The sequence below is a fragment of the Variovorax sp. GW821-FHT09D05 genome (assembly GCF_059416325.1).
In genome coordinates this window covers 1-57671 of sequence record NZ_JBWKOZ010000002.1, presented here as the reverse complement: position 1 = coordinate 57671, position 57671 = coordinate 1, and the positions used below count along the sequence as shown (strand labels likewise).

At 67.3% G+C, this 57671-nt stretch carries 46 protein-coding genes (1 of these 46 running past the window's edge); 28 read left to right on the top strand and 18 right to left on the bottom strand.

Annotated features, from left to right (window positions below; all coding sequences use genetic code 11):
• Window positions 1–1281: the 5' portion of a prolyl oligopeptidase family serine peptidase gene (locus AC07O3_RS04740; protein ID WP_495338716.1), read on the bottom strand. 783 nt of this gene lie to the left of the window's left edge; 1281 of the gene's 2064 nt are visible here — the first part of the coding sequence; it begins with the start codon at window positions 1279–1281; its stop codon lies beyond the left edge, outside the window.
• 211 nt (window positions 1282–1492) lie between these two features.
• Here AC07O3_RS04740 and AC07O3_RS04735 point away from each other — a divergent pair, with 211 nt between their 5' ends.
• The 5 genes from AC07O3_RS04735 (at window position 1493) to AC07O3_RS04715 (ending at window position 5916) form a co-directional block, all read left to right on the top strand.
• On the top strand, window positions 1493–3181 hold the full coding sequence (locus AC07O3_RS04735; RefSeq protein WP_495338715.1) for a WS/DGAT/MGAT family O-acyltransferase: 1689 nt from the start codon (window positions 1493–1495) through the stop codon (window positions 3179–3181).
• Between the two features lie 160 nt (window positions 3182–3341).
• On the top strand, window positions 3342–3896 hold the full coding sequence (locus tag AC07O3_RS04730) for a hypothetical protein (protein WP_093057666.1): 555 nt from the start codon (window positions 3342–3344) through the stop codon (window positions 3894–3896).
• A gap of 52 nt (window positions 3897–3948) precedes the next feature.
• Window positions 3949–4389 carry a phasin family protein gene (locus AC07O3_RS04725; RefSeq protein WP_495338714.1) on the top strand — a complete coding sequence of 147 codons (441 nt, stop codon included), beginning with the start codon at window positions 3949–3951 and terminating at the stop codon, window positions 4387–4389.
• A gap of 22 nt (window positions 4390–4411) precedes the next feature.
• A complete protein-coding gene (locus AC07O3_RS04720) occupies window positions 4412–5047 on the top strand; it encodes a TetR/AcrR family transcriptional regulator (protein ID WP_093057664.1) in 636 nt (211 codons plus the stop codon).
• 89 nt (window positions 5048–5136) lie between these two features.
• Window positions 5137–5916, top strand: coding sequence for an esterase/lipase family protein (locus AC07O3_RS04715; protein ID WP_495338713.1), 780 nt, complete (start codon window positions 5137–5139; stop codon window positions 5914–5916).
• Window positions 5917–5972: 56 nt separating this feature from the next.
• On the opposite strand, the gene AC07O3_RS04710 is transcribed toward AC07O3_RS04715, so the two are convergent.
• The 5 genes from AC07O3_RS04710 to AC07O3_RS04690 are packed head-to-tail and all read right to left on the bottom strand — an operon-like array spanning window position 5973 to window position 11184.
• The gene (locus AC07O3_RS04710) at window positions 5973–6215 is read right to left on the bottom strand and encodes a hypothetical protein (protein ID WP_093078958.1); all 243 of its coding nucleotides are present in this window, start codon (window positions 6213–6215) and stop codon (window positions 5973–5975) included.
• The gene (locus AC07O3_RS04705; protein ID WP_218137524.1) at window positions 6212–7381 is read right to left on the bottom strand and encodes a colicin D domain-containing protein; all 1170 of its coding nucleotides are present in this window, start codon (window positions 7379–7381) and stop codon (window positions 6212–6214) included. Before AC07O3_RS04705 ends, AC07O3_RS04710 begins: the two co-directional genes overlap by 4 nt.
• Complete coding sequence (locus AC07O3_RS04700; protein WP_093078957.1) at window positions 7381–7728, bottom strand: PAAR-like domain-containing protein; 348 nt, start codon at window positions 7726–7728, stop codon at window positions 7381–7383. Before AC07O3_RS04700 ends, AC07O3_RS04705 begins: the two co-directional genes overlap by 1 nt.
• Entirely contained in the window at window positions 7725–8897 is a 1173-nt protein-coding gene (locus AC07O3_RS04695; protein ID WP_177192831.1) for a DUF2169 family type VI secretion system accessory protein, read from the bottom strand. The genes AC07O3_RS04700 and AC07O3_RS04695 overlap by 4 nt, the downstream gene beginning before the upstream one ends.
• Window positions 8890–11184: a type VI secretion system Vgr family protein gene (locus AC07O3_RS04690; protein WP_093078954.1), complete on the bottom strand. Its 2295-nt coding sequence runs from the start codon at window positions 11182–11184 to the stop codon at window positions 8890–8892. Before AC07O3_RS04690 ends, AC07O3_RS04695 begins: the two co-directional genes overlap by 8 nt.
• 191 nt (window positions 11185–11375) lie before the next feature.
• On the opposite strand from AC07O3_RS04690, the gene AC07O3_RS04685 reads away from it, so the two are divergent.
• Window positions 11376–12020: a DUF1444 domain-containing protein gene (locus tag AC07O3_RS04685; RefSeq protein WP_354339389.1), complete on the top strand. Its 645-nt coding sequence runs from the start codon at window positions 11376–11378 to the stop codon at window positions 12018–12020.
• A gap of 22 nt (window positions 12021–12042) precedes the next feature.
• On the opposite strand, the gene AC07O3_RS04680 is transcribed toward AC07O3_RS04685, so the two are convergent.
• The 3 genes from AC07O3_RS04680 to AC07O3_RS04670 form a co-directional block, all read right to left on the bottom strand.
• The gene (locus AC07O3_RS04680) at window positions 12043–15261 is read right to left on the bottom strand and encodes a bifunctional cytochrome P450/NADPH--P450 reductase (protein ID WP_093057662.1); all 3219 of its coding nucleotides are present in this window, start codon (window positions 15259–15261) and stop codon (window positions 12043–12045) included.
• Between the two features lie 157 nt (window positions 15262–15418).
• Complete coding sequence (locus tag AC07O3_RS04675; RefSeq protein WP_495338712.1) at window positions 15419–16678, bottom strand: branched-chain amino acid ABC transporter substrate-binding protein; 1260 nt, start codon at window positions 16676–16678, stop codon at window positions 15419–15421.
• A gap of 26 nt (window positions 16679–16704) precedes the next feature.
• Entirely contained in the window at window positions 16705–17394 is a 690-nt protein-coding gene (locus AC07O3_RS04670; RefSeq protein ID WP_093078947.1) for a TetR/AcrR family transcriptional regulator, read from the bottom strand.
• 85 nt (window positions 17395–17479) lie between these two features.
• Here AC07O3_RS04670 and AC07O3_RS04665 point away from each other — a divergent pair, with 85 nt between their 5' ends.
• The 4 genes from AC07O3_RS04665 (at window position 17480) to AC07O3_RS04650 (ending at window position 24290) form a co-directional block, all read left to right on the top strand.
• Entirely contained in the window at window positions 17480–19093 is a 1614-nt protein-coding gene (locus AC07O3_RS04665) for an AMP-binding protein (protein WP_495338711.1), read from the top strand.
• Window positions 19094–19106: 13 nt separating this feature from the next.
• Window positions 19107–22400, top strand: coding sequence for a carboxyl transferase domain-containing protein (locus AC07O3_RS04660; protein WP_495339001.1), 3294 nt, complete (start codon window positions 19107–19109; stop codon window positions 22398–22400).
• A gap of 65 nt (window positions 22401–22465) precedes the next feature.
• Window positions 22466–23785 (top strand): SGNH/GDSL hydrolase family protein, encoded by a 1320-nt coding sequence (locus AC07O3_RS04655; protein ID WP_093057658.1) that lies wholly within the window; start codon window positions 22466–22468, stop codon window positions 23783–23785.
• 133 nt (window positions 23786–23918) lie between these two features.
• Window positions 23919–24290, top strand: a complete 372-nt coding sequence (locus AC07O3_RS04650; protein WP_093057657.1) for a YXWGXW repeat-containing protein — start codon at window positions 23919–23921, stop codon at window positions 24288–24290.
• A 51-nt stretch (window positions 24291–24341) separates the two neighbouring features.
• Here AC07O3_RS04650 and purU read toward each other — a convergent pair whose 3' ends face one another.
• Window positions 24342–25208 carry a formyltetrahydrofolate deformylase gene (gene purU / locus AC07O3_RS04645; protein WP_495338710.1) on the bottom strand — a complete coding sequence of 289 codons (867 nt, stop codon included), beginning with the start codon at window positions 25206–25208 and terminating at the stop codon, window positions 24342–24344.
• 69 nt (window positions 25209–25277) lie between these two features.
• Here purU and aptA point away from each other — a divergent pair, with 69 nt between their 5' ends.
• The 6 genes from aptA to AC07O3_RS04615 all read left to right on the top strand — a co-directional run bounded on the left by aptA (window position 25278) and on the right by AC07O3_RS04615 (window position 35003).
• Window positions 25278–26612, top strand: a complete 1335-nt coding sequence (gene aptA, locus AC07O3_RS04640; protein ID WP_093057655.1) for an omega-aminotransferase AptA — start codon at window positions 25278–25280, stop codon at window positions 26610–26612.
• 125 nt (window positions 26613–26737) lie between these two features.
• Window positions 26738–27286, top strand: a complete 549-nt coding sequence (locus AC07O3_RS04635; protein ID WP_495338709.1) for a methylated-DNA--[protein]-cysteine S-methyltransferase — start codon at window positions 26738–26740, stop codon at window positions 27284–27286.
• On the top strand, window positions 27283–27462 hold the full coding sequence (locus AC07O3_RS04630; RefSeq protein ID WP_495338708.1) for a hypothetical protein: 180 nt from the start codon (window positions 27283–27285) through the stop codon (window positions 27460–27462). The genes AC07O3_RS04635 and AC07O3_RS04630 overlap by 4 nt, the downstream gene beginning before the upstream one ends.
• A 209-nt stretch (window positions 27463–27671) precedes the next feature.
• Window positions 27672–28190, top strand: a complete 519-nt coding sequence (locus tag AC07O3_RS04625; RefSeq protein ID WP_256216883.1) for a hypothetical protein — start codon at window positions 27672–27674, stop codon at window positions 28188–28190.
• A 14-nt stretch (window positions 28191–28204) separates the two neighbouring features.
• A complete protein-coding gene (locus AC07O3_RS04620) occupies window positions 28205–29602 on the top strand; it encodes a CsgG/HfaB family protein (RefSeq protein ID WP_093078939.1) in 1398 nt (465 codons plus the stop codon).
• Between the two features lie 73 nt (window positions 29603–29675).
• Window positions 29676–35003 (top strand): beta strand repeat-containing protein, encoded by a 5328-nt coding sequence (locus AC07O3_RS04615; protein WP_495338707.1) that lies wholly within the window; start codon window positions 29676–29678, stop codon window positions 35001–35003.
• A 70-nt stretch (window positions 35004–35073) separates the two neighbouring features.
• On the opposite strand, the gene AC07O3_RS04610 is transcribed toward AC07O3_RS04615, so the two are convergent.
• Window positions 35074–35943, bottom strand: a complete 870-nt coding sequence (locus AC07O3_RS04610) for a ChaN family lipoprotein (protein WP_426390572.1) — start codon at window positions 35941–35943, stop codon at window positions 35074–35076.
• 302 nt (window positions 35944–36245) lie between these two features.
• Between AC07O3_RS04610 and AC07O3_RS04605 the strand changes: the two genes are divergently transcribed.
• The 4 genes from AC07O3_RS04605 to AC07O3_RS04590 are packed head-to-tail and all read left to right on the top strand — an operon-like array spanning window position 36246 to window position 40398.
• Window positions 36246–36755 carry a Csu type fimbrial protein gene (locus AC07O3_RS04605; protein WP_495338706.1) on the top strand — a complete coding sequence of 170 codons (510 nt, stop codon included), beginning with the start codon at window positions 36246–36248 and terminating at the stop codon, window positions 36753–36755.
• Window positions 36756–36768: 13 nt separating this feature from the next.
• On the top strand, window positions 36769–37554 hold the full coding sequence (locus AC07O3_RS04600; protein ID WP_495338705.1) for a fimbrial biogenesis chaperone: 786 nt from the start codon (window positions 36769–36771) through the stop codon (window positions 37552–37554).
• A 37-nt stretch (window positions 37555–37591) separates the two neighbouring features.
• Window positions 37592–39901, top strand: coding sequence for a fimbria/pilus outer membrane usher protein (locus AC07O3_RS04595; protein ID WP_495338704.1), 2310 nt, complete (start codon window positions 37592–37594; stop codon window positions 39899–39901).
• Entirely contained in the window at window positions 39868–40398 is a 531-nt protein-coding gene (locus AC07O3_RS04590; RefSeq protein WP_495338703.1) for a spore coat protein U domain-containing protein, read from the top strand. The genes AC07O3_RS04595 and AC07O3_RS04590 overlap by 34 nt, the downstream gene beginning before the upstream one ends.
• A gap of 24 nt (window positions 40399–40422) precedes the next feature.
• Here the strand turns inward: AC07O3_RS04590 and AC07O3_RS04585 are convergent, their stop codons facing one another.
• Together AC07O3_RS04585 and AC07O3_RS04580 are read right to left on the bottom strand one after the other, a co-directional pair.
• A complete protein-coding gene (locus tag AC07O3_RS04585) occupies window positions 40423–40701 on the bottom strand; it encodes a BTH_I0359 family protein (RefSeq protein ID WP_176929076.1) in 279 nt (92 codons plus the stop codon).
• Window positions 40702–40848: 147 nt separating this feature from the next.
• Complete coding sequence (locus AC07O3_RS04580) at window positions 40849–42039, bottom strand: DUF3108 domain-containing protein (protein WP_495338702.1); 1191 nt, start codon at window positions 42037–42039, stop codon at window positions 40849–40851.
• 141 nt (window positions 42040–42180) lie between these two features.
• Here AC07O3_RS04580 and AC07O3_RS04575 point away from each other — a divergent pair, with 141 nt between their 5' ends.
• Window positions 42181–43257: a fumarylacetoacetate hydrolase family protein gene (locus AC07O3_RS04575; RefSeq protein WP_495338701.1), complete on the top strand. Its 1077-nt coding sequence runs from the start codon at window positions 42181–42183 to the stop codon at window positions 43255–43257.
• Between the two features lie 9 nt (window positions 43258–43266).
• Here the strand turns inward: AC07O3_RS04575 and AC07O3_RS04570 are convergent, their stop codons facing one another.
• Window positions 43267–44046, bottom strand: coding sequence for a helix-turn-helix transcriptional regulator (locus tag AC07O3_RS04570; protein ID WP_495338700.1), 780 nt, complete (start codon window positions 44044–44046; stop codon window positions 43267–43269).
• An 89-nt stretch (window positions 44047–44135) separates the two neighbouring features.
• Between AC07O3_RS04570 and AC07O3_RS04565 the strand changes: the two genes are divergently transcribed.
• Genes AC07O3_RS04565 through AC07O3_RS04555 form a run of 3 tightly spaced genes read left to right on the top strand, consistent with a single transcriptional unit; the run spans window position 44136 to window position 47089 of the window.
• Window positions 44136–45869, top strand: a complete 1734-nt coding sequence (locus tag AC07O3_RS04565) for an FAD-dependent monooxygenase (RefSeq protein WP_495338699.1) — start codon at window positions 44136–44138, stop codon at window positions 45867–45869.
• Window positions 45866–46078, top strand: coding sequence for a DUF2783 domain-containing protein (locus AC07O3_RS04560; RefSeq protein WP_093178406.1), 213 nt, complete (start codon window positions 45866–45868; stop codon window positions 46076–46078). The genes AC07O3_RS04565 and AC07O3_RS04560 overlap by 4 nt, the downstream gene beginning before the upstream one ends.
• Before the next feature lie 36 nt (window positions 46079–46114).
• On the top strand, window positions 46115–47089 hold the full coding sequence (locus tag AC07O3_RS04555; protein WP_093059945.1) for a Bug family tripartite tricarboxylate transporter substrate binding protein: 975 nt from the start codon (window positions 46115–46117) through the stop codon (window positions 47087–47089).
• Window positions 47090–47111: 22 nt separating this feature from the next.
• On the opposite strand, the gene AC07O3_RS04550 is transcribed toward AC07O3_RS04555, so the two are convergent.
• Together AC07O3_RS04550 and AC07O3_RS04545 are read right to left on the bottom strand one after the other, a co-directional pair.
• On the bottom strand, window positions 47112–48287 hold the full coding sequence (locus tag AC07O3_RS04550; protein WP_495338698.1) for a toxin-antitoxin system YwqK family antitoxin: 1176 nt from the start codon (window positions 48285–48287) through the stop codon (window positions 47112–47114).
• A gap of 1 nt (window position 48288) precedes the next feature.
• On the bottom strand, window positions 48289–48702 hold the full coding sequence (locus tag AC07O3_RS04545; RefSeq protein ID WP_495338697.1) for a VOC family protein: 414 nt from the start codon (window positions 48700–48702) through the stop codon (window positions 48289–48291).
• Window positions 48703–48805: 103 nt separating this feature from the next.
• Here AC07O3_RS04545 and AC07O3_RS04540 point away from each other — a divergent pair, with 103 nt between their 5' ends.
• From AC07O3_RS04540 to AC07O3_RS04525, 4 genes are all read left to right on the top strand, one after another.
• The gene (locus AC07O3_RS04540; protein ID WP_495338696.1) at window positions 48806–50026 is read left to right on the top strand and encodes a TraB/GumN family protein; all 1221 of its coding nucleotides are present in this window, start codon (window positions 48806–48808) and stop codon (window positions 50024–50026) included.
• Between the two features lie 9 nt (window positions 50027–50035).
• A complete protein-coding gene (locus AC07O3_RS04535) occupies window positions 50036–50407 on the top strand; it encodes a DUF2946 family protein (protein ID WP_093079084.1) in 372 nt (123 codons plus the stop codon).
• A gap of 116 nt (window positions 50408–50523) precedes the next feature.
• Complete coding sequence (locus AC07O3_RS04530; RefSeq protein ID WP_495338695.1) at window positions 50524–52812, top strand: TonB-dependent receptor; 2289 nt, start codon at window positions 50524–50526, stop codon at window positions 52810–52812.
• Window positions 52813–52841: 29 nt separating this feature from the next.
• The gene (locus AC07O3_RS04525) at window positions 52842–53750 is read left to right on the top strand and encodes a copper chaperone PCu(A)C domain-containing protein (RefSeq protein ID WP_495338694.1); all 909 of its coding nucleotides are present in this window, start codon (window positions 52842–52844) and stop codon (window positions 53748–53750) included.
• Window positions 53751–53756: 6 nt separating this feature from the next.
• Here the strand turns inward: AC07O3_RS04525 and AC07O3_RS04520 are convergent, their stop codons facing one another.
• Complete coding sequence (locus tag AC07O3_RS04520) at window positions 53757–55472, bottom strand: phospholipase D family protein (protein WP_097197871.1); 1716 nt, start codon at window positions 55470–55472, stop codon at window positions 53757–53759.
• Window positions 55473–55567: 95 nt separating this feature from the next.
• The gene (locus tag AC07O3_RS04515; RefSeq protein ID WP_495338693.1) at window positions 55568–57472 is read right to left on the bottom strand and encodes an ATP-binding cassette domain-containing protein; all 1905 of its coding nucleotides are present in this window, start codon (window positions 57470–57472) and stop codon (window positions 55568–55570) included.
• Window positions 57473–57671: the final 199 nt, after the last annotated feature.

Below are 57671 nucleotides of genomic sequence, written 5' to 3'. Positions count from 1 at the left end.
GCGATAGCGCGAGGCGTCGAAGAAGGCGGGGCTGTCCTTCAGCACCTCCGGTTTGCCCTGGCCGATGGTGCCTATGTAGAGCGTGGTCGGCTGCAGGAAGCCGCTCACGGTGAGGAAGTAGTCGTCGTTCTCGTCCTCGTCGATGCCTCCCGCTGCGATGGTCGACAGGGCGGGCGCGCCGCCGAGGCTTTCACGCGTCCACGCACCTTTGCCGTTCGATGGCGGCGTGAGCACTTCGAGGCGGTTCACCACGTCGTGCATCACGTTGACGATCAGGTGGTTGCGCGTCCACGAGTGGCTGTCGAGTGCGGTCGTGTCGTCGGGCTCGAACAGCACGGTGAGCTCGCGCCGGCCCGCCATGTAGTCGTCGAACTTCGCGGCCAGCAGCGAGCCCGACTTGAAGGTGGTGCCGCCCACGGCCCAGTCGGTGCGCGGCTCGATCAGCATCCACTCGCGCGTGATCTCGGCCAGCGAATCGTCGGGCACGTCGATCTTGGCGAGCTTGCCGTCGGCGCCGCGCAGCCAGGTTTCGCTTTCGTAGAAGTCGATCTGGCGCGAGACGAAGTCGCGTTCGAAGCCGGGCGTGTTGTCGCGGTAGGCGCTGACGGACATGTCCTCGTGCGCGCCTTCGTACACCGTCACCGCGCTGGCCAGCGGCGTGCCGCGCTTCCATTCCTTCACGATGCGCGGGTAGCTGGAGCTGGTCATCGAGCCGGGGCCGAAGTCGGTGGCCACGTAGAGGTGGTCGATGTCTTTCCAGCCCACGTGGTTCTTGGCCTCGGGCAGCGCGAAGCCGCCTTCGACGAACTGCTTGGTTTCGAGGTCGAACTCGCGCACCACGTCGGCATCGGCGCCGCCGCGCGACAGCGAGATCAGGCAGCGCCTGTAGTCGGGCTCCAGGCAGTCGGCGCCGTGCCAGACCCAGTTCTCCTTGTCGGCTGCGGCCAGCGCGTCGAGGTCGATCACCGTCTCCCACACGGGCTGCGGCTTGCGGTATTCATCCAGCGTGGTGCGGCGCCACAGGCCCTTGGTGTGATCCTTGTCGCGCCAGAAGTTGTAATAGAAGCGCGGGCCGATCTTGCGGACCATCGGAATGCGGTCGTCCGAGTCGAGCACCTCGAGGATGCCCTGCTGGAGCGCCTCGAACGCGGGCGACTGCGCATAGGCCTGCACGGTGAGCGCGTTCTGCGCGCGCGCCCAGTCGAGCTGCTTCTCGCCGTCGATGTCCTCGAGCCAGAGGTTGTCGTCCTGATGCTGCTGCGGGGAGGGGCTGGATGTCATGGCCGCAGTGTACGGAGCCTGTGTGAAACGGGCGATGTGAGCAGTTGTTGCCCTGCCCGCCGGGCACCTGGCACTTTTTCGCTACTTCGGGCAAACCCCTGTCGCGCTGGTGCCTTCCCCCGGTGGAAACACTGAAGAACCAGAGGCCCACGAACGCGATGCCCGCGCTATCCTGCCTAGCGGCGCATGCCCCACCAAGGAGACACAACACATGAAACACCTGAGCGGTCTTGATGCCACCTTCCTGCACCTGGAGACGCCGGAAATGCCGATGCACGTGGGCTCCCTGAACGTGCTCGACCTGCCCAAGGGCTACAAGGGCGACTTCTACGAAGACGCCAAGAACTTCATGGCCAGCCGCATCCACCTGGCCGACGTGTTCACGCGCAAGCTCGCGCTGATGCCCTTCGACATGACCAACCCGGTGTGGGTCGAGGACGACGACATCGACCTCGACTACCACGTGCGCCACATCACGCTGCCCAAGCCCGGAACCAACCGGCAGTTGCAGCAATACGTGGCCCGGCTGCATTCCTCGCTGATCGACCGCAGCCGGCCGATGTGGGAGTTCTACATCATCGACGGCCTCAAGAGCGGCCAGGCGGCGCTCTACACCAAGGTGCACCATGCGGGCATCGACGGGCAGGCCGGCGTGGAAGTGGGCAAGGCCATCTTCGACCTCGAGGCCACCGGCCGCGTGGTGAAGCCGCCGCGTTCGCGTCCGCGCAGCAGCGGCTACCAGCTGGGCATGGCTGAACTCGCCACCGCTGCGCTGCGCAACACCGCGCAGCAGTACGTGAAGCTCTTCAAGATGGCGCCCGCCATCGCGCGCGCCATCGGCGGCCTCGCCAAGCCCGACGAGAAGGCGGCCGAGAAGGACACGGCCGCCGCACCGAAGAAGTTCAACCTCTTCGCGCCGCGCACCTCGCTCAACGTGTCGATCACCAACCAGCGCACCTTTGCCGGCCGCACCATCTCGCTGGCCGAGACCAAGTACATCGCCAAGCACTTCGGCGTGTCGCTCAACGACGTGGTCATGGCCACGGTGGCCGGCGCGCTGCGCCACTACCTGGCCGATAACAACGAGCTGCCGGCCAAGCCGCTGGTGGCGGGCGTACCGGTGAGTCTGCGCGAAGCGGGCGACCAGACAGCCAACAACCAGGCCAGCATGATCCTCGTGAGCCTGGCCACCGACATCACCGACCCGGTGCAGCGGCTGAAGGCGATCAACGCGTCGTCGACCTCGTCGAAGTCGACCATGAACCGCTTCAAGGCCGTGATCCTCGACGACTTCCCGACCTTCGCCGCGCCCTGGCTGGTGTCGGGCATCGCGTCGATGGTGGGGCGCTCTGGCATCGTCAACCTGCTGCCGCCTGCGGCCAACGTGGCTATCTCGAACGTGGCCGGCGCGCCGTTCCCGATGTACTTCGCGGGGGCGCTCGTCACCTGCTACTACCCGGTGTCGATCGCCAGCCACGGCACGGCGCTCAACGTCACGGTGCAGAGCTACAACGGCCGCATGGACTACGGCCTGATCGCCTGCCGCCGCGCCGTGCCCGACATCACCGAGATCGGCGACTACCTGCTGGCCGAGCACAAGCTGCTGATGGAGCTGACGCAGAAGCACCCGGCCGCAGCCGGTGCGGCGCCCGCGCCGGTGCCTGCGAAGACGATCGAGGAGCCGTCGGACGAGGCCGGGCACGCGCCCGTCGCCGCTGCAAAGAAGAAACCTGCCGCGCGCAAGAAGGCTCCAGTCAAGGTCGCAGCGAAGAAGGCACCCGTGAAAGCAGCTGCAAAGGCACCGGTCAGGACCGCGGCAAAGAAGGCCACGCCCAAGCTGCCAGCCCGCAAGGCCGCGCCGGCCAAGCGCTCCGGCAGCCCCAGGGCCGCTGCGGCATGATCGGCGCACGGGCCCCGGCCTGCTGAAAGAAAATTGGGGCAGTTGGACTAGTTTTCCGACCGTTCTAGTTTTTCAGGCCTAGGCCCCGCAGAAGAAGATAGGCCCATCGCGAAAGACATACCGTTTCCTTCGCGAACCTTTCAACTTCAAGGAAATCACCATGTCCACGCAAACCACCATCGCTTCCGCAGCTGTTCACGTCGTCGGCCAATACAACGACGCTGGCAAGACCCTGGTCGGCGCTTACCGCACCGGCGTGCATCGCCTCCTGGGCGGCGCCGCTTCGCGCTACAGCAACTTCCTCGGCAGCCGCCAGATTCCGCTGGTGAGCGAGCAGGTCAAGGCCAACCTGATCGGCGCGCAAGAAAAGATCAACGGCTTCCTGGCCAACCGCCTGGACATCGACACCAGCCGCATCGTGAACGTGATGGACCGCGTTGCCGCCGGCACCACCAGCGGCATCGAATCGGTCGCCAGTCGCGTGGCTCGCGTCGAATCGCCGGTCGCCACCTCGGTGATCAACGCCCTGGGCGCGCTGAACCAGCCGATCGCCACCGTCTCGGTGCAGATCGCCGACAAGATCGTCGCCGGCACCAAGCAGATCGAAGCCCGCGTGAGCGGCGCCGAAGAAGCCAAGCCGGTTCGCACGGTGAAGGCCAAGGCCGCCGCCGCCAAGAAGCCGGTTCGCCGCGCTGCTGCCCGCAAGGCGGCCTGACCCCCGGGGCGCTTTGCGCCCCTTTTCTTTTTTCCGGTATCTGGAGCACTGCATGGCGACCCGTCCTGACGAAACTGCAAAGTTGAAGAAGAGGGCGGCGCCTGCGAAGAAGAAGACGCCGGCCGCGAAGAAGGCGCCCGCGGCAACCAGGAAGCCCGCGGAGCCCGGCAAGGCCGAAGTCCTGCTGCGCGCCGGCCTCAAGGCGCTGGACAACGTGCGCAACGACGTCGCCAAGCGCCAGGCCAACGTGATCGAAGGCCTGCTCGGCATCGGGCAGGGCAAGGTCCCCAGCCTCGACAGTTTCGGCATCCGCAAGTTCGAGGACGTGTTCGACCAGCGCGTCGCCACTGCCATGCAACGCCTGGGCATGCCCGGCCCCGCCGAAGTGCAGGCCCTGCGCGACGAGATCGCGCAACTGCGCGAACGCGTCGCGCAACTCGAAGGCGAAGGCACCGGCGCCGCCACCTCCCGTGGCCGCAGCGCCAAACGCTGAGCGACAACCCGACAAGCCGGTTGTGGCCAGCTCCAACACCACACGCGACCGCATCCTGCAGGCCAGCCTCGCGCTGTTCAACGCGCAAGGCCTCGCGGCCGTGTCGACCCACAAGATCGCAGCCGAGCTCGGCATCAGCCCGGGCAACCTGCACTACCACTTCAAGGCCAAGCAGCTGATCGTCGAATGGCTGTTCCGGCGCTTCGAGCAACGGCTCGAGGCCCTGAACGGCTCGTCGGCATCGATCGCGGCCATCGACGACCTCTGGCTCGCGCTGCACCTGCGCTTCGAGGCCATCGACGAATACCGCTTCATCTACCGCGACATGGCCTTCCTGGCCAGCGAATACCCGGCGCTGGGCCAGCGTGCGCAGGCCCTCACCGCGCAGAACCTGCTGGCCGCGCAGACGCTGTGCGAAGGCCTGGTGGCCTCGGGTGTGATCGAGACCAGCGCGGAGCAGGCCCGCATCCTTGCGCTGCAGATGGTCTTCACCACCACCTGCTGGCTGTCGTTCGAGCGGCTCGTGCCGGGGCGCGACGCACTGGCGCAGGCCGACCCCGGTCTGGCGGCTTTCTACACGCTCACGCTGGTTTCTCCGTATGTTTCCAGCGAATCGAGGGCTTACCTTGATTACCTGAGGGGCAAATACCTCGGATAAATGACGTTGTTGTCCGACGGGGCATTGATTCTTTCGGCCTCATGTTCGTCTTGAAGAAGATAAAAACCAAAAAGGATCCATCCATCATCATGACCACCGCCACCTACGCCAAGGAACCTGTCGCGCCGCCGTCGCGCCTGCTGCTGCTGGCTGAAGCCCGCGCGCTCTGGGAAACCGGCGCCGGCATTGCCATGTGGCCGCTGCTGCAGCTCACGCCGCGCGGCGACGGACACCCGGTGCTCGTTCTGCCGGGTCTGGTGGCGGGCGACGGCTCCACGCTGCTGCTGCGCCGCTACCTGTGCAGCCGCGGCTACGACGCGCACGGCTGGGGCCTGGGCCGCAACTTCGGTCCGCGCGAAGGCGTGGAAGACGGCATGGTCGAGCTGCTGAAGACCCTGCACGACAACAGCGGCCAGAAGGTCAGCGTGATCGGCTGGAGCCTCGGCGGCGTGTATGCGCGGCTGCTGGCGTCTTCGTACTCGCACATGATCCGCAACGTCATCACGCTGGGCAGCCCGTTCTCCGGCAGCCCGCGCGCCACCAACGCATGGCGCGTGTATGAAGGCGTGAGCGGCCAGAGCTCGCACGACCCGCGCCGCATGAAGTTCGTGCAGCCCACGCCGCCCGTGCCGACCACCTCGATCTTCAGCCGCACCGACGGTGTCGTCGCATGGCGCTGCAGCATCGAGAAGACCGGCCCGCAGTCGGAGAACATCGAAGTCATTGCCAGCCACCTGGGGCTGGGTGCGCACCCGGCAGTGCTCTATGCGGTGGCCGACCGGCTGGCGCAGCCGGAGGGCGAGTGGAAGCCCTTCAATCGCGGGGTGCTGGGGCCGCTGGTTTATCCGGACCCTGATCGAGAGAGCTGAAGGAGGTTGTCTGTCGGTCTTCGTCAGATCCGGGAAGCGCAGCCGAGCGGCTACGCCTAAAGGTCAAGCTCGGCTCTGAGCTTTCTCCTGATGCTCTCCATCACCGATTTGTAGTCCGGGTCGAAGATGAAATCGATTTCTGACTCGGCTGCGGATTCGATCTCTCTCAGGACATGCTCTTCTTCCGGCGAGAGACCAAACTGGGCAATCTTGGTACAGATTTCCATCAGGATGGCCATCTTGGCTTGAGGCAGAGTGATGTTCACTTCCTTGTCGAAGTCGTACTTGTCGTTCGTCACAGGCTGCCTCGTGTTTGGACGTTGTTGATCTGGGCCGGATTGAGCCGCCACCCGGAAAGAAAGTTGTGAGAAGTATCCGTCATGACATTCAGGCCCGTGGAGGGATTGAGGTAGTGGATGACAGGGTCGCCACGATACGTTCCGTTGAACATCTGTGTGCCCGGATCCTGCACGTGCGCTTCCAAGGCTGATTGATAGTTTGCGGCCGCATTCTTGCCCCAAGGATCGTTCACGCCGAAGTCCTTGGCGTGCTTGTACTTGGCCTGTAGTTGTTTCTTGTCGTACTGAACCGTAGGCCTTGGCGGTGGTGCTGGAGGGGGAGGCGGGAGGCGTCGAACGACAGTGCCTTGTGCCGGGGGCTCCGGTGGCGGATTCTGCGTCGAAGACTTTCCTCCGACGGGCCGGCCGACCGGTTCGAGGGGGGCGCCGCGAGCGTTCTCCCCGGGTCTTGGCAGAGGCTCGGGGGCATTCTTCTTTCCGCCAAGACCCACATGCGCAGCGGCCATGTCGAATGCGGCCGCGCCGACTTGATTGGCCGCCGCTACTTGCTCCTCGCTTCCTCCGAGTACACGCGTGGCCGCACCGGGGGCGCCGAAGATCGGACCCAGCAAGGCGATGCCCAGCGTGTTGCCGAAGCGCAGGTTCTGCGCACTCAGCCAGGCACTTTCGCTGCCGGAAAGCCCGTTCTCCCAGCGTGGCCCCGGCGTATAGACGTCCTGCAGGAAAGAGACTCTTCTCTTGAGCTCCAAGGACTGTTCGGGCGGCAAGGGGTTCTTGCCGGTGTAGTGGTCGTTCAGCTGCTGGAGCTTGTCGTCCAGCGCCGACTTGGGGATTTCATCTGGCATCTTTTCGCATGCCTGCTGAAATGTCTTCGCGGCCTGCAGCGCATCCGTGGGCTCAAGGCGCGCGTCGCGACCAGTGCCGATCCACATCCGCTCGTACCACGGTATCTTTTCGAAGTCTGCCTTTTCCCGCTCGTACCGCTCGCTGCAGATGCCGGGCCGGCGCCGCACCATCGGCCCCTTGGGCACCTCGAAGGTCAGCACCCTGCCGAGCGTGCCGTTGCTGTTGAAAGAGGGGGGCGAGAAGGAGGAAGAGGGCGACGACGAGGAAGACGTGGACAGCACCTGCCCCAGCGTCTTCTTGTCGTCGGGAATCGAGCTCATCAGGCGGCCCCGTTCATCTCGCAGAGATCGCCGTGGCGGGCCACGGGGCGGCTCTCGACGAAGACCGTCTGCGAGCCGGAGATGATCTTCACGTTGCCCGCGCCGAGCGAGACCCCCGAGCGCACGCCGCTGCCCGCGTTGCCCGCCACGCCCTTGACGATGCTGTCGACCATCAGCACCTTCTCGCTGCGCGCGAACACGGTGTGCGAGTAGGCCGCTTTCTCGGGCGGAAGGATCGACACGATGTCGAAGGGAACGACCTGGTTGCCGACGATGCAGAAGTCCGGCGCCACGTTGACCACCATGAACCGCGACTCCGCATCTGCGATGTGCTTTTCGGCGCTCATGCCGGTATCCCTTGACGCGCGGCGCCACCGGCCGCGATGGCTTCGGTGATTGGCCGCTCGAAGAGGTCGACCGCCACCGTGTCGAGCGCCTGGTCGAGCGTGAGCCGCCAGGTCAGGTGCACGAGCATCTCGTCGAGGTCGATGTGCACGGTGTCGAGCTTCATGGCTTCGCTGCGCTCGATGCCGTCCCCGTTCCTGCACAGCGCCTCGATCCACAGGTGCGGGAGCTGGGTCTCGGTGCAGGGCGTCGAGGCGAAGAAGCCGCTCATGCGAAGGGATTCGTCGCCCCGCAGGCCACCGGCCACGACCTGGTCGGCGGGGGCGTACTGGAAGAAGCGTTCGTCGAAATCGTCGGCGTAGTCCATGTAGGGCTGTCCAGCGTGGCGTTCGCGCCAGGCGTCGTCGTAGGTTCCCGCCAGCGCGACACGCGGCTGCCAGAAGCGCGCGACCGGCCCGAAGCCGACGGGCTGGGCGTCCTTGTGGTTGGCGTGCTGCAGCGGTGCATCGGTGTGCTCGATCTGCGGGCCGGGGAACGGCTGTCCGGCGGCATGGCGCGCCCCGGGATGATCCTCGCGGGCTGCGCTACCGAACCATCCGGTGCCGCAGGGGTTGGCCGAGTGGGTGCGGGGCGGGGCCGATTCGTCGTCGCCCTGGTCGAATCCCCATCCGCCGTAGGCGAGCTCGTAGCGCAGCGGCACGGCGAGCGTGGGCTGCGCGTCGGACAGGCTGCGCTGCGCGGCGTCCGGCTGCCAGTCCCAGTGGCGCGGCCCGGTCAGACGCAGCGCCTTGTGCAGCAGCGGTGCGTCATGGTGCCTGTGCACCTGCAGCTCCGCGCGCCAATCGCGCCTTGGCGTCCAGTCGAGGGCGTGCGCGGTGCCCGTCACGTAGACATCGGCGTCGGGCTTGAGCAGCAGCACGTCGGTCGCCATGCGCAAGCTCGACAGCGTGGCGTGCGCGGCATCCCAGGGCTCGTCGGCGAAGACCGGGCCGCGATGAAACGCCGCCGGTTCGAGCCGGCCGGGCGCGAGCACGAAGCTCGCGCACACCACCACCACGTCGTGGAAGCGCCGCCCCTTGCCCATCTTGTCGAACTGGAAGTGTGGAAAGGGGGTGCCGTTGCGCAATTGCCTCAGGCGCGGCGCGGGGATCGGCGGCGCGGGCTCAGCCATGGGCGTTGCCCTTGTCCGCCGCCAGCATTCCGACGCCGGCGGAGACCGCGGCCGAGACAGTGCCGAGCACTTGTGTCGCATGGCCTGCAGCTTCGCCGCCTCCACCGCCGCCCCCGGCCACCTGCTGGGCGATCGAGGCGAGCTGCCCCGCCTTGCCAAGCAGGTCGGCGGGGTTGCCGCCCATCAGTGCGCCCAGGCTCGCCAGCGGGCTGCCCGGCGGCTCGGCCGGCGGTGGGGTCGGCACCGCGTTGGGTTGCAGAGCGGCGCCACCGCCCATGGGGTTGAGCCAGATGTGCTCGCCGTTGACGGTCACGTCGTCGCCTTGCGCCGTGATATTGATCTTCTTGCCCGTGACGGCAATCGAGCCGTCGGCCTTGAGCTGCACCACCGACGCGCCCACCCGCAACGAGATGGTCTTGCCGTCCATCTCGATGTGGCTACCCTTGTCTCCGCCCACGGACAGCAGGTACTTCTCGCCGACCTTGGTGGTCTGGGTCTTGCCGACCATGGTGTTGTCCATCATGCCGACGACGGTGTTGCGCAGCATGCCGACGTTGAAGGAGTAGGCCAGGCCGATATTCACCATCTTGGCGAGGCCCACGTTGTGCATGTAGGCCATGCCGATCGTGGCCATCTGGTTGCGGCCCACTTTCTTGCTGCGGTCGCGGCCCACCGAGTGGGTTTCGTCATGCTCGACCTCGATGTCCTGGTTGCGCTCGGCGTGCAGCCACACCTGTTCCTGGCCTTTCCTGTCCTCGAAGCGCAAGGCATTGGCGTTGGCACCGCTGCCGCCCTCGGAGCTGCGTGTGAGCAGGCCGCTCTGCGTGGCGTTGTCGGGCAAGCTCCACGGCGGCATGTTGTCGGCGTTGTAGACGCGGCCCGTCACGATAGGCCGGTCGGGGTCGCCATTCTCGAAGTCGACGATCACCTCTTGCCCGATGCGCGGGATCTGGATGCCGCCGAAGTTGGTACCTGCCCAAGGCGAGGAAACACGAATCCAGCACGAACTGTTCTCGTCCTTGGTGCAATAGCGGTTCCAGTGAAAGCTCAGTTTCACGCGGCCGTATTCGTCGGTCCAGATCTCGCGGCCCGCCGGGCCCGTGACGATGGCGGTCTGCGGACCTGTGGTGCGCGGCCTTGGCTCCGGCGGCACTGGCGCACGAAAAACCTTGCTCGTCGGGATGACCTCGAAGTCCACCCGGCATTCGAACTCCTGCTGCGAGCTTGCATCGCCCACGTCCTGCAGTCGCAGGTGTGTGTTCGTCACGAGGTACTGCCGATTCGCTTCGTTCTGAGGATGGCGCTCCAGCGTGAGCAGACAGCCCGGCACCACCGCACGCAGGTTGCCCGAGCCGCTGGCACGCTCGCCCTGACTGCCGACCTCCTCCATGCGCGTGCGCACCAATTGCTCGCCTTCGGATTCGACGACGTAGTCGCCCGGCCATCTGTAGTGCTCCCATGTGTTTTGCGCGGTCTTGCGCGGCATGGCACTGACTTGCTGCAACTCGGCCTTGGGGCGCTTGAAGTCGAAGTCGTCGGTGACCCAGCGGCCGCTTTGCAATTCCTCATGCGCATTGAAGCGGTCGCAGCGTTCTTCGCGTGCGGTCGCGTCGGCGGCATGGAAAGGAATGGTCTGATAGCCCGCGTGCGCGAAGGGCTGGTGAGAGGCCATGTCGTCCACGATCACCAGCTTGTGGTTGTTTTCTTCGTGCACGAAGCAGTAGTACAGGCCCCACTCGTGCAGCAGCCGGGCAATGAAGTCGTAGTCGGTTTCCCCGTACTGGACCTGGAACTCACGAGCCGGATAGCTTCGCGTGGCCCGTATCTCGAAGGGCAAGCCGTACTTGCCGAGAACAGTCTTGACGATGCCCAGCACGTCTTCGTTCTGGAAGATGCGGTAGTCGCTCGTGCGCGTTGCCAGAGTGAGCCAAGGCTCGACGACGGCTTCGTACAGCGCGCGGCGATTTTCCAGCCGCAGGAAGCGCACGCGCGTGACCAGCCCTGAGATGTGGCGCTGCTCCGGACCTGAGCCGGGCCTGCCATCCAGAACGATGTGCGTGGTGAGCGTCTCGCCGATCAACTGCTTGATGGCGACATTGGCCGCCTGACGCTCGTTGTAGCCCTGCTGTTCGGGGGTGGCGAGGGTCAGGGTATAGCGAAAAAGACGGCTCAAACCCTCTTCGCCTTCAATCGCGATGGGCTCCAGTGCCGGCTCGTTGCCGAACGCAGGCATTGCAGACGAGGAAGCGGTGAGAACACGCGCAAGCTGCGCGGTGCCTATTGGCATGAAATCTCCCTGGTGTTCTGACTGACGAAGCAAATCGTAGCAATTCGAGCCTGAAACGCCAGTAGCACGATAGATTGCTATCGCCCCAACAATCTGGTGGGACCGGGCGGGCGTTTTGCAAAGCCGGCTCGCGCGACCATGACTTCCGTCACTTGTGCCGCAGCGGCCCCGCCCAAAACAATAGCGGCGCCATGTACCCCGACCTGCCGCCCGTCTATCCCCGCATCAAGCACATCGACTTCCTCGAAGCCGTGCAGCCGATGCTCGACCAGATCGAGGCGCGGGGCGGCAACCGCGAGGCGCAGACGCCCGTGGCCTATCCCTTCGCCGGCGAATCCGACCTGCTGATGACCTTCGCGGTCGACACGCCCACGCAGTTCGTCACACTGACCCAGGAGGGCATGGAGGAAACGGGGCTCGACCCGCAGTCGCTGTACGAACTCGCGATCGACAACATGCTCCGGCAGGTGGCGCACAACCTCGATACGCAGGACCTCGTCATGTACAAGGCGCTGGTGACGGGCGACGGCTTCGAGGCCTGCATGCTGCTGCTGCCTGACCTCTGGGAGCAGTTGTCGCAGGGGTTCAAGGGCGAGTTGATAGCCGTGGTGCCGAGCCGCAGCGTCATCTACTTCATGGACAGCGGGGCGAGCTTCGAGGCCCGGGGGAAGTCGATCACGGCCGAGACCATGCTGGGCCTCATGTGCTCGGCTGCCGCCGAGGTCAAGGCTGAGGCGGGGCCGCACGGCCTCTCGGACAAGGTGATGGCGCTGACCCCGGACGGCTGGCACGTTCGTGGCACCTTCGAGGACCACGCGTCGGCACTGGAGGCCTGACGAGGCCTGCGCAGTCTTCCTTTCAGCTGCCGGCCCACACGTCCAGCACGTAGCGCTGGTCGGCAATCATCTTGTCCATCCACGCCGTGCTGTCGTGCCCGTGCTCGCGCGCAAGGTCGCTCAGCGTGCGTCGCACGTCGGGCTCCATGCGCGAGCCGTCGCCGCACACATAAACCACTGCGCCCGCTTCAAGAAGCTTCCACACTTCGGCCGCCTGCTCGCGGATCAGGTCCTGCACATAGACCTTGCGCTCGCCCGCGCGCGAGAACGCGGTGTGCAGCTTCATCACGCCGCGGTGCGCCCAGGCCTGGAGTTCGTCGGCATAGATGAAGTCCTGCTCGGGATGGCGGCAGCCGAAGAACAGCAGCGCCTCGCCGAGCGCATTGCCCGCCTCGACCTGTGCCGCGCGCTCCTGCAGGAAGCCACGGAACGGCGCGAGGCCAGTGCCGGGGCCGACCATGATGATCGGCCGGCTCGCATCGTCCGGCAGCCGGAAGCCCTCGGCCGTGGTCTCGCGCACCACGCCGTGCACCGTGTCGCCGGCCTCCGCGCGCGCCAGGAAGTTGGAGCACACGCCCTCGAAGGTGCCGATGCCCGACTTGGCCGGGCCGCTCACCACACCCACCGTCACGCTGCACTTGCCCGGCGTCATCGTCGGCGACGAAGAGATCGAGTAGTAGCGCGGCGACAGCGGCGACAGCATTTCGAGAAACACCGCGAACGGCACCTGGCAGGCGCGGTGCTCTTCCAGCAGGTCGAGCAGCGATTTGCGCTTGTGGAGCACGTCGGCCTTGTATGCCGCCTGCGAAGCCTCGTCGCTGCCCGACAGCGCCGCGAGCCTGGGCTTGGTGAACGGGCACTCGGTATATGCCGCGAGCGTGGCGATCTGCTTGCGCGTGGCCACGTCCTGCAGCTCGACGTAGTCGCCCAGCAGGCGGTCGACCGCGATCACCTGCTCCACCGGCAGCGCTGCCTTGCGGCCCGCGCCTGCATGCAGGCGCACATGGGCCGTGCGGTCGAAGCCGAAGCGTGCCATCGCGCGTTCGACCTGCGCCGGGCTGTTGCGCGGCACCACGCTCAGGTGGTCGCCGGCGCGGTAGATCAGGCCCTCGGGCAGCATCAGCTCGACGTGGCGGGTAGAGCGGCCGGCTTCTCCGTTGCCTCCGCTTTGCAGCTCGCGGTTCTCGATCACCCGCAGCGCCACCGCGCCCAGCGCATCGACGATCGCGTTCTTCTGCGGCGGCGGCAGCTCTTCGAGCGTGTAGAGCGGCTCGCTCTGCACGGGCGTGTCGGCGCCGGTCTTGATGTCGAAGGCCTTCACCAGCTCGGGCCAGAGCGCGTCGCTCCAGTCCTGGAAGGCGCCGTCCATGTCCTCGCGCGCATCGCCTTCGCCGCGCGAATGCACGCGCGTGGCGCCGAGCGCTTCGAGCCGTTCGTCGATGCGGCGCGGCACTGCCTGGTAGGTGGCGGCCCAGTCGGTGTTGCCGCAGCCGAACACGCTGAAGCGCACGCCGTTGAGTGAATCGTCGGCCTTGTCGAGCCAGCGATGGAACTCGGCCGCGTTGTCGGGCGCCACGCCGTTGTACGAGGCGCAGACGATGGCCACCGCGCCGTTGGCCGGCAGCCGCTCGGCATAGTCGTCGAGCGAGGCCAGCTGCGTCGAGAAGCCGCGCATCTCGCCGGCCTCGGCGAGTTGGCGCGCAAGGTCTTCGGCCGTGCCGAGGTTGGAGCCCTGCAGCACCAGCAGCGAGGTGCCGTGGCGTGCTGCCTGGGGTTTGCGCGCGGCAGCTTGCACGGGCTGCACGGGGGCTGCGGCTGCGTCGGTCATGTTGCCGCGCGGACGCGTGGCCGGGTCGCGCAGCAGCGCCTTGATCTTGAAGTTCTCCGGCTTGATCGTCAGCGCTTCCTTGATCTTCAGCTTGTAGCCCGTGTGATCCACGAGGTTGAAGCGCTGCAGGATCATGCCCAGCGTGAGCACCGCCTCCTGCAGGGCGAACTGCCGCCCGATGCAGGCGCGCTGCCCGTTGCCGAAGGGCTTGAATGCGTTCACTGGCCGCTCGCGCTCGGCTTCGCGCGTGAAGTTGTCGGGGTTGAACTGATCGGCATCCTCGCCCCAGATGCCCTTGTCACGATGCAGCGCCAGCGCATGCATGATGATCATGTTGTTCTTCTTGATCGTGTACTGGCCGCCGATCTTCGTGTCTTCCTTGGCGCGCATCGAGATCGCGGGCGCGGTCGGGTACAGGCGCAGCGACTCTTTCAGCACCTGCATCACGTACTGCAGGCGGTTGACCTGCGCGTAGGTGGGCTTCTGCGTGGTGTCGGGGCCGAACACGTTGTCGACCTCTGCTTGCGCCTTGGCCATGGCCTCGGGGTTGTTCAGCAGGAAGTAGATGGCAAAGGACAGCAGGCCGCTGGTGGTTTCATGCCCCGCGATGAGAAATTCGATGCACTCGTCGCGGATCATCTTGTCGGTGAGCTGCTCGCCGCTTTTCTTGTCCACGCCCGCGATCATGTAGCTCAGCAGGTCGGGCTTGGTGGCGATGTCGGCTCCGCTCGTGCGTCGCTCCTCGATGATGTCTTCCACCATCTTGTGCATGTAGCGGATGTCCTTGCGCTGCTGGGCCAGCTCCTTCTTCAGCATCAGCTCTTCGAGCGGCAGGCCGCGGCGGTTCTGCACCGTCTCCAGCGTGCGCACCATCGCATCGACGAAGGGATGAAAGCCCTCGCGGTAGAACGAGTTGAAGCGATAGCCGAAGCCGCACAGGCCAATGGTGTCGAGCGTGAGCGCTGTCATGTCGCGCACCACGTCCACCTCTTCGTCGAAGTTCAGGCGCTCCCACTTGGTGACAAGCTGCCCGGCGATGTCCAGCATCATCGGGTGATAGGCCTGCATCGCGCGCTGGCTGAAGTTGGCCAGCAGGATGTTGTGCGGCTTCGACCAGGTCTCCTCGTGCGTGTCGGAGGTGAAGAGCCCGTGCGAGGCTGCCCGCAGCCGGCGCAATGCACCGCGCGTGCTCTTGTCGAAGCGCGGCTCCTCGCAGAGCTCGTCGACCAGCGCGGGCGACGACACCACGATCACCGGCATGCCCGGCATGTCCAGCCAGTAGATACCACCGAGGTCTTGCGCGATCTTCCACATGTCGAGCACGGGAGAGTCGGACCCGATCGACAGCAGGTTCCCGACGAAGGGTTTCTTCGCCGGATGCGGGATCGGGTAGAGCGAGTTTTTGCCTGCCATGGGTTGTTGTGCCTTTGGAATGGACCCGCTTCGGATATCCGGGATGTAACAACCGGAGTATCCCGACGGCATGGGGGGCAGGCAGGACGGGGTTTCCCTTAGGCTGGGGAGTACCCGGTGTCATTCGCACGCACCCCGGAACTCAGGACTCAGCGAGTCAGGGCCGAACCATCTTGCACTCAGTCCCCTGCGCCAGCTCGTTCCCGGTATAGACCGCGTCAGTACGAAAGCCGTAGTTAGTACCTTCCCAACCCGTCTTCACGGTCTTGCCGTCCACCGGCACGATGGTGTTGACCACCTGCGGAAGCAACAACTGGTGGTCTTCGGCACGCATGCGCACCGGCCCCACCACAGAGTCGAACGTCAGGTCTTCGAGGGCCCGCGCCACCTTGATGGTGTCGGCGCTGCCGGCCTTGTTGATGGCCGCGGCCAGCAGGCGCGGCGTCATGTCGATGCGCGGCGCGAGAAAGTCCTTGCCCGTCTTGGCCTTGTAGGCCTTGGCCAGAGCGTCGACCTTCGGCGTGTCGGCCTCGCCAGGGTGCCATTCAGCCACCCAGGTCAACTGTCCCAGCTTCGCCTGCGACACCGCAGTGACCGTGCCCGGCACCGAGCCCGCGCTGTGATTGAAGTAGCGCAGGTTGTAGCCTGCGTCGCCCGCGGCCTTCAGTAGCAGCGTCATGTCCTGACCCCAGTTGCCGGTGATGACCGAGTCGGCGCCGCTCTGCTTCACGTTGGCGATGTACGGCGCGAAGTCCTTCACGCGGCCGATGGGGTGCAGCGCCTCGCCCACGAACTGGATGTCCGGCCGCGCCAGGCCCACAAGCTGGCGGCCGTAGCTGGCCCACTGCTTGCCGTGTGCGTAGTCCTGGTTCAGCAGGTAGACCTTCTTCACATCGGGCGTCTTCTTGATGTAGTTGGCCAGCGCCTTCATCTTCATCGCCGTGTTGGCCTCGGTCTGGAAGTGCCAGAAGCTGCAGCCCTTGCCCGTCATCTCGGGGTCGATGGAAGAGTGATTCAGAACGATCAGCTCCTTGCCCGGGTTGCGCTGGTTCCAGCGCGCCACCGATTGCACCAGCGCCGTGACCACCGACGAGCCCGAACCACCGGTGACGATCGCCTTCGCACCCTGGTCGATGGCCGCCTGCAGCGCGCTCTGGCTCTCCTGCGCCGAGAGCTTGCTGTCGAACTGCAGCAGCTGCAGCTTCGTTCCACCCAGCACGCCGCCCTTGGCGTTGATGTCTTCGATGGCGTACTGCGTGTGCATCAGCATCAGTTCGCCGACGTTGGCAAAGGGGCCGGAGAGCGGATCGATGTAGGCGATCTTGTAGGTCTGCTGTGCTTGCGCGTGCGCGGCGCCGGCAGCGGCCAGCAGGCAGGCAAGGGCGATCCGCGCCAATGGCGCCTTCTTGAACTTCATGGTTTGTCTCCGGGGTGGTTGTCTTGTCAGTTCTTCGCCTGCAGCCCGATCACGCGGCTCGCGAGCTTCGTGAGCTCGGCCACCACCTCGTCGGGCGACAGGCGTCCGCCCGGGCGGTACCAGCTGTACAGGAAGCCGGGCAGGCTGCAGGCCGCAAGCGCGGTGATCTTGGTTTCCGCAAAGTCGAGGTCGCCGTCGCGCCGCGCTTCTTCGAGCAGCGGGCACAGCAGGTCGTAGAAATGGTGCGCCAGCTTCTTCTGCGCCGCGATGTACTCGGGCCGGTACACCTGCGGCTCGCGGTAGGGGAAGAAGGCGACGGGGTGGTGCGTGATGGTCGCGCGAATCAACCGCTCGATGCCTTCGAGCACCTTCTCGCTCGCGCGGCGCGGGTCGGTGGCCGCGAAGTCGAGCGCGGTGAAGCAGTCGACCGCCGGGCGCCACGACAGCGTCTCGAAGATCTCCTGCTTGTCGCGGAAGTAGTAGTACACGAAGGGCTTGGTCACGCCCAGCGCGCGCACGATCTGCGCCATGGTCGTGTTGGCGTAGCCCTGCGCGGCGAAGAGCTGCGCGGCCGCCTGCAGGATGCGCTCGCGCTGCAGGTCGGTGCCCTGCGTGGCCGCGCGCTGGCGGCCAGTGCCCTGGGGCAGATGCGGCTGCGCCGTCGTGTCGCTCTGGTCTCCAGAGGGTTTGTGCCGTGTCGCGGAAGTTATACCCATGGGTAGGATTGTTCGTGCACCATGCACCATTGGCAAGCGCCTGCCCGGTGCAGGCGGCTATCGATAACCCTGAGAAAGTGACGCCATGGAGACATTGCCCGACCGCCCGCAGCAGCCGCTGCACGAGTACCTGCGCACCCACGCACGCGAGCGTGGCGGCAGCACCGCCTGCCTCTGGTACGGCCATGCGATGAGCTGGGCCGAACTCGACCGCGCCAGCGATGCTTTCGCGGCGCGCCTGCAGGCGCTGGGCGTGAAGAAGGGCGAGCCCGTGGTGCTCTTTCTCAACAACTGTCCGCAGTACCTGGTCGCGCACTTCGGCATCCAGAAGATCGGTGCCATCGTCTGCCCGAGCGGCCCGCTCAACAAGGAGCACGAGCTGGCCTACCAGGTCAACGACCTGAAGGCGCGAGTGATCGTCGCGGCCGCGCCGCTGCTGCCGGTGGTGCGCAAGGTGCAGCCGGAGAGCTCGATCGAACACGTGTTCGTGGTGCACTACGCCGACCTGCTGCCCGACCCGTCGTCGCTCGACCTGCCGGCCGAACTGGCCGCAGAGCGCAAGGCCGAACGCAGCGTGCCCGAAGACTGCGAAGACTTCCTGGCCGTGATGCGCGGCAACGCCAAGCCGCAGCCCGTGGTCATCGACATGGACGACGTGGCGCTCATGACCTACACATCGGGCACCACGGGCCTGCCCAAGGGCGCGATGCTGAGCTACGGCAACGCGCTCTTCAAGACGCGCGCCGCGGCCGACTGCAACGGCGTGGGGCCGGGCGACGTGCTGCTGTCCATCGCGCCGCTGTATCACATCGCGGGCATGCTGATGGGTGTCAACGTGCCGGTGCTGACCGGTGCGGCATCGGTGCTCTTGCACCGCTTCGACCCGCGCGCCGTGCTGCAGGCCATTGCCGCCTACAAGGTGAGCTGGTGGTACAGCATCGCGCCGATGAACGTGGCTTGCATGCAGGTAAGCGACATCGACAGCTTCGACCTGCGCAGCCTGAAGATGAATCCTGTCACGAGCTTCGGCATCACCTTCACCGAGCCGCTGGCGCAGCAATGGCGCACGCACGCACAGAGCTGCACTTCGTTCGAGGCGGCCTACGGACTGAGCGAAACCCACACCTGCGACACCTACACGCCGCACCATGCGCCGCGCTGGGGCACGCAGGGCATCGCGGTGCCGGGCGTGACCATCCGCATCATCGACACGGACACGCAGGCCCACATGCCGGTGGGCGAAGTCGGCGAGATCGTGCTCACCAGCCCAGGCACCTTCAAGGGCTACTGGAACAAGCCCGAAGCCACTGCTGCCACGCTGCGCAACGGCTGGGTGCACACCGGCGACATGGGCAAGCTCGATGCCGATGGCTATCTCACCTTCATCGGCCGCTTCAAGGAAATGATCAAGGTCTCGGGCTACAGCGTGTTCCCCGAAGAGGTCGAAACCATCCTCATCAAGCACCCGGCAGTGGCGCAGGCGGCCGTCATCGCGCAGCCCGATGCAGAGAAGGGCGAGGTCGTGAAAGCATTCATCGTGCGCAAGCCAGGTGCCGGGCTCGATGCCGAAGCGCTGATCGCCTGGGCGCGCGACAACATGGCGAGCTACAAGGCGCCGCGCGCCGTGAGTTTCATCGACGCATTGCCGACGACCGGCGCGGGCAAGGTGCTGCGCCGCTTGCTCAAAGACAAAAGCTGAGAGGTTCCGTTTGCTGTTCTCCAAAGTTCTGATTGCCAACCGCGGCGAGATCGCCGTGCGCTTGGTGCGCGCGCTGCGCGACCTGGGCATTGCCAGCGTGGCGGTGCATGCGCGCGACGACACGGCAGCGCTGCATGTGCAGCTGGCCGACACAGCAGTCGCGCTCGATGCGACCGGGCCTTCGGCGTATCTCGATGTCGCGGCGCTCATCGCGGTGGCCAAGGCGCAGGGCTGCGATGCGGTGCACCCCGGCTATGGCTTTCTCAGTGAGCGTGCCGATTTCGCACAGGCCTGCGCGGACGCCGGCCTCGTCTTCATCGGCCCCACGCCGGAGCAGCTCGGCCTGTTCGGCGACAAGGCCCGCGCACGCGCGCTGGCCACGCAATGCGGCGTGCCCGTGATGCCTGGCAGCGCCGGCGCAGTGACGCTCGCACAGGCGCAGGCCTTCTTCGCCGAGCAGCATGCGCAGGGCGCGGGCGTGATGGTCAAGGCCATCGGCGGCGGTGGCGGGCGCGGCATGCGCGCGGTGCTGAACCCTGAAGAACTGCCCGAGGCGCATGCGCGCTGCATGTCCGAAGCCAAGGCCGCATTCGGCATCGAAGGCGTGTATGTCGAGCGGCTGATGCGCAATGCGCGGCACATCGAAGTGCAGGTGCTGGGCGACGGCCACGCCGTGGCCAGCCTCGGCGAGCGCGAGTGCACGCTGCAGCGGCGCTTTCAGAAACTAGTGGAGATCGCGCCGAGCCCTTCGCTGCCCGAGGCCTTGCGCGCGCAGGTCACGCAGGCTGCGTTGCGCATGGCGAAGACGGTGGGCTATCGCGGCCTCGGCACCTTCGAATTTCTGGTCGATGCGGCATCGACGACGCTGCCCTTCGTCTTCATCGAGGCCAACCCGCGCCTGCAGGTCGAGCACACGGTGACGGAGGCAGTGACGGGGCTGGACCTTGTGCAGCTGCAGATCGCCGTGGCAGCGGGGCAGCCGCTGGGCGAACTTGGTGTTGAATCCGATCGCACCGCACCGCAGCGCGGCTTTGCTGTGCAGTGGCGCATCAACGCGGAGACGCTCGATGCGCAAGGCAACGCGCGCCCTTCGGGCGGCACGCTCGCGCGCTTCGATCTGCCGGCAGGCCCCGGCGTGCGCGTGGACACGCACGGCTACGCGGGCCTCGCCCCCTCGCCGCACTACGACACGCTGCTCGCCAAGCTCATCGTGCATTCGCCGTCGCCGCGTTTCGAAGACGCGCTGCGCCGATCGCTGCGCGCGCTGGACGAATGCCATATCGACGGCATCGCCACGAACCTGTCGCTGCTGCGCGCCATCGCGGCGCGGCCCGAGTTTGCGACGCAGGCGGTGCATACGCGTTTCGTGGAGGCGCATCTGGGCGATCTGCTGGCGGTTGCGGCAGCGCTTGAAAAGCATTCAAAGAAGACGGTGGCGGTGCCCGCAGCACAAGCCGTTGTCACCGATGACGAATCGGACGAGCTGACCGTCAAGGCCCCGATGCCAGCCCGCCTCGTGCAGTTCGAAGTCGCCGTCGGCGACGTGCTGCCCGCCGGCGCGCAACTCGGCGTGCTCGAGGCCATGAAGATGGAACACCTGCTGCACGCACCGGTGGCCGGCCGCGTGGTCGCGCTGCTGGCCGAGCCCGGCGACTACCTGGTCGAAGGCCAGTCGCTGCTGCAGCTGGAAGCCGTCGATGCGCAGGCCGTCGAGGTCGAGGCGCGCGCCGAGCACGACCTGGACGCGATCCGCCCTGATCTGCAGAAGGTCATCGACCGCCACGCGCCCACGCTCGATGCGAATCGCAAGGCCGCCGTCGACAAGCGGCACGCACAAGGCGGCCGCACCGCGCGCGAGAACATCGCCGACCTGTGCGACACCGCAGCCGACCCCGGCAACTTCATCGAATACGGCGCGCTCGCCATCGCCGCGCAGACGCGGCGACGCACGCTCGAAGACCTGATCGCCAACACGCCCGCGGACGGCATGGTCACGGGCCTGGGCAGCATCAACGCGAAGCAGTTCGGCCCCGAGGTGTCGCGCTGCGCCGTGCTGGCCTACGACTACACCGTGCTGGCCGGCACGCAGGGCATGCGCAATCACCACAAGACCGACCGCCTGCTGGCGGTGGCGCATCAGCTCAAGCTGCCTGTCGTGCTGTTCGCCGAGGGTGGCGGTGGTCGTCCCGGCGATACGGACATGCCGATCGTCGCGGGCCTGAACAACCACACCTTCAGCCAGTTCGCGGCGCTGTCGGGCAAGGTGCCCGTGGTGGGCATCGTGCATGGGCGCTGCTTCGCGGGCAATGCGGCGCTGCTGGGGTGTGCCGACGTGATCATCGCCACCAAGGGCAGCAACATCGGCATGAGCGGCCCCGCGATGATCGAGGGCGGCGGGCTCGGCACCTTCGCGCCCGAGCAGATCGGGCCGAGCAGCGTGCAGTCGCGCAACGGCGTGATCGACATCCTGGTGGAAGACGAAGCTGCTGCCGTCGCTGCTGCCAAGCAATACCTGTCGTACTTCCAGGGCGCGACCACCGACTGGCAATGCGCCGACCCGCGCGCGCTGCGCCATGTGGTGCCCGAAAACCGCCTGCGCGTGTACGACGTGCGCGCCGCGATGCGCGGCGTGGCCGACACCGGCTCGCTGCTCGAACTGCGCGCGGGTTTCGGCGCGGGCATCGTCACTGCGCTTGCGCGCATCGAGGGCAGGCCGGTTGGACTGATGGCCAACAACCCGCACCACCTCGGCGGCGCGATCGATGTGGAAGCGGCCGACAAATCCGCGCGATTCATGCAGCTTTGCAATGCGCACGGCCTTCCAATTGTTTCGTTGTGCGACACGCCCGGCTTCATGGTCGGGCCCGAAATCGAGGCGCAGGCACAGGTGCGTCATGTGTGCCGCATGTTCATGGTGGCTTCGCATCTGCGCGTGCCGTTCTTCGCCGTGGTGCTTCGCAAGGGCTACGGACTGGGCGCGCAGGCGATGACTGCGGGCGGCTTCGACGCGCCGGTTTTCACCGTGGCCTGGCCCACCGGCGAATTCGGCGCGATGGGGCTGGAGGGTGCTGTGCGGTTGGGTTTTCGCAAGGAACTGGCCGCTGCGCCCGAGGGTGCGGAGCGCGATGCGCTGTTCAAGAAACTCGTCGCGCAGCAGTATGCGAACGGCGAAGCGATCCACATGGCGCAGACGCTGGAAATCGACGCGGTGATCGATCCGGCCGAGACGCGCACCTGGTTGGTGCGTGGCTTGTCTTCTGCCACGAAGGGCTCGAGCGTTGCTACTCCCTACGTAGACACTTGGTAACCCGGCCTTAGACCTCGTCACGCGCGGGGGAACAGTGGCTCCGTACACTGCGACGCTTTGCGCGCATGAAACTGGTTTCCATTTGGGCAGAGCGCCTGCGCGACGTGACCGTCGCGCACTGGGTGGCAGCCCTTTGCCTCGCAGTGCTGGCCGTCGGCGTGCAGGCTGTGACGCCCGACGACCATCCGCGGCAGCCCGCCGAGGCGCATTGGGTTGCGAGCTGGGCCGTGGCGCCGGTCGATTTCACGGAGATGGCCGCAGCCCCCGGTGGTGCGAACTATTCGTCGCCTGCCGGCAATGACCTGCGCGGGCAGACACTGCGCCAGAAGGTTGAACTGTCGCTCGACGGCGAGCGCATCCGCATCCGCTTCTCGAACCGCTTCGGCAAGACACCGCTGCGCATTGCCGCCGCAAGCGCGGCACGCGGCACCGGCGCCGATGCGTTCTCGCCGACCACGCTGCGCGTGCTGCGCTTCGGCGGCCGCACCACCATGACCGTTGCGCCCGGCGCGGACGCCTGGAGCGACGGCATCGACCTGCCGGTGCAGGCGGGCCAAACGGTGGTCGTGAGCGCCTTCTTCGACCGCACCACGCCGTTTGCCACTGTCTCCATGCTGGAGCCGGGCGCGACATGGGTAGCGCCCGGCAACGCAGTGATGGCACCGAAGCTGAAGAACCCCTCGCCACTGGTGCTGAACCAGATCGTGACCGGGCTCGACGTGCTCACCACCAAGTCCGTGCGCACCGTCGTGGCCTTCGGCGACTCGATCACGATGGGCACCTCGGAGGGCAACTTCGGGGCCTACCCCGACATGTTGGCCACTCGCTTGCGTGATACGCAGCGCGAAGGGCAAGACGTTGCGGTGCTCAATGCCGGAATTGGCGGCAATCGCCTGCTGGCCAACGGACTGGGGCCCAGCGGCCTCTCCCGGTTCGAGCTCGATGCGCTGCGGCAGAGCAGCGTGACGCACGCGATCATCCTTATGGGCACCAATGACATCGGCCGCACCCTGTTCGCCAAGGTGCCGGGCGCCGAGCTGAAGCCGCGCGACATGCCGACGGCCGAGCGCATCACCGAGGGGTTGGAGCAACTGGTCAAGCAGGCCCGCGCCAAGGGCGTGAAGGTGCTGCTCGGCACCGTGCCGCCATTCAGGAACACGCCTTACTGGAGCGAGGGCAACGAGGCCATGCGCGAAGCCGTCAACCGCTGGATCCGCGGCCAGCAGGACATCGACGGTGTGGTCGATTTCGATGCGGCATTGCGCGACCCTGCGGACCCGAAGGCGCTGAATCCGCTGTTCGATTCGGGCGACCACCTGCACCCCAACAAGGCCGGCCATGCGGCGATGGCCACGGCCATCGATCTGCGCGAATTGCAGGAGTGAGCGCTCGCCGGGGCGCTCGAAGGCGCTCAAAGGCGAGTCACAGCTTTACACAAGACTTCGTGCATTGCTTACAGGCGGTTCACATGGACTGGTCAGCATGAAGGCTCCTCCAACAACTCATGAGGAGTCCTTCATGAAAAAACTCGCATTGGCTCTTTCCGTCGGCGCTGCATCGCTTCTGTCGGTGGGCGCATTGACTGTTCCCACGGCCGCGCAGGCGCAACCCGTGGTCATACAGGTGGCGCCGCCCCCTCCGCGCTCCGAACGCGTGCCCCCGCCGCGCCGCGGCTATGTGTGGGCGCCGGGGCACTATGAATGGCGCGGTGGGCGCCATGTATGGACCCGCGGCGTCTGGGTGCGTGCCCGTCCGGGCTATGCCTACCGTGCGCCGGAGTGGCGCGAGGAAGGCGGACGCTGGCAGTACAACGCAGGCCGCTGGGACCGTGACGGCGATGGCGTGCCGAACCGCTACGACCGTCGGCCGAACAACCCGAATCGCAACTGACGCTGAGCGGGATGCATGCCTCCGAAGTGGAGGCATGCTTTTTTCGGAGGCCTAGCGGAACACCACCGTGCGGTGCCCGTTCAGCAGCACCCGGTGCTCGCTGTGCCACTTCACCGCACGCGCCAGCACTTGGCTCTCGGTGTCGCGGCCGCGGGCCGTGAGGTCTTCCACGGTGTCGGTGTGGTCGGCGCGGGCCACGTCCTGCTCGATGATCGGGCCTTCGTCGAGGTCGGCCGTCACGTAGTGGGCGGTGGCACCGATCAGCTTCACGCCGCGGTCGTGTGCCTGGTAGTAGGGCTTGGCGCCCTTGAAGCTGGGCAGGAACGAGTGGTGGATGTTGATCGCGCGGCCGGCCAGGTTGCGGCACAGGTTGTCGCTCAGGATCTGCATGTAGCGCGCGAGCACCACGAGTTCGGCGCCTTCGGCCTCGATGATTTCAAGCTGCTTCGCCTCGGCCTGTGCCTTGGTCGCGGCCGTCATCGGGATGTGGTGGAAGGGCACGTTGTAGCTGGCGGCCAGCTGGTAGAAGTCGCGGTGGTTCGAGATGATGGCGCGCACGTCGATGGCGAGCAGGCCGCTCTTCCAGCGGAACAGCAGGTCGTTGAGGCAGTGGCCTTCCTTGCTGACCAGGATGACCGTCTTCATCGGCTCGGCGGCGGCGTGCAGTTGCAGCGCCATGCCGAAGCCGGCGGCGAAGGTCTTCAGCTCTTCGCGCAGCGTGGTTTCGCTGTGGTCGCCGCAGGCGAAGCGCACCCGCATGAAGAAAAGACCCGTGTCGTGGTCGTTGTACTGGGCGGCCTCTTCGATGTTGGCGCCGCGCTCGAGCAGGAAGCCCGACACGGCGTGCACGATGCCCGTCCGGTCGGGGCAGGAGAGGTTCAGGATGTAGGCGGGCGAGGTAGGCGTAGAGGTCGTCATCAGGGCGTGATTGTCGCAGGGGTGCCAGAATCGCGATTTTCCTCGACCACATAACCGCAGGAGACACGCATGGCCTTCCAGGACTTCAACATGGACAACCAGTGGTTGCCCTTCACCCCCAACCGTCACTTCAAGAAAGACCCGCGGGTGTTCGTCGCGGCCGACGGCATGGAGTTCACCACGCACGACGGCAAGAAGGTGATCGACGGCATCTCGTCGCTGTGGTGCGTGGGTGCGGGCCATAACCGCAAGCCCATCAACGAGGCGATCAAGAAGCAGCTCGACACGCTCGACTACGCCACCGCCTTCCAGGTCAGCAACGACAAGGCCTTCAAGGCGGCCGAGATGATCGCCTCGCTTGCGCCCGGTGACCTCAACAAGGTGCTGTTCTGCAACTCGGGCTCCGAAGCTGCCGACACTTCGATGAAGGTGGCTCTGGCCTATCACCGCGCGCGCGGCGAAGGCCACCGCAACGTGTTCATCGGCCGCGAGAAGGGCTACCACGGCGTGGGCTTCGGCGGCATGTCGGTGGGCGGCATTCCGGGCAACCGCAAGGTGTTCGGCTCGGCCTTTTTGCCGCGCGTGGACCACATGCGCTTCATCCATGACCCGGTGAACCACGCCTACATCCACAACGAGGAGCCGGTGTGGGCCGAAGACCCGCTGGTCGAGCTCGAAACCCGCATCCTGCCGCTGCACGACCCGAGCAACATCGCCGCGATCATCGTGGAGCCCGTGGCCGGTTCGGCCGGCTGGTACCTGCCGCCCAAGGGCTACCTGAAGCGCCTGCGCGAGATCTGCGACAAGCACGGCATCCTGCTGATCTTCGACGAGGTCATCACGGGCTTCGGCCGCATGGGCACCAACTTCGCGTCCGACTACTTCGGCGTGGTGCCCGACATGCTGAACTTCGCCAAGTGCGTGACCAACGGCGTCATTCCGCTGGGCGGCGTGATCTGCCGTGACAAGCTATACGACGCGATGATGAAGACCGACGCGCCCGAGCACGTGGTCGAGTTCTTCCACGGCTACACCTACTCGGGCCACCCGGTGGCCTGCGCGGCGGCCATTGCCACGCTCGATCTCTTCAAGGAAGAAAACCTGTTCGCGCGCGCCGGTGAAATGGGCAAGGTGCTGGGCGATGCCTTCCACAGCACCTTCAAGGGCCTGCCCAACGTCATCAGCATCCGCAGCCTCGGCCTTGCCGCAGCGGTGGAGCTTGCGCCCATCGCGGGCACGCCGGGCAAGCGCGCTTATGAAATCTTCCTCGACTGCTTCCACAAGGGCGCGCTGGTGCGGCCAGCGGGCGACGTGCTGGTGATTGCGCCGCCGTACATCGTGGAGAAGTCGCACATCGACACGCTGGTGAACACGCTGGCGGATTCGATCAAGGCACACGCCTGAGCGGGAAGGCGGCGCCGGCGTGAGCCGGAGATCGATGTCCGGATACGGCGAGTGAAGGCGGCGGGGAACGCGCAGCATGTGAATGTTCGCGGCCCTGCCGCCTTCTCTTTTGTGAGGACACGATCATGAAGCTGCAACTGAGCCATCTGGCTTCGCCGATGGGCGAACTTCTGCTGGTCACCGACGCTGCCGGTGCCATTCATGCGCTGGATTTCGCGGACCATCGCGCCCGCCTGCATCGCCTTCTGAGGGAGCTTCACGATGAGGTGGAGCTGACCGAAGGCGCCGCGCCGCGAACGGTGGCCGAAGCCCTCGGCCGCTACTTCGACGGCGATCTCAGGGCCATCGAAACGCTGCCCGTTGCAAGGCTGGGCAACGCGTTGCAGCAGCAGGTCTGGGAGGCGCTTCGCCGCATTCCTGCAGGCGGCACGACCAGCTATGGTGAACTGGCGCGGCAACTCGGCTTCGACGATCCGCGCGCGGCCATCGATGTCGGTGCCGCCAACGGGTCGAACCCGATCAGCATCGTCGTGCCGTGCCACCGTGTGATCGGCAAGAACGCAGACCTCAAGGGCTACGCCGGCGGTGTCTTCCGCAAGCGGCATTTGCTGCAGCACGAAGGCGCGCTGCCGGCTGCGGTCGGGAAAGTCGGTGAAGCATTTCTTCTGCTTTGACAGAACTCGACAAGCGCTTCACGCTTCGGTCCTCACTAGAAGAACGGGGGACGAAGATGTCGAAAAACATCGAGCGATGGATGAGCCGGCCGCTTCCTGCGGGTCGCCAGGTCGCTCTCGTGATGGTGACGCTCGGCTCTGTCACCGCCTGGTTGTTGTTCTGGTTCGGCGACTAGCCTGACCTGCTGACGCGCACACCTGCATGCGCGCCTGCGACCCCTGCGGCCTGCGCGAGCCCTTGGGTTGCCCTCCTCATTTCTACCGGTTCCCGGGATACCTCCTACCGGTTCCCGGGATACCGGCCGTGGCCGTCGATCCCTAGCATCCCCTCCCGAAACGTAGCACTTATGAGTTCATCAAGTGCGTCTTCCAGAGAGGGACCGTCATGCAACGCGTATTTCTTATGGCACTGGTGTGTGCGCCTTTGGCTGCGCTCGCCAACAACGTCGGCGAGAACGCCGCATGGCAGTTCCAGACCAGCACCGACAAGGTGAACCAGGCCGCGATCCAGGACATGATCCGCAAGCAGAAGAGCGGCTACTACTCGGCGCCGGTCTACAACACGACCAACAACATCGGTCGCCAGTACAACTGCAACGTCTCCGCGACCTCCACGGGCAACGACGGCAACAACAGCACGGTCGCGAATTCGCCGTCCACTTCGGGCGCGACTTCGAATGCCTCGGGCAATGACAGCCGCACCGCGGTGGGAACGCTCGGCGGCGCGACGGTGGGCACCACGCAAGCCAACTCCGGCGCGGTCGGCTCGGCCATCGTGGGCGGCACCAGCACGCAGGTGCAGGGCGCGGCCAACCAGGCTCTGAACTCGAATCAGAGCAACTCGGGTGCGCAGACCGCGAGCGTCGGCGGCAGCTCGGCGTGCGCGTTCGGCGTGCTCAATTGAACGGGGCAAGCGACATGCAATACCCCATCACCCGCACCTTCGCGCTCGCAGCCATCGCCACGGTGGCGCTCGCCGGTTGCGTCTCCGCTCCGCAGCAACGCTTTGCGCCCAACGAGGCACCCGTGGTGCTCGGCCCCTCGGTGCGCGACAACATCACGCCGATGGAGGCGGTGCTCGCCTGCTACGCCGACCACATCGCGGCCACGCGGCGTCCGCCCATCGTCATCGGCGTGGGCGACGTGAAGGACTACACCGGCAAGTACAGCATCAACGAAGGCAACGCGATCACGCAGGGCGGCGCGCTGATGGTGTATTCGGCACTCGGCAAGCTTGGCGGCGCGGTGAGCATCGCCGAGCGCTTCGACCCGGTGATCGCCGAGCGTGAGCTCGCGTACGCCGACCGCCGCCAGCTCGGTGACGGCCGCACGCACCAGGTAGGCGGCCCCAACGGCGGCCAGGCGGTGCCGTGGCTGCCGTACTTCGGCGGCACGATCAACAAGTCCGACTACTTCATCGTCGGCGGCATCACCGAGCTCAACTACAACATCAACTCGGGCGGCGCGGAGTTCGCGGTGAACCAAGTGGGCGTGAAGGCGCGCACCTTCAGCCAGTCGGTGAGCGTGGACCTGCGCATCGTCGACACCAAGTCGCTGATGGTGGTGCGCACGGTGAGCCTCACCAAGCAGTTCAATGGCTACGAAGTGGGCCTGAACGTGTTCCGCTTCTTCGGCAGCAAACTGTACGACGTGGACATCGGCGCCAAGGGCCAGGAGCCGGTGCAGATGGGCGTGCGCGCGGCGCTCGAGGAGGGCGTGGTGCGGCTCATGGCGGCCGTCACGCAGGTCGACCACCGGCCTTGCATGACGATGCGCCCGGGCGCCGGCGAGCAGATTCCTGTCGTGCCCGCGGCCGACCTGCGCAAGGTCGACAACCCGGGCGATGCCGCCGTGGGCGGCGCAGCCGTGACTTCGCCCGTGGTGCAGAGCGGCGTGGCCGTCAATGCCGCGGGGCAGGGCGGCGCGCGCCTCACGGGCACGGCAACGCAGGTGTCCTTCGACTTCGGCGCGACCACGCTCGGCGGCAGTTCGCTTGCGCTGATCGACCAGATCGCGGGCCTGGCCAAGAAGGGCTCGACCGACATCGTGCTGGTGGCGCGCGACACCGAGAACTGGGACGCCCGCAAGCGCGACGAGCTCACCGACCAGCGCATCGCCGCCGTCACCTCGGCCCTTGCCAACCGCGGCGTGGCACCGGGCGCCATCAGCCTCACGTGGCGGCCCGATGCTGCCGACACGTCGATCCACCGCGACGGCCCGGGCCTGCAGGAGATCGCCAAGCTGCGCATCGGCAGCGCGGTGGTCGGCGGCGCCGCGCCAACCTCTTCTTCCGACGGCGCAGTCAAGGGCGACTGACCTGCCGTTCCGCGCGCATTGCGCATCCACTTTCCGACCCAGACCGCTTCCACAACATCCGAGGAGTCACGCCATGAAAGCACGCAAGATCCAGAGCCGGGCCGTACGCGCGCCCATGTTCAGCCGCAGCACCATCGGCACGGCCGTCGCGATGGCGCTGATTGCAGCAGCCTCCGGCGCACAAGCCGCGGAGACCTCGGTCGACGCTGCCTACAACGGCACCGCCACCGGCACGCCGACGGTGAACTCGGACATCAACAACACCGGGGCCGTCAACGCCACCATCACCAGCGCCACCGTGGGCACGACCTCCACCGGCACGCCGCTGAATCCCAACCCGGTGGCGATGAGTACCAGCGGCAACCTGGTCGGCGCGAGCGCCACCGGCAACAGCTTTGCCAACAGCATCCAGCCGGCGCCCGGCACGCCGGTGAACAACGCCGCGACGCTGGGCGTGGCGACCAACACCGGCGTGATCAACAGCGCAGTGAGCAGCAGCAAGCTGGCAGTGGAATCGAGCACGCTGCAGACCGGCAGCGTGGTCAACGCGGACAACACCATCTCGGCCACCACCACGCTCAACAGCGGCAGCTCGGTGGTCTCGGGCGCCGCCGCGGTCGGCGCCTCGCCGCAGGCCGGCACCTCGGTGCTGACCTATCCGGCGGGCGCACCGCTGTTCGATGCCAAGGGCAACATCGTAGTGACCTCGCTGCAGTCGGCCACGGGCGCGAGCTCCAGCGCGCAGGTGCTGGGCAACACGGTCGACCTGATGCTGACGGCGAGCCCGGGCATCACGCTGACGACGGCAGCCGTGCTCGAACGCAATTCGATCTCCGCGGTGCTCAAGGCCAACAGCGCCACCAGCACGGCCGAAATCCAGTCGGGCGGCGCGCCGGCCTTCGCGGGCTCGGCGGTGGTCGCGAACCTGCAGGCGAACGGCAACGGCATCCTCGCCGCCACGCACAGCGCAACCAATACGGGCTCGGTGATCACGGGTCTCGTGAGCGGCGTGCCTGCCGGCGGCTCCAACGTGCTGCAGGGCTCGCTGTCGGTGCAGGGCAATGCGATCTCCAGCGCGGCCACGGGCAACGAGGCGCTCGGTGCCACCGCCGGCACGGCGGGCAACCGCATCCTGATCGACGACGTGACGATCGCGGGCACCGGCACGGCAGCCACCGCGGCCAACAACAGCATCCACAACGGCGTGGGCGTGACCAGCAACGTCAACAGCGACCTGGCCATCGTCAACAGCCAGGGCAACATCGGCGTGACCACCTTCGCCCAGACCGCGGGCGCACAGATCCTGGCCGGCGTGCAGTCGAGCAAGAACAGCCAGGTCGCGCTCGCCGACAACAGCATCACGGCGGACGCCACCGGCAACACGGCGTCGAGCGCGATCGCCAGCGGCAAGAACGCGGCTTCGTTCACCGGCACGGCGGCGGTGTCGAACCAGCAGGCCAACTCGGCGGCACCGCTGACGGCGTTCCTGCTCCCGTCGGTCATCTCGGCGCAGACGGGCGAGTCGCCCGGCACGGGGCAGACCAGCGGCAGTTCGGTCACCGTGTCCGGCAACACATCGGCGGCCACCGCGCAGGGCAACCAGATCACGCAGAGCCTGGCGATCCAGGCAGCCACGGTAGCGCTGGGCAACGGCAACGCCGTGCTCACGGGCGGCACCAACTCCGACGGGCGCGTGTCCGCCAGCGGCGCGGCGACGCTCACCAACCTGCAGGGCAACTACAACGGCAGTGGCCCCGCGGCGCTCAACTTCGGCTCGCAGATCCTGCTGACCGCCAGCGGCGGCGGCGCACCGGTCGCGAACAACACGCTGGCGCTGACCGACAACCGGCAGGAAGCCGTGGCGCTCGGCAGCGGGGCCACCAACACGCTCACGCTCAGCGGCAACTCGGTTGGCACGGGCGCGGGCATCGCGAGCGTGCAGATGTCCGATGCGACTTCCGGTGCCGGCGCGGCGCTGTTCGCTCCTGAAGCGCGCATCACGGTGAACGGCAACCTCACGGGCGGCTCGGTCGCGCTCACCGACAACCTGCAGCGCGCCATTGCATACGGCAACTCGGCGACGAACACGCTGGGCGTGAGCACGGGCAACCTGGCCGCGGCGCCAGGCCCGTTCCTGGGTACGCCGGCCTCGACCGTCACGGTCGATGTGCTCAGCGGACTGCCGTTCAGCAACGCGGCCGGCGCCCTGCCGACGGTGACTGCGGCCTACGGCATCCTGAACGACCAGTCGGTGCAGGGGAACATCGGCAGCTCGGCGACCGGCTCCAACACCTTTGCGGCGAACGTCAACGGCAATGTCTCGGGCGCCAGCGTCGCGAACAGCGACAACGCCTTCGTCGCAGCCACCTACGGCAACGACGCAGCCAGCGGCGTGACGCTGGGCCTGAACAACGTGAGCGGCTCGAATGCCTCGATCGCCAACGTCACCAACACGCAGGCTGTGGCGGGCACCAACACCGTCATCTCGGCCATCGCGGCCGGCGGCATCGTGGCGCGCACCACGGTCACGGGCACGCTGAGCAACGGCTCGGTGTCCAGTTCGGACAACGCGGCGCAGGCGCTGGCCTACGGCAGCCGCGCCACCGGCAACACGGTGAAGGTGACGGGCAACAACATCGACACCTCCGGCCTCTCGCTGGCGGGTGCGACGCTGACGGGCAACGTGCTCGCCACCACCGCCGCCTTCAGCGTGCAGAACGCGCAGTCGGGCCAGGGCACGGTGTCGGCGCAACGCAGCGGCGGGCCTGAAGTGCAGACCACCGTCACCGGTGCCATCAGCAACTCGAAGGTGGACGCCAGCGGCAACACCACGCTGGCCGGCGCGACCAGCAACAGCGCCGTCAACGGCGTGAGCGTGGATGCGGTCGGCGTCTCGACCACCACCGCAGTGCAGAACCTTCAGCTCACCAGCGCCGCGGTCAGTTCGCTGACCGGGCAGGAAGGCGCGCTGCTCAACAACAAGGACGGCGTGCAGGTGGTGCTGGGCGGCGCGAGCATCCAGAACTCGCAGGTCACTGTGGACGGCAACGCCGCCGGCGGTTCGGCCACGGGCAACGCTGCCGTCAATCGCATCGACGTGAAAGGCAACACCATCGCCGTGGGCGACGGCTTGCCGCTTGCCGGTGCGACCAGCCTCGCGGGCCTGGCAGGTGCGGTCGGCGATCATGCGCTGTCGAGCATCCAGCTGGTGACGAGCCCGACGATCTCTTCCAAGGTGGCGGCCGCCTTCGGTGTCGACACGGCGCCCGGCGCGGTGATCACCGGATCGACGCTGAGTGCCTCCGGCAACACGCAAAGCGCGAAGGCCGTGGCCAACACGGGCAGCAACGCCATCACGCTCGCGGCCACCGATGTGTCGGCCCGCTCCGCGCTGCTGTCTGCACAGGGCAGCACGGCGGCGGTGGAGTCGCGCTCGTTCATGCAGGCCTTTGCGCCGGCCTCGGTGACGGGCTCGTCGGTGAAGCTCTCGAACAACAGCAACTCGGCGCTGAGCGTGATCAACGACGTGGACAACAAGGTCGCCGTTGCGGGCGGCTCGTCTGTCGCATCCTTCGTTCCCGCGATCATTCTTCAGGGGGCGCTGCCCGGCAACACCGCGGCGCTGGGCGACCAGGTGCTGGTGAACCGCCAGTCGGCCGGAACCTCGGCCACCAGCACCGCCGACACCGCGATCTACAACGAAGACAGCCTGGTGCCCGCCAACGCAGGCCTGGTCAACAGCAGCTTCACCGCCTCGGGCAACTCGACGCACTCGGAAGCAGCGGCCAACCGCGCGACCAACGCGGCCTCGCTGACCGGCGGCGCATCGCAGTCGGCCAAGACTGCGGTGCTGAATGCGCAGGACAGCAGCGCAACCGTGGCAGCCAACGCCAACAACGTGACCAGGCTCACATTGACCGGCCCCAACGCGCTCACCGGCAGCAGCGCCACGCTCGACGGCAACATCACCAGCGCAGCCGCCACCGGCAGCGCTGCCACCAACAGCATCGACGTGAAGAGCAGCACCATCGCCGGCAGCACGCCGCTGCCGGCCGTGGCCGCAGCCGGCCCGGCGCTGTTGGTGACCGTGGCGGCAGACCACGCACTGGCCAACGTGCAGATGGGCACCGGGCCCGTGTCGGCCACCGCGACGGGCATCGTGGGCATCGACACGGCACCGGCATCCATCGTCGGCACCTCGACGCTGGGCGTGACGAACAACGGCCAGAGCGCGAAGGCCGTGGCCAACACGGCGCTCAACAGCGTGACGCTCGCGGGCTCCAACGTTGGCGCGCGCTCGGCGCTGCAGTCGACGCAGTCGGGCACCGCCGCGGTGACGGCAACGTCCACGCAGGAGCTGTTTGCACCGGCCGCATCCACCGCCTCGACAGTGCGCCTCTCGGGCAACAGCAACACGGCGCTGGGCGTGATGAACGACGCGACCAACACGCTGAGCGTGAGCGCGGTCAACACCCTGCCGCCGGGCGCCACGGGTTCGGCCACGCTGAACGAGACCGGCAGCGCCGACAACGTGGTGGCCACCGGCGACCATGTGCTGTCGAACCGCCAGTCGGCCGCCTCGACGGTCGGCAGCACGGCCAATACGTCGATCCACAACGACGACAACGCCGCACCCACGCCGGGGCTGATCAACGGCGCGCTCACCATCTCGGGCAACAGCACCTTTGCAGAGGCTTCGGCCAACCGCGCGGCCAACACCGCCACGGTGGCGAGCAGCGCGACGCAGGGGGCCAGCGTCGGCATCGTCAATGTGCAGGGCAGCACGGCCGGAGTGACGGCGACGGCCAGCACGGTGGCGAATGCGACGCTGGCGGGCGCGGTGCCGCTCAACGGCAGCAGCGTCTCGCTCGACGGCAACACCACCGTTGCCCTGGCGCGCGGCAATGCGGCGACCAACGTGCTCGAGTCCAGCGGCGGCAGCAGCTACGGCGGCGCGGCGACAGTGGGTTCGTCGAGCCTGGTAGGTACGCCGCTGGCGCTGAACGTCGGTGCGAGCGCGGCCATCCTCAACAGCCAAAGCAACTCGGGCGCGGTGTCGGCAACCAGCGTGGGCACGAGCTACCAGGTGGCGCTCAACAGCACCGGGGCTGGCGTGTCGAGCGGCTCGGTCGGCGTCACGGGCAACGCACTGGCGGCGCAGGCCGTCGGCAACAGCGCGACCAACCGCTTGACGCAGACGGCGCTGAACACGGGCGCGCCGAGCGCGGCCATCGGCAACTACCAGGTCAACACCGGCGCAGTGACGGCCACGGTGACGAGCGTGAACTTCGGGGTCGGCGTGTCGGGCGCGGTGGGCAACAGCACGCTGCGCACCACGGGCAACCAGATCACCGCATCGGCCACGGGCAACTCGGCGGTGTCGGCGATTACCTCGCGCTGAGCTGCTGCGTACTGAAAGAAAAAGCCGCGGGCCTTTTGGGCTCGCGGCTTTTTTCTTGTCGATGGGGCGCTCAGGCTTTCGGTTGCGGTCTTGCCTGCCGCTTGAACTCTGCGCAGTAGTCTTTTTCGGGCAGGGGCGGTGTCCGCCATGTGCGGTCGTAGTCGCCCGCCACCGCTTCGGGCGAAGGAGCAGCCGGCGCGGCCATCAGCCGCACCGTGGCGACCTTGACGTCGTCGGGCAGGTGCTGCGGCACGCCGAGCGTGCGCACGACGTGGCCGGCTCCGGCGATCAGCAGCACCGTCTGGCCCGGGCGTTTCGCCTTGACGATGGCCTGCGCCATCGCGCGGTCGCGGCCGACCTGGATGCGCGTCATCGGGACGATCTGCGACTCGGGGAGCATCCTGCAGTGGCCATCGCGCACGGCGTCCTGCTGCGCGGTGTAGGCCTCGCCGTTGAGCTGCACGTCGAGCGAGACGTCGGCCATGGCGTCTTTCATGCGGACGCGCGGCAGGTTGGCGCCGACCACGGGCACGCCCGCGCGCACGGCGGCCATCACGGCGGGGCCGTAGCTGGCCCAGGGCCAGGCCTTGTCGCTCCAGTCGAGGGCGGCCTGCACCTGGGCCTCGGTGGCGGTGGGCGTGAGCTGCGCGGTGCTGCGGCCTTCCTCGGCCATCTCGAGCGCCAGCGCGGCGAGGTGGCCGCGCGCGACCAGCGCCTCGACGGTTTCGCGTTCGATGACATGGTGCTCGGGCGCGTCGTGCTGCTCGCCGAGCAGCAGGGCATCGATCGGCTGGAGCGCTGCGACGCGGCGTGCGATGGGCGCGTCGGGCGCATCGGCGCCGGAAGAGGACAGCGCCGAACAGCCCGTGAACGCGGTGGCGGCGAGCAGGGGGAACAGCAGGAATCGGGAGGCCCGGGTGGGCCAGTTTGGAGGAGGCATCGCGCCATCGTATGCCCTAGGCATGCGCGCGCAGTGCCGTCCATTTCCTCCTGTGCCTGTCGTCCGCGCCCTCCCGCTTTTTTCGTTCGCGCGCTGGCCAGGCAACCGCCGCCGAAGTTCCGGTGGATTTACCGCTGAACACTTCTGAAACTTTTAACTGACAGCCTGCTAATTTTTTACTAAGTCTTTGGGTTTACTCGGCCCGTCGCGAACAAGTCATACCAAAGACCACATGTGACTCGCGATACGGGCCGGATATCCATCTATCCGGAGGTTCAATTTCCGACACTTACGGGGTAGATATGAATAACTTGAGACTCGGTGGCGCCATTGCCACGGCCCTGGTGGCGCTTGCCATGCTGCCGCTCCAGTCCGCACACGCCACGACGGCCACCACGACCTTCAAGGTGACGGCCACGGTGCTCAGCTCCTGCGCCATGGCCACGCCCGACACGCTCGCGTTCGGAAGCTTCACCCCGGGCACTGCGCTCACCGGCGCGACCTCGTTCACCGTGCAGTGCACCTACGGCACCACCTACTCGCTGGGCATGAGCGCAGGCACCAGCGGCTCGGTGACGGCCCGGACCATGACGAGCGCCACGGCGACGAGCGGCTACAACAGCCTGTCGTACGGTCTCTACAAGGACTCCTCGTATGCGACCAACTGGAGCAACAGCACGACGGGGTCGGACTACACCGGCACAGGTTCGGCCGTGACCCATACGGTCTACGGCAAGGTCCCGGCCGCCCAGTACGCAGTGGCGCCCGCAACGGACTACACCGACACGATCACCCTGACGCTCACCTACTGAGCGTTCACGGTCCATGTCCCTCGATTGGGCTATGCGCCAGCTCCTGCCGCGCGCGGCGATCATCCTCGGTTCGGCGGCGGCGATGGCCGTCTCGGCCGTTCCTGTCGACGTTCGGGCCGCGAGCATCCAGATCGCGCCGGTCCGCGTCGTGCTGCAGCCCAACCGGCCGGTCGCTTCGCTGGTCGTGACCAACGACGGTGCCAGCGAGATCTCGATGCAGGCCGAAGTCATGAGCTGGGCGCAGAAGGACCAGCAGGATGTCTATGCGCCTACGCGCGAGGTACTGGTCAATCCGGCGATCTTCCGGATTCCGGCCAATGGCCGGCAGATCGTGCGCCTCGGCCTGCAGGTGCCTGCGCTGGCCGACGAGCGCAGCTACCGCATCTTCCTGAGGCAGTTGCCGCGCGACAAGGCGCTGCCAACGGGGACCGAGGGGGCGGGCGCTGAATTGCAGACGCTGCTGCAACTGGTCTTGCCGATCTTCGTGCCTCCTTCGTCCCCTGCGGGAGCGCCTTCGGTCGCGTGGCATCTGAGCGCGTCGGCGCTGACCATCGACAACCTGGGGCGCGAGCACATCCAGATCACGCAAGTCACCGTGCGCCATGCGGATGGCAGCGAGCTGCTGCGTCAACGTATGTCGGTCTACGTGCTGCCGCAGCAAAGCGCCAGGCTGCCGGTCGTGCTGCCTTCGCTGCCGCCGGGCGCCAGACTCCAGCTCGAGGCGCAGGCGGACTCCGAAGTGCCGCTGCCTCCCGTCTTCCTGCAAGTTCCCGGTGCGACGGCTGCAGCAGCTCAGTAGCCTGGTCGCTTTCGCTTGCTGGCTGCCGGTGGCACACATGGCGCAGGCCCAAGTGATTGCAGACGACCGGGTGTTCACCCCGGTAATCATCGACGTCGAAGTCAATGGCACGGCAGAGGGGCCTGCACGCTCTGCGCTCCGGCACGGGGGCAAGCTCCTGTTCAGCCGTGCCGATTTGCAGGCGTGGCGCGTCATCGTTCCCGCCCAGGCGACGGCCGTGGTCGAGGGGGCCGATTACTACGACCCCGCTGCGTTGCCCAATGGCAGCGTGGCGCTGGAAGAAAGCACGCAGACGGCGCAAGTGCGCTTGCCCGTGACGGCATTCGTGGCCAGTGCACTCACCGGCAAGGCCGCGAACCGGCCGTCGCCGACGCCCTCGGTCAATGCCGCCTTCGTCAACTACAGCATGGCGTTGCAGCACGACAGCAACGGCACTGCCGCATCGGGACTGCTCGACAGCACGGTTTCGGGCCAATGGGGATTGCTGGCGAACAGCGTGCTCGTCGGCCAGTCGGCCTATCAGAATGCGACGGGCCTTTCGTCGCTGAGCAAGATGGTCCGGCTCGACAGCTACTACCGCTACGACGACCCGGATCGCCTGACGCGGCTGACAGTCGGCGACGCCATCACGCAGAACGCCGCGTGGTCCACGCCGTCGCGCTTTGCCGGGGTGCAGTTCGGCACGCAGTTCGGCCTGAGCCCCGGGTACATCAGCTATCCGGTGCCGTCGCTCTCGGGCGGATCGGCCGTCGCGTCGACGCTCGAAGCCTATGTGAACAACACGCTGCACTATCAGGGGCAGGTCGATTCGGGCCCGTTTTCGTTGAGCAACGTGCCGGTGCTCAGCGGCGCGGGTGAGATGAGCTTCTCGGTGTCCGACGCGCTGGGCGTGCGGCGCACCGTCACGACGCCTTACTACGTGAGCACGAATCTGCTGCGCGCGGGCTTGTCGGACTACTCGGTCAACGTGGGGTGGAGCCGCCTCAACTATGGCCTTCAGAGCAATGACTACGGCAGCCCGTTCGCTGCCGGCAACTGGCGCCGCGGACTCAGCGAGACGGCCACCATGGAACTGCATGGCGAGGCCGGTGCGCAGGTTCAGGTTGCCGGCGCCGGCCTGACCTGGGTGTGGGCGCCGCTGGGGGAGTTCGGACTGCACGGCGCGGCCAGTCGCTCGCAGGACTCGGGCAGCGGAACGCTCGGGCGCGTCTCGTTCGCGCACATCGCTTCTGAGTGGAGCTTCTCGGCAAGCCGGCAATCCGCCAGCGCAGGCTTCATGCAGGTTGCATGGCTGGACAGCCAGACGCACACGACCGGGCAGACTCAACTGTTCCTGGGGCGCTCCCTTGGCCGCCGCTATGGCAGCCTGGGCCTGGCCTACACGGCCTTGCGCTACAGCGGCGGCGACGAGGCCAAGGTGCTGTCGCTCAACCATTCCATTCAACTCGGTGCCGTGTTCCTGAACACCTATGTGGCGCGCACCGACTCGGGCGCCACGGCGAATCGCCAGCGTGTCGCATCGGTCGGCTTGAGCCTGACCCTTCCGCTGGGCGACCGGCAGACCGCATCGGCCACGACCAACCGGCAGAACGGGAAGACCACCACCACGGTCGACGTCAGCCAGGCGACTCCGAGCGATGAGGGGCTGGGCTGGCGCGTCGCGGCCTCGAATGGCGAGACAAAACGCGCCCAGGCCGAGGCAACCTGGCGGACCCCCTATGCGAGCTTCAACGCGCAGGTCGTCGACCTCAACAAGGAGACCAGCGCCAGGGTGCTTGCCGAGGGTTCACTGGGCTATACGTCGGGCATGTTCTTCGCGGCGCAATCGTCCAGCGACGGCTTTGCGCTGGTGACGGTGCCTGGCGCGGCCGGCATCAAGATCTACCGGGAGAACAACCTGGCGACGACGACCGACGGCGAGGGGCATGCCCTCGTGACCGGGCTGCGTGCCCATGAGCTGAACAAGATCAGCGTGGACAACGGCGATCTGCCGATTTCGGCGCAGGTGCACTCCGACGTGCTGCAGGTCGTGCCGTCGTACAAGGGCGTTGCGGCGGCCACCTTCGACATCTCGCGCGACCTGAGCGCCACCATGCAGATCCGGCTGCCCGACGGGTCGCCGCTGCCGGCTGGCATCGACGTTGTCGGCGAAGGCCGTCCGTCTCCATTGATCACCGGCTACGGCGGCACGCTGCAACTCGATCGCCCCCGTGCGGGCGAACGCTTCGAGGCGAACTGGCGTACTGGCCATTGCAGTTTCACGGTCGGCCCCATTCCGACCACCGGCACGCTGCCACAAATCGGGCCCTACACATGCGAAACGATGCTTCCAACTACAGCGCGCTGATCTGGGTTGCCGGTCTGATTGGCGCGCTGGCTGCCGCGTCGGCACATGCGTCATGCACGTCGACGGGGCTCGGGACGCCGACCTGCTCTGCCACCATCAGCGCGACGGCCCTGAGCTTCGGAAACTACAGCGCGTCCACGACGAGTGCCACCACAAGTACCGGCACCATCACGGTGGCGGCCACGTTCTCAGGAAGTGTCTTCGGAACCAGCACCTTGAGCTATACGGTCAGCCTGAGCGCGGGGAATTCGGGAACGACCACGAGCCGCTACATGAGCTATGGCAGCTACACCCTGAACTACAACCTGTACACCAGTTCGACCTACGGGACGGTCTGGGCGACCAGCACGGTGTCGGGCAGCGCGTCCGCCTCAGGTGGGTTCGGGACCAGAACGGCAAGCACCACGCACACCGTCTACGGTCGCCTGCCTGCCGGCCAGTACACGGCTGCGCCGGGCAGCTATACCGACACCATCACGGTGACCGTGACCTACTGAGTTGTCGTTTCCGGGGTTTTCGGCTCAGTGCACCAACACGGGGGTGTGGGCCAACTCGGCGTAGCCTTCGAGCGTGTCTTCGACCTCTTCCTGGGTGGGAGTGTTGAGCTGCCAGGCGGCGATCTGCTGCTGGAACAGTTCGGCCCAGGAGCCGTCGAGGTACACCTCCTTGCCCGAACGCTTGTCCACGATCTCGAAGCCATGGCGCTCCAGAACCGGCACATTCGGCTGCGCGGGCTCCTCGCCTTCATTGGGCTGCACGTGTACGACGACGAAAGACTCCGAGTCATAAAGCATGTTCATGGCGGGCCCTGTGAGTATGTCGATGGCGTTCATGGGGTTTAGATAGCAATCAACGCGCCAGTTTCAAGATAGGTTGTCTATTTGTAAAACCAACAGGCTAATCGGCATATCTCCAGGACCTTTTGCTTCGATAGTGTGACTTTCTCCTCAATTCGAGGGGCCTGCGGGTAGGGGTTTGCGCAATTGGGCGTCAGCGAAGTCGCCGTTTGCTTCCGTCTGCCTGATGCGCACGGGCAGATAACCGTACGCTGGCGCAAGCCAGAGCTCCAGTTTTCTATCGAAATCCCGGCGCGGGTTGCGGGTGAGCTTGCGCGCGGTGTATTCGCCGGCCGGGAGGGCTATCTTTTCCTCTTCGCCGACCACGAAGACCCAGACGTCGGCATCGCGTGGCCCCACGGTCTGGACCGAGATCCGGGTGCCCGCCGGATAGCGATCCGGGCTGGCCGCCAGCAGGCCGCCGAGCTGCATCATGACGCTCATGCGGTCCTGCGCGCCGGCCAGCAGGGGCACGGGGGGCGTGTTGTTGCTGAACACGATCTGCCCCTGATCGCGCACGAAATGCGACGCCACCTCGGCCTTGCGGCTTTCGGAGTACCGCTCGGGCTCTAGGCCGGAGGGGCCGATGCGGCCGGTGCTGTGCCAGTTGAGCAGGGTGAAGAACACCGCCTTGAGCGTCAGCCGCCCGTCGTAGCGGGAGCCATCCTGCAGCCAGACGAGCTCACCGAACACGCCCCGCTGCGGGGAGGCCCCCACTTGGCCCGTGGCTTCGAAATCGAGCGTGACCGAACCGGGGATCCTCAGCGCCTGGGTGCCGGCGATGGTTCCCGAGGCTTCGCTGCCGCCGGCCGTCTTGGTGCCGCTGCCCGTGCCACCGGCAGGGGAAGACGCACCAGCCGGGGCGCTGGCGGCTGCTTCGGGCGGTGCTGCTCCTGAATCGGGAGCAGCCTGGGCCGTCAGGTCCGGTGTTTCCGGAGCAGGGGGCACGGAAGCGTCTGGCTCCGGCGCTGGCGTAACGGCCGCAGGAGCCGGCTTCGGACGGGGCGCCGACGGCTCGCGGGGCCGGCGCGGCTTGGGCGGCGGTGCTGGCTTGGCTTCCGCCGGGGCGGCAGCCGGCGCAGCGGGCTTTTCAGAAGCCGGCGGCGCGATCACGATCGTCCGCGTGCTGAACTTGCTCGCCAGTGGCGAGGGTTCCGGCCCGATGGCCACCGGCGCCAGCCCGAGCACCAGCAGGTGGATCAGCGCCACCAGCAGCGTCAGACCGATCAGCACCCGCCACGACGGACGCCCGGGCAGGCCGGGAGGCGGCAAGGAAGAAGGAGGGGCGACGAGCGTCGGCATCAGTGTGTGGAGTGAGGCGCCGGCCCGGAGGTTCACGAAGACCACCTCGGTACACTGCCGCCCGTTCAACCAGTTTAAGTGGGAGCGGCGCCCGGCCTCGTGCACGCGCCGTGTCCCGCGCCATCACGCAGGCACCGCATCATGAAACTCGCCACCCTGAAGGACGGCTCGCGCGACGGCCAGCTCGTCGTTGTCTCGCGCGACCTCACGCTCGCCCACTACGCCACCGGCATCGCGAGCCGGCTGCAGCAGGTGCTGGACGACTGGGGCTTCATGAGCCCGCAGCTGCAGGACCTGTACGACTCCCTCAACACCGGCCGCGCGCGCCACGCCTTCCCCTTCGACCCGTCGATGTGCATGGCCCCGCTGCCGCGCGCCTACCAGTGGGCTGATGGCTCGGCCTACATCAACCACGTCGAGCTGGTGCGCAAGGCGCGCAACGCCGAAGTGCCCGAGAGCTTCTACACCGACCCGCTGATGTACCAGGGCGGCAGCGACGACTTCCTCGGCCCGACCGACGACGTGATCGTGCCCAATGAAGCCATGGGCATCGACTTCGAGGCCGAGATCGCCGTCATCACCGGCGACGTGCGCATGGGCTCCACGCCCGACCAGGCACTCGACGGCATCCGCCTCGTGATGCTGGCCAACGACGTGAGCCTGCGCAACCTGATTCCGGCCGAGCTGGCCAAGGGCTTTGGCTTCTTCCAGAGCAAGCCCGCCACCGCCTTCAGCCCCGTGGCCGTGACGCTCGACGAGATCGGCGAGGCCTGGCAGGACGGCCGCGTGCACCTGGCGCTGCAAAGCAGCTGGAACGGCCGCAAGGTCGGCATGTGCGACGCCGGCCCGGAAATGACCTTCCACTTCGGCCAGCTCATCTCCCACATCGCCAAGACGCGCAACGTGCGCGCCGGCAGCATCGTGGGCAGCGGCACCGTGAGCAACAAGGGCGTGGAGAAGAACGGCCACATGGACTGGCCCAAGGGCTATTCGTGCATCGCCGAGAAGCGCTGCATCGAGACCATCCAGACCGGCCAGCCCTATACCGACTTCATGAAGTTCGGCGACACGATCCGCATCGAGATGAAGGGGCTCGACGGGCGTTCGCTGTTCGGTGCGATCGATCAGGAGATCGTGTCGACGGCCGGGCGGCCGAAGGAGGCGCCGGTGTCGCTGGTGAAGCCCGCCGCGGCGCAGGAAGAGACCGCGGAAGACTGAAGCCGCGTTTCAGCCCGGACCGGCGCCGCGCAGCAGTTCTTTCTGCGACCGTATCCCCAGCCGCCGGAACGCCCGGTACTGATGCGTGCGCACAGTCGTCAGCTCCACGCCGATCTCGCGCGCCGCTTCTTTCGCCGTCTTCCCAGCCATCAGGTGGCCGATGACCTCGCGTTCGCGCAGGCTCAGCCTCAGCAGCCGCGAGGCCAGCGTGGGCTCCACCGCCTCCCTTACGGCCACAGCGCTGCGGCCATGCGCCGCGGTGGCGTCGGCCAGCAGCGTGGCGTGCGCCTCGATGCGCGCGAAGTCCTCCACACCGAACTCCGGCTGCGCAAGGCTGCGGTAGAAGCTCACCGCCACGCGCTGCCCCGTGGGCAGCAGCAACAGCACCGACGCGCGCTCGCGGATGCCGACGTCGCCATAGCAGGCGGCGCGGTAGGCCGGGTCGGCCACTTCGTCGGCGTGCTGGTGGCCCAGCCATAGCTGCGCGCGCTTCGGCAGCTTGCGAGCAGCGAGCCAGGCCATGTTCGGGTCGAGCAGGTCGAAGCGCTGCGCCACATAGCGTTCGGTGGTGCGCTCTGCCGTGCTGCCGTAGCTGCTGGCGGCAGACACCGCCTCGATGCGGCCGGTGGCATCGACCACGAACACGGTGCAGAAAGTCACCGGCATCACGCGCTGCATCGCCTTGAGGTAGCTGGTTGCCAGATGCGGCGTGCCCACGCCGGAGAGCACGTCGCCGACGACGGCTGCGGCCAGCGCGGTGTCGGTCGGGTGGATGCGCCAGCGTCTCATGCGTGAAGAAAAAGAAGAGCAGTTCGGGTAAGTACCTCGTACGAAGTTATGACATTGACGGCCCCCGCGCATCGGGACAATCCCGTCGGATGACGAACTCTCCCGATGCCGCCAGCGGCCCCGTGCCTCCGCCGGCCAGCGCCACTGAACTGCCGCCGTCGGTCGGCGCCTTCCACTACACGCGCTACAAGCCCTGGACGCCGCCGCTCGAAGAAGGCGGTATCGAACCCGGCCGCCATCCAGTGGTGATCGCGGGCGGTGGGCCGGTCGGCATGGCGCTCGCGCTGGGGCTCGCGAACCACGGCGTGCGCAGCGTGATCCTCGAAGCCGACGACACGGTGTGCGTGGGCAGCCGCGCGGCCTGCATCTCGCGGCGCAGCCTTGAAATCATGGAGCGGCTCGGCGTACTGCCCGGCTTCATGACCAAGGGCCTGCCGTGGACTGGCGGTCGCAGCTTCTACAAGACGGCCGAAGTGTTCCGCTTCGAGATGCCGCACGACGCGCAGCAAAAGCTGCCGCCGATGATCAACCTCGAGCAGTACTACGCCGAGCACTATCTGCTGGAAGAAATCTTCCGCCGCAACGAGCAGACCCCGGGGCTCATCGACATCCGCTGGGGCACCGAGCTCACCGGTCTCGCGCAAAGCGATGAGGGCGTGACGCTCGACGTGCGCAACGCCGAAGGCGCCTACCGGCTGCACGGACAGTGGCTCGCAGCCTGCGACGGCGGCCAGAGCTTCGTGCGCAAGGCGATGGGGCTCGCGCTCGAGGGCACGGGCTACGAAGGCCGCTACGTGATCATCGACATCGAGCTGCACAGCGGCCACCCCACCGAGCGTCGCGCGTGGTTCGACCCGCCGTGGAACCCCGGCTCGACCGTGCTGATGCATCGCCAGCCCGACGACATCTGGCGCATCGACTACCAGCTGCGCCCCGGCCAGAGCACCGAAGAAGCGCTGCAGCCGCCGGCCGTGGCCGAGTTCGTGCAGCGCCACCTCGACGCCATCGGCGAAGGCCACCTGCCGTGGAAGACGGTGTGGACCTCGGTCTACCGCGCCGGCGCGATGACGCTCGACAGCTATCGCCACGGCCGCGTCGTGTTCGCGGGCAACGCGGCGCATGCAATGCCGATCTTCGGCGTGCGCGGGCTCAACTCGGGCTTCGACGATGTGGACAACCTCGCGTGGAAGCTGGCGTTCGTGGCAAGGGGGTTGTCAGATGCGGCGCTGCTCGACTCGTACTCGCAGGAGCGCATCGCGGCCTTCCATGTGAACGCCGAGAACGCGATGCGCAGCACCGAGTTCATGTCGCCGCCATCTCGGGGCTTCGACCTGCTGCGCGAGGCGGCGCTGTCGCTGTCGGAAGCGCATCGCGGCATTGCGCAGCTCATCAATCCGCGCCAGACGCAGGCCGTGCGCTATGTCGATTCGCCACTGTCTAGCGAGGGTGACGGACTGCCGATGGGTCCGCTGCCGGGCGAGGTGATGCCCGAGCAACAACTCGCGCAAGGCCACCTCACCGACTGGATCGCGCCGACCTTCACGCTGCTGGTGCTGCGGCCCGATGTGGCCCCGCTGCCTGCAGCCGACATTGCGCAGGCACTGCAGGGCGCGCTGCCCTTCGTCGTGCGCAGCATCGCGGCCCCGGGCATCGACGGCGCCGACGTGCATGCATCTCTCGTCGTCTTCGAAGCGCTCGGCGCGCAAGACGGCGCGGTCTATCTGCTGCGTCCCGATGGCCACGTGGCCGCGCGCTGGCATCGCCTGCCGCCCGGCGCCCTGCAACCTGCACTGGCCCGCGCGGCCCAGGAGCCCCTCGCATGACCACGACACCGCTGAACCCCGACGCCCGCGACCGCCTCTATGCCGAGTGCGCACGCGCCATCACCGAGGCGGGCGCCGAGCGCGAATCGCTGTTCCTGGCGCGGCTTGCGCTGCTGCTGTTCGAGCAGGTCGGAGACGAGGCGCGCTGCCGCGCCGCGCTGGCCGATGCGCTGCGCGCGCTGCCCGTACCATCGCTGTCCGCTTCCTGATTTCCAAACCAATTACAAACGACTGGAGACTGATCCATGGATCGCCGCACCCTTCTCGCCACGCTCGCTTCCGGCGCCGCAGTGGCCGCCACGCCTTTCGCCCATGCGCAGGAATACCCCGCGCAGCTCATCAAGTGGGTCGTGCCCTATCCGGCGGGCGGCGGCACCGACGTGATCGCGCGCGTGCTGGCCGAATCGATGCGCCAGACGCTGGGCCAGCAGATCGTGGTCGACAACCGCCCCGGCGCCTCGACCAACATCGGCGCCGACCTCGTCGCCAAGAGCAAGCCCGACGGCTACACGATCCTCTCGGCCGACAACGCCGTGCTGGCCTTCAACGAGCACCTGTTCAGCAAGCTGCCGTTCAACCCCGAAAGAGACTTCACCTACATCGGCGCGATCGGCAAGTTTCCGCTCGCGCTGGTGGTGCATCCGGACTTCCCGGCGAAGAACTTCAAGGAGTTCCTGGCCTACGTGAAGGCCAATCCCGGCAAGGTCAACTACGCCTCGCCCGGCAACGGCTCGCCGCACCACCTGGCAATGGAAATGTTCAAGGTGCGCACCGGCACCTTCATCACCCACATTCCGTACCGCGGCGCGGCGCCGGCCATGGCCGACGTGATGGGCGGGCAGGTGCCCTGCATGTTCCTCGACCTGGCCTCGGGCCTGTCGATCATGCAGAGCAACAAGGTGCGGGTGCTGGCCATCGGCTCGGGCGCGCGCAGCAAGCTGCTGCCCAACGTGCCGACGCTGGCCGAAGTGGGCGTGCCCAACACCGAAGTGTTCGCGTTCCAGGGCATCCTCGGCCCGGCCGGCCTGCCGCCCGCGGTGGTGAACAGGCTCAACGGCGACCTGAACAAGGCCTTCGGCACGCCCGCCGTGCAGAAGCGTTTCGAAGACTTCGGCATGGAGGCGATGCCGGGCTCGCCGGCGCAGTTCGCGGCGCTGTCGCGCGCGGAGTCGAAGCGCTGGGGCCCGATCATCAAGCAGGCTGGCATCAAGCTGGACTGATGCCGGCAGCGGGCGTTTGCCCCTAGCGGGTGAACGCCTTTCGCGAGCCGTCTTCGAGGACTTCGTCGTCGCGCTGCAATTCGCCGCTTTCGTCCCAGGTGCGCTCGCGCGTCACGCGGCCCTTGGCGTCGAAGCTCGACTCGGCCAGCAGCGTGCCCTTCTCGCTGAAGCGCTGGTGGGTGCCGACCGGAATCTGCCGGTTGCGGCCCGCGATCTCGTAGCGGCCCTGCGCGGCGCGCTGGCCGCTGTCGTAGAACTCGGTGATCTCGACCGCGCGCGCGTCGCCGCTGCCGCTGTATGCCGACTTGCTGCGCGGCTGGCCGTTGAGGTAGTAGCCGTCGTCGACGATCGGCTCGCCCGCGCTGTTCCAGCGCTGGTCGCGCACCAGCGTGCCCTTTTCGGAGAAGGCCTGCTCGCGCACGCGGATGCTCGCGCGCTCGACCAGCAGGTACACCGTCTCGCGGCGCTTCACGCCTTCGGACGAGTAGTTCTGCTCGGTGCGCTGGTTGCCCACGGTTTCGTCCAGCGATGCGGTCTTGCCGTTGTCGTAGAAGCTCTGCGAGCGCACCCGCTTGCCCGACACGAAAGAAAGCCGCGAACGCAGGCTGCCACGCGCGTCGAACAGGTCGACCTGCGACGGGCCGGTGCCCGTGAAGCCGCAGAGCTTGGCGTCGTCCGCCACCGGCGCGAGCGTGGGCGCGTCCGCGCAGCGCAGGGCCGAAAGCTGGCCGTTCTCGGTGAATTCGACCGACGCGCGTTCGCTGCCGCTGCCGGTGTCGGGATAGAAGATGGCGCGCCGCAGCTTGCCGTCGGGGTAGAAGTTGCGCACCAGCCCGCGCTCCTGGCCGTCGTCGTAGGTGGCGTCGCGCAGTACGCGGCCCGTGGGCGAGAACTCGCGGGCGCGGCCGTGCAGGTTGCCCTTGGCGTTGAGGCTGTGCTCCTTGGCGAGCTTGCCCTTCTCGTAGATGCGCACCAGGCCCATCGACACGCCGTTCTGGATCTGCTCTTCGCGCTGCAGCTCGCCGGTTGCGTGGTCCTTGCAGCGCAGCAGGCCGGTCTTGCCGGCGGTGCTGCTGCCGTTGGCCGGGTTCACGCTGCGGCCGTTGAGCTCGCAGTCGAGCTGCGCGTGCGCCGCCGTGGCACAGAGGAGTGCGAAGAGTGCGGCGGCGCCGCGAGGGGCGATCCGGCGCGGGGTCATTTCACTTGTCGTACAGCGTTTCGAGGGAGCGCAAGCCCTTGATCTCGATCGGGTTGCCGAACGGGTCGAAGAAGAACATCGTCCATTGCTCGCCCGGCTGGCCCTCGAAGCGCACCTGCGGCTTCAGCACGAACTCGGTGCCGGCGGCTTCGAGCCGCGCGGCCATCGCCTGCCAGTCGGGCAGGGCCAGCGCGAGGCCGAAATGCGGCATCGGCACCATCACGTCGCCGACGCGGCCGGTGCGGGCGGTGGCGAAGGGTTCGCCGAGGTGAAGGGAAATCTGGTGGCCGAAGAAGTCGAAGTCGACCCAGGTGTCGGTGCTGCGGCCTTCGGCGCAGCCGAGCACGTTGCCATAGAAGCGGCGGGCGCCGTCGAGGTCGCGAACGTTGAAGGCAAGGTGGAAGATGCTCTGCATGGTTTCGGATTATGGGCAGCGGTGCTGTGAGAATGCCGGACTTTCTTTCATCGTGGAGCAAGCCTTGCGGATACTCCGGGTCCTCGCCGCGCGGATGCGCGGCATGCATGTCATCGCGCGGATGCGCGACATCCTCTCTCTTCTTCCTTCCGCGCCGGATTTCCGGCGCATGCCGCGCCAGATCCTGACCGGCGCGTGCTGTGTGTTCAGCTTCGCGGCGGCGCATGCCGCCTGCCCGCCATCGGCCATCGCCAGCCTCGAGAAGCCGGGCATGGGCGTGCGCAACGGCGTCGACCGCGGGGTGCTCTGGCGCATCGAGCGCGACGGGCGCACCTCGTGGCTCTACGGCACCATCCACGTCGGCCGCGGCGACTGGGTACGGCCCGGCCCGACCATCCAGAAGGCGCTGGCGCAGAGCGATACCCTCGCGCTGGAACTCGACCTGCGCGACGAGGCCACCGCCCGCGCCATGGCCCGGCCGGCCGACCCGGAGCTGCTGGCGCGCATGCTCAGCGGCGAGCGCGCCCGCCGGCTGGAGCGCCAGAACTCTGAAGCCTGCGTGCCGCCGGGAACGCTGTCGAAGCTGCAGCCGATCCTGCAGGTCACGGCGCTGGCCGGCCTGGCGGGGCGTGCTGACGGGCTGTACCCGGAATTCGGCGTGGACGAGACGCTGGCGGTCTCCGCCCGCAACAGCAGCAAGCCGATCGTCGCGCTCGAAAACGCGGCTGAACAGATCAAGGTGCTGACGGGCGAATCCGAAGCCGAAGAAGCCGAGCAGGTCGATGCGGCACTCGACGAGCTGGAGTCCGGCAAGCTGCGCGGCCAGCTCAAGGAACTGGCCGATGTCTGGGCGCGCAGCGACGCGGCCAAACTGGCTAGCTATCCCGAGTGGTGCGACTGCCTCAAGACGTCCGCCGAGCAGCGGCTGATGAAGCGCCTGCTCGACGACCGCAACCCGAACCTGGCCGATGGCATCGAGCGCCTGCACGCCGGCGGCAAGGGCGTGTTCGCGGCGGTCGGGGCGTTGCACATGATCGGCCCGCAGGGGTTGCCCACGCTGATGGCTGCGCGCGGCTTCACCGTGACGCCGGTGCTGACCAACGCACAGGCGCAGACGGCGCAGCCGATGCCTGCGCTCGCGGCGCCATCGCCCGCGCCAAGGGCCGTGCGCGGCGGCAAGGCCGTGAAGGGCCAGCGCGGGCAGGCGGTGCAGAAGGGCGGCAAATCGACGAAGGCGGCACCCGCTGCCAGGGGCGCCAAGGCCCCCGCCAAAGCGCCAGCCAAGGCCGCGGCCCCTGCCGCCAAGGGCAAAGTGCGCAGATAATCGCCCGCCATGCACGCGCTGCGAACCCACACCCGCTTCCTCGGCCTCGTCGGCCGCTGGGTGCTGCTGTGGTTCGTGATGTCGCTGGGCGTGGCGGTGGCGTCGCCGCTGGTGAATCCGCAGTCGATGGAGCTTGTGTGCTCCAGCGCCGGCTCGATCAAGGTGGTAGTCCATACCGAAGACGGCGCGCAGGAAATGGGCGCCTCGCACATGGACTGCCCGCTGTGCGTGCTGACCGGCGCGCCGCCGCCGGCCATGGCGGTTCCGGTTTTCGATCTTCCCTTGCCGCTGGGCCGCGTGGTCCAGTCCATTCCCGCCGCGCGCCTGGCCGCGGCCACCGCGGCGCCGCTGCCGGCGCGCGGGCCCCCGACTTTCTCCTGACGCTCTCAAAACCATAGCTGCATACGCACGACCGACTGCGTGTGCGGCCTGTCTGGCTTGAAGTTTCGTGGAGAAGGTTCCTCTTGAAAAAGCATTCCCGCGCCCTGGCGATCGCCATGGCATTTCCTCTTGGCGCGCCTGCGCTGGCGCAGCAGCAGCCCGCCGAAGCGCCTGAAAGCGGCACCGGTGGCCGTTCGCTCAGCACCGTCACCGTGAGCGGCGGCCGGCCGACCTCGCTGCCGGCGCAGATCCCCACCACCATCGAAGGCGTGACGCACGACCAGATCGTCGAGACCGTCAACGCCACCGACAGCGAAGACGCGCTCAAGTACCTGCCGAGCCTGGTCGTGCGCAAGCGCTACATCGGCGACTTCAACCATGCCGTGCTCGCCACCCGCGCCTCGGGCACGGGCAACAGCGCTCGCTCGCTGGTCTATGCCGACGGCATCATGCTGTCGAACCCGCTGGGCAACGGCGCCACCTACGCGCCTCGCTGGGGCATGGTGTCGCCGGAAGAAATCGAGCGGGTCGACGTGCTCTACGGGCCGTTCTCTGCTGCCTACCCCGGCAACTCGGTGGGCGCGGTGGTCGACTACGTGACGCGCATGCCCACGCAGCTGGAGGCGCACGTCAAGCTCAGCGGCTTCGTGTCGAACTTCGATCTGTACAACAGCCATTCCTCCCCGGCCGGCCAGCAGCTCGACCTGTCGCTGGGCAGCCGCAGCGGCGACTGGTCGTGGTGGCTCAGCGCCTCGCGTACTCACAGCAAGGGGCAGGCGCTGGTGTTCGGCAACCGGCTGGTGAGCGCGGGCACGGTCGGCAGCGCAGGCACGCCCGTGACCGGCGCGGTGCTGGGACTGAACCCGTCGAACCAGCCCTGGTGGCTGGTGGGCGGCTCCACCATCTACGACACCACGCAGGAGCAGGCCAAGCTCAAGGTGGCGTACGACTTCTCGCCTACCGTGCGCGCCACCTACACGCTGGGCGCGTGGAACAACACCACGCACGGCGGCGTCGACACCTGGCTGCGCGATGCGCTCGGGCGGCCGGTGTACGGCGGCCGCGTGAACATCGGCGGACGCACCTACAACCTCGATTCACCGAGCGCCGCGCTCGCACCGACCGAGACCGCGCTCACGCATTACATGCACGGCCTCTCGGTGAAGAGCCACACCGGCGGCGTGTTCGACTGGGAGGTGGCGGCGAGCCTGTTCGACTATTCGAGCGACACCTCGCGCACGCCCACCACGCCGCTGCCGGGCGCCTTCAGCGGCGGGCCGGGCCGCACCACCGACATGGGCGGCTCCGGCTGGAACACCTTCAAGGCGGCCGGCACCTGGCGGCCTACCGGCTCGGCCGAGGGCGTGGGCGCGCACGTGGTCGACTTCGGCTTCCAGCAGGACACGGCGCGCCTGCGCACCAGCGTCGGCAACACGCTCGACTGGATCAGCGGATCGCCCGTCACGCCGTTCTCGGCCTTCAACGGCAACACCCGGCTGCAGTCGCTCTACGTGCAGGACACCTGGCGCTTCGCGAAGGACTGGAAGACCACGCTCGGCCTGCGCCACGAGCGCTGGGAAGCCTACGGCGGCCAGCTCGGCAGCGCGGCCACGCTGCTGAACTTTGCGCCGCGCAAGAACAGCTACGACTCGCCCAAGGCCGCCATCGCCTGGCAGGGCACGTCCGACTGGCTCCTCAAGGCCTCGACCGGCCGCGCGGTGCGCATGCCGACGGTGAGCGAGCTCTACCAGGGCTCGATCAGCGGAAACCAGATCATCAACACCAATCCGAACCTGCGCCCCGAACGCTCGTGGACCACCGAGCTCAGCGCCGAGCGCGACCTGAAGGGCTGGGGGCTCGACGGCGTGCTGCGCACCACGCTGTTCTTCGAGAACACGAAGGACGCGCTCTACACGCAGGCCCTCACCAACCTCGTGAGCACGGTGCAGAACGTCGACGCCATCCGCACGCGCGGGCTCGAGGTGGCGATGAATGCGGTCGATGTGGGCATGCGGGGGCTCGACCTCGGCGGCAGCCTCACGCTGACCCGCTCGAAGATCACCGCCAACAGCGGCTTTCCCGCCAGTGTCGGCCACGACCAGCCGCGCGTGCCGAAGGTGCGCGCCACGCTGCTCGCCACCTACCGGCCGGACGCCAGCTGGAGCTACACCGTCGGCGCGCGCTACAGCGGCAAGCAGTACGGCACGCTCGACAACAGCGACCCCAACGGCTTCGCGTACATGGGCTTCTCGAAGTTCTTCGTGGTCGACGCGCGCATACGCTACCGGATCGACAAGCAATGGAGCGCGTCCTTCGGCATAGACAACCTGAACAACAACAAATACTGGGCCTTCCACCCGTACCCGCAGCGCACCTACGTGGCCGAACTCAAGTTCGACCTTTGACTCTTTCACTCCAACTGCAAGGACACGATATGAACAAGACTTCGATGACCGCCCTCAAGACCGCCGCTGCCTGCGCCATGCTGGCGGGCATGGGCGCCGCCGTGGCGCACGTCACCCTGCCGCCGGGCGGTGCCACCGTCGGTAGCGACTACAACGCCGCTTTCCGTGTCGGCCACGCCTGCGAAGGTGCCAAGGCCACCACCGGCCTCGCCGTGCGCCTGCCCAAGGGCTTCGTGCTGAGCGACGCGCAGGAGCGCAAGGGCTGGAAGCTCGACGTGCAGAAGAGCGGTGATGGCGAAGTGCGCTGGACGGCAGAAAAGCCCGAGAGCGCGTTGCCCGGCAGCGAGCGTGCCGAGTTCGTGCTGCGCGGCAAGGTGCCCGCGACGCCCGGCACGCTGTGGTTCAAGGTGCTGCAGACCTGCGATACCGGCGTGGCCGACTGGGCCGAGGTGCCGGCCTCGGGCAGCTCGACCGCCGGCCTGAAGAGCCCGGCCGCCAAGCTGAACGTGGTGGCGCAGGGCGTGGCCACGGTCGACGTGCGCGACGGCTGGGTGCGCCAGTCGGTGCCGGGCCAGAGCGGCACCGGTGCCTTCATGAAGCTCACTGCGCCCACCGGCGCGAAGCTGGTGAGCATCTCCACCCCGGCCGCCGGCATTGCCGAAGTGCACGAGATGAAGATGGAAGGCGACACCATGAAGATGCGCGAACTGACCGGCGGCCTCGACCTGCCCGCGGGCCAGACCGTCGAGCTCAAGCCCGGCGGCTATCACGTGATGATGATGGACCTGAAGGGCGCGCTGGCCAAGGGCGGGACCGTGCCGATGACGCTGAAGTTCGAGGACGCCAAGGGCGTGAAGACCGCGCTGGACGTGACGCTGCCGGTGGGGGCGCCCGAAGGTGCCGATGCAGGCGGTTCGGCGCACCAGCACAAGCACTGACGGCGTCTATAGAAGCTGGTCGGGCGCCAGCGGCCCGAATAGCTTGAGCAGCAGCCGCAGCGTGGCGCTGGCATCGGGCTCGGTGGTGGTGTCCTTCAGGCCGCTGCCCTCGGGCGCGCGCCACAGCAGGGAGCCGTCGACCAGCTCGACATGCCACGAGCGCTCGCGCATGCCGCGTTCGATCTGCTCGGACGCGGCGCGCGAGAGTTCGTTGCTGCGGATCAGTAGCGCGATCTCGGTGTTCTGCAGTTGCGATCGCAGGTCGAGGTTCATCGAGCCGACCACCAGCAGACGGCCGTCCATCACCAGCACCTTGGAGTGCAGCATGGCGCGCGATTCGCCGGTGGCGCTGCTGCCGCCCGAGGAGCCGAAGACGTTGCCGAAGCCCGCCTGCTCGCTGCGCAGTTCGTAGAGCTCGATGCCCATTCCGAGCAACTCCTCGCGGTGGCGTGCGTAGCCCACGTGCGCCACCGGCGCGTCGTTCGAGGCCAGCGAGTTGGTCAGCACGCGGATGCGCACGCCCCGGGTGCGGGCTGCGGAAAAGGCTTGCAGCATGTCTTTTCCGGGCACGAAGTAGGGCGAGATGATGAGCAGGTCGGCGCGCGCCTGGCCGATCAGCTGCAGCAGGCCTTCGACCACGGTGTCGCCGCTGGCGGCCAGATCGGACGCGGCTTCCAGCGAGGCCGCACCGGGCGAGGTGCCGGCCTTGTCGCCGGGCCGGCTGACCACGAGGCCCGGCGCCTTCGCGCTTTCGGGGCCCGAGTCGGCGGGGATCTTGCCGGGCTTGTCCGCCAGCATCGCGGCTGGCGCCCAGACGAAGGTGGCGGTGCGCAGGTCCAGCGGCTTCTCGTCCCATGCGCGGGCGCGCTGTTCGGCGGTGGGAGGGGCGTTGTCCGAGGCTTTCTGCTGGCTGGCAGATTCTTCGGCCAGCTCCTGGTCGGCCTTGCGCGCGCGGTCGCGCATGGCCTGCAGTTCCTCGCGCGTGACCAGCGATTGCACCGGGTAGGCGCGCTCGTTGTTCCAGTAGCTGTCGAAGCTGCGCGAGAGGTCTTGCACGATGGGTCCGGCCGCCAGCACGTCGACATCGACGAAGTTGCCGTTTGTCGCGTTGCCGAAATACGCATCGCCGAGGTTGCGCCCGCCCGTGACGCCGAGCACGTTGTCGGCCAGGAACAGCTTGTTGTGCATGCGCTGCTGGATGCGCGAGGCGTCGTCGATCGAATTGAGCAGGCGGCTGAAGGTGGAGTCGCGCGAGCCGGCCAGCGGGTTGAACAGGCGCATCTCGATGTTCGGGATGAAGGCCAGGCCCAGCACCAATGCGTCGCGGCCGGTGGTGTGGAAGTCGTCGAGCAGCACGCGCACCCGCACGCCGCGCTCGGCCGCCGAGCGCAGGCCGCGCAGCAGGCGGCCGGTGCTGGCATCGGCGTGGATCGCGTAGTACTGCAGGTCCAGCGTCTTCTGGGCACCCTCGATCAGCGCGAGCCGGCTGCCGTAGGCGGCCTGCGGACCGCCCAGGAGCAGGAAGCCGGATTCGTAGCGGGCCTTGTCGGTCTGCCGGCGCTGCTGCACCAGATCGGCCATCGCGGTGCCGGCGGCTGGTGAGGCGAGAGCGGTCGAGACGGGCCGGTCGACGTTCTGGGGCAGCTGTGCGCAGGCACCGAGGATCAGCAGCGCGAGAAGCGCAGTGGATCGGCGCAAGAACGTCTGGAAGGAAGAAGGCATGCGGCTTTCCCGGGGCTTGGAAGGGTGAGCCGCATATATAGCCTAGTCGGCGCCCGCCCGGCGTCGGACGGGCGGACGATCGGTGCCGACGGGTGTCAGCGTCCGGCGGTGAGCTCTTCCTGGCGCTCCAGCGCGGCGAGCAGCTCGTCGTCGATCCTGGCGTGGCGCTCGGCCAGTTCGGCGGCGCGCGACGCGTCGCTGGCGTAGATGGCGCCGCCGTCGAGTTCGAGCATTTCGGTGATGCGCGTCTGCTCGGCTTCGAGGGCTGCGATCTGGGCGGGGAGGGTGTCGAGTTCGCGCTGCTCTTTATAGGAGAGCTTCTTGCGGGCGCCTGCTGCCTTGGGGGCGGAGGCTTCCGCGGCGGCCGGGGCGGGTGCGGGGGCTGGCGTCGGGGCGGGTGCCGCGGCCGCGCGCTGCTCGGCGATCTCGCGGGCGCGCTTGGACTGGATCAGCCAGTCCTGCACGCTGCCTTCGTACTCGCGCCAGCTGCCGTCGCCTTCGTAGGCGATGGTGCTGGTGACCACGTTGTCGAGGAAGGTCCGGTCGTGGCTCACGAGGAACACGGTGCCGTCGTAGTCCTGCAGCAGGTTTTCGAGCAGCTCCAGGGTGTCGATGTCGAGGTCGTTGGTCGGCTCGTCGAGTACCAGCACGTTGGCCGGTCGCGCGAACAAGCGCGCCAGCAGCAGGCGGTTGCGCTCGCCGCCGCTGAGCGAGCGCACGGGGGAGTTGGCGCGCGCGGGGGAGAAGAGGAAGTCCGAGAGGTAGCTCTTGACGTGTTTCTTCTGCGAGCCGATCTCGATCCACTCGCTGCCGGGGCTGATGAAGTCTTCCAGGGTGGCGTCGAGGTCGAGCTTGTCGCGCATCTGGTCGAAGTACGCCACCTGCAGGTTGGTGCCGCGGCGGATCTTGCCGCTGTCGGGTTCGAGCTCGCCCAGGATCAGCTTCAGCAGGGTCGTCTTGCCCGCGCCGTTGGGGCCGAGCAGCCCGACCTTGTCGCCGCGCAGGATGGTGCCGCTGAACTTGCGGATGACGGTCTTTTCGCCGAAGGATTTGGTGGCCTCGGTGAGCTCGGCCACGATCTTGCCGCTGGACTGGCCGGAGGCGACGTCCATGTTGACGCTGCCTTGCACTTCCCGGCGGGCGACGCGGCTGGCGCGCAGTTCCTGCAGGCGGGTGATGCGGCTCTGGCTGCGGGTGCGGCGGGCTTCCACGCCCTTGCGGATCCAGATTTCTTCCTGGGCCAGGAGCTTGTCGGCCTTGGCGCTGATGACGGCCTCCTGGGCGAGCTGCTCTTCCTTCTGCAGCAGGTATTGCTCGAAGTTGCCGGGGTAGGAGCCCAGCTTGCCTCGGTCCAGCTCCACGATGCGGGTGGCGACGCGGTTCAGGAAGCTGCGGTCATGGGTGACAGTAACGACGCTGCCCTTGAAGTCGATCAGCAGCTGTTCGAGCCATTCGATGGAGTCGAGGTCCAGGTGGTTGGTGGGCTCGTCCAGCAGGAGGACGTCTGGCGCTGCCACCAGAGCCTGCGCCAGGGCGACGCGCTTGCGGGTGCCACCGGAGAGAGAGCCGACGCGGGCGTCGCGATCGAGGTGCAGGCGGTGCAGCGTTTCTTCCACGCGCTGCTCCCAGTTCCAGGCGTCGAAGGCTTCGATCTGGGATTGGAGGGCATCCAGGTCGAGGCCGTCCGCGCCGGAGAGATAGAGATCGCGGATGGCAATGACGGGGGCCAGGCCCTGGCTGGCTGCGGTGAAGACGTCCGCATCCATATCCAGAAGAGGTTCCTGGGCCACATAGGCCACCCGGAGGTTCTGCTGCAACTGGAGGGTGCCGTCGTCGGTCTTCTCCAGGCCGCCCAGTATCTTGAGCAGAGAAGACTTGCCAGCGCCATTGCGGCCGATCAGGCCGATGCGCTCTGATTCGAGAAGAGAAAAGTCCGCATGATCCAGCAGCGGGACGTGACCGAACGCCAGTTGGGCGTCGAGGAGTGTGATGAGTGCCATGTGGCGCGGATTATCGGAGGAGCCAATGTCAGGGCTTGGCGGCAGGGAGATGGGCTCTGTATGGAGGGAGCTCGAAGAGGCCCCTTTTCAAGTTTCTTTAAGCCGGTCTTGCACGGCCCCAGATCTGTCATATACTCGTGGGCTTCGCTGATGAATGCCACTGGTGTTCGAGGCAGTTGGTGCTTCTTCTGGGGTGTTG

Excerpts from the sequence above, each read along its gene's own strand:
- AC07O3_RS04735 (WP_495338715.1), top strand. The coding sequence starts at position 1,493 with ATGAAACACCTGAGCGGTCTTGATGCCACCTTCCTGCACCTGGAGACG.
- AC07O3_RS04730 (WP_093057666.1), top strand. The coding sequence starts at position 3,342 with ATGTCCACGCAAACCACCATCGCTTCCGCAGCTGTTCACGTCGTCGGC.
- AC07O3_RS04725 (WP_495338714.1), top strand. The coding sequence starts at position 3,949 with ATGGCGACCCGTCCTGACGAAACTGCAAAGTTGAAGAAGAGGGCGGCG.
- AC07O3_RS04715 (WP_495338713.1), top strand. The coding sequence starts at position 5,137 with ATGACCACCGCCACCTACGCCAAGGAACCTGTCGCGCCGCCGTCGCGC.
- AC07O3_RS04705 (WP_218137524.1), bottom strand. The coding sequence starts at position 7,381 with ATGAGCTCGATTCCCGACGACAAGAAGACGCTGGGGCAGGTGCTGTCC.
- AC07O3_RS04700 (WP_093078957.1), bottom strand. The coding sequence starts at position 7,728 with ATGAGCGCCGAAAAGCACATCGCAGATGCGGAGTCGCGGTTCATGGTG.
- AC07O3_RS04695 (WP_177192831.1), bottom strand. The coding sequence starts at position 8,897 with ATGGCTGAGCCCGCGCCGCCGATCCCCGCGCCGCGCCTGAGGCAATTG.
- AC07O3_RS04690 (WP_093078954.1), bottom strand. The coding sequence starts at position 11,184 with ATGCCAATAGGCACCGCGCAGCTTGCGCGTGTTCTCACCGCTTCCTCG.
- AC07O3_RS04685 (WP_354339389.1), top strand. The coding sequence starts at position 11,376 with ATGTACCCCGACCTGCCGCCCGTCTATCCCCGCATCAAGCACATCGAC.
- AC07O3_RS04680 (WP_093057662.1), bottom strand. The coding sequence starts at position 15,261 with ATGGCAGGCAAAAACTCGCTCTACCCGATCCCGCATCCGGCGAAGAAA.
- AC07O3_RS04675 (WP_495338712.1), bottom strand. The coding sequence starts at position 16,678 with ATGAAGTTCAAGAAGGCGCCATTGGCGCGGATCGCCCTTGCCTGCCTG.
- AC07O3_RS04670 (WP_093078947.1), bottom strand. The coding sequence starts at position 17,394 with ATGGGTATAACTTCCGCGACACGGCACAAACCCTCTGGAGACCAGAGC.
- AC07O3_RS04665 (WP_495338711.1), top strand. The coding sequence starts at position 17,480 with ATGGAGACATTGCCCGACCGCCCGCAGCAGCCGCTGCACGAGTACCTG.
- AC07O3_RS04655 (WP_093057658.1), top strand. The coding sequence starts at position 22,466 with ATGAAACTGGTTTCCATTTGGGCAGAGCGCCTGCGCGACGTGACCGTC.
- AC07O3_RS04650 (WP_093057657.1), top strand. The coding sequence starts at position 23,919 with ATGAAAAAACTCGCATTGGCTCTTTCCGTCGGCGCTGCATCGCTTCTG.
- purU (WP_495338710.1), bottom strand. The coding sequence starts at position 25,208 with ATGACGACCTCTACGCCTACCTCGCCCGCCTACATCCTGAACCTCTCC.
- aptA (WP_093057655.1), top strand. The coding sequence starts at position 25,278 with ATGGCCTTCCAGGACTTCAACATGGACAACCAGTGGTTGCCCTTCACC.
- AC07O3_RS04635 (WP_495338709.1), top strand. The coding sequence starts at position 26,738 with ATGAAGCTGCAACTGAGCCATCTGGCTTCGCCGATGGGCGAACTTCTG.
- AC07O3_RS04625 (WP_256216883.1), top strand. The coding sequence starts at position 27,672 with ATGCAACGCGTATTTCTTATGGCACTGGTGTGTGCGCCTTTGGCTGCG.
- AC07O3_RS04620 (WP_093078939.1), top strand. The coding sequence starts at position 28,205 with ATGCAATACCCCATCACCCGCACCTTCGCGCTCGCAGCCATCGCCACG.
- AC07O3_RS04615 (WP_495338707.1), top strand. The coding sequence starts at position 29,676 with ATGAAAGCACGCAAGATCCAGAGCCGGGCCGTACGCGCGCCCATGTTC.
- AC07O3_RS04610 (WP_426390572.1), bottom strand. The coding sequence starts at position 35,943 with ATGCCTCCTCCAAACTGGCCCACCCGGGCCTCCCGATTCCTGCTGTTC.
- AC07O3_RS04605 (WP_495338706.1), top strand. The coding sequence starts at position 36,246 with ATGAATAACTTGAGACTCGGTGGCGCCATTGCCACGGCCCTGGTGGCG.
- AC07O3_RS04600 (WP_495338705.1), top strand. The coding sequence starts at position 36,769 with ATGTCCCTCGATTGGGCTATGCGCCAGCTCCTGCCGCGCGCGGCGATC.
- AC07O3_RS04595 (WP_495338704.1), top strand. The coding sequence starts at position 37,592 with ATGGCGCAGGCCCAAGTGATTGCAGACGACCGGGTGTTCACCCCGGTA.
- AC07O3_RS04590 (WP_495338703.1), top strand. The coding sequence starts at position 39,868 with ATGCGAAACGATGCTTCCAACTACAGCGCGCTGATCTGGGTTGCCGGT.
- AC07O3_RS04585 (WP_176929076.1), bottom strand. The coding sequence starts at position 40,701 with ATGAACATGCTTTATGACTCGGAGTCTTTCGTCGTCGTACACGTGCAG.
- AC07O3_RS04580 (WP_495338702.1), bottom strand. The coding sequence starts at position 42,039 with ATGCCGACGCTCGTCGCCCCTCCTTCTTCCTTGCCGCCTCCCGGCCTG.
- AC07O3_RS04575 (WP_495338701.1), top strand. The coding sequence starts at position 42,181 with ATGAAACTCGCCACCCTGAAGGACGGCTCGCGCGACGGCCAGCTCGTC.
- AC07O3_RS04570 (WP_495338700.1), bottom strand. The coding sequence starts at position 44,046 with ATGAGACGCTGGCGCATCCACCCGACCGACACCGCGCTGGCCGCAGCC.
- AC07O3_RS04565 (WP_495338699.1), top strand. The coding sequence starts at position 44,136 with ATGACGAACTCTCCCGATGCCGCCAGCGGCCCCGTGCCTCCGCCGGCC.
- AC07O3_RS04560 (WP_093178406.1), top strand. The coding sequence starts at position 45,866 with ATGACCACGACACCGCTGAACCCCGACGCCCGCGACCGCCTCTATGCC.
- AC07O3_RS04555 (WP_093059945.1), top strand. The coding sequence starts at position 46,115 with ATGGATCGCCGCACCCTTCTCGCCACGCTCGCTTCCGGCGCCGCAGTG.
- AC07O3_RS04550 (WP_495338698.1), bottom strand. The coding sequence starts at position 48,287 with ATGACCCCGCGCCGGATCGCCCCTCGCGGCGCCGCCGCACTCTTCGCA.
- AC07O3_RS04545 (WP_495338697.1), bottom strand. The coding sequence starts at position 48,702 with ATGCAGAGCATCTTCCACCTTGCCTTCAACGTTCGCGACCTCGACGGC.
- AC07O3_RS04540 (WP_495338696.1), top strand. The coding sequence starts at position 48,806 with ATGCATGTCATCGCGCGGATGCGCGACATCCTCTCTCTTCTTCCTTCC.
- AC07O3_RS04535 (WP_093079084.1), top strand. The coding sequence starts at position 50,036 with ATGCACGCGCTGCGAACCCACACCCGCTTCCTCGGCCTCGTCGGCCGC.
- AC07O3_RS04530 (WP_495338695.1), top strand. The coding sequence starts at position 50,524 with ATGGCATTTCCTCTTGGCGCGCCTGCGCTGGCGCAGCAGCAGCCCGCC.
- AC07O3_RS04525 (WP_495338694.1), top strand. The coding sequence starts at position 52,842 with ATGAACAAGACTTCGATGACCGCCCTCAAGACCGCCGCTGCCTGCGCC.
- AC07O3_RS04520 (WP_097197871.1), bottom strand. The coding sequence starts at position 55,472 with ATGCCTTCTTCCTTCCAGACGTTCTTGCGCCGATCCACTGCGCTTCTC.
- AC07O3_RS04515 (WP_495338693.1), bottom strand. The coding sequence starts at position 57,472 with ATGGCACTCATCACACTCCTCGACGCCCAACTGGCGTTCGGTCACGTC.